The organism is Allobosea sp. 10L422, from assembly GCF_056395345.1.
Map to the genome: position 1 here is coordinate 113,267 of NZ_JBFTJI010000005.1, position 55,222 is coordinate 168,488.

The 55,222-nt window shown below is 68.0% G+C and carries 56 protein-coding genes and 1 riboswitch (2 of these 57 cut by a window edge); of the genes, 21 read left to right on the forward strand and 35 right to left on the reverse strand.

Annotated features, from left to right (window positions below):
• On the reverse strand, positions 1-615 hold the 5' portion of the coding sequence (locus tag AC1DEZ_RS12355) for a LysR family transcriptional regulator (RefSeq protein WP_441509474.1). Its footprint begins 351 nt before the window's first position; the window shows 615 of its 966 coding nt (coding positions 1-615); it begins with the start codon at positions 613-615; its stop codon lies off the left edge, out of view.
• Between the two features lie 98 nt (positions 616-713).
• Between AC1DEZ_RS12355 and AC1DEZ_RS12360 the strand changes: the two genes are divergently transcribed.
• The gene (locus tag AC1DEZ_RS12360) at positions 714-1,892 is read left to right on the forward strand and encodes an MFS transporter (protein WP_441509473.1); all 1,179 of its coding nucleotides are present in this window, start codon (positions 714-716) and stop codon (positions 1,890-1,892) included.
• Between the two features lie 76 nt (positions 1,893-1,968).
• On the opposite strand, the gene AC1DEZ_RS12365 is transcribed toward AC1DEZ_RS12360, so the two are convergent.
• Positions 1,969-2,532 (reverse strand): ActR/PrrA/RegA family redox response regulator transcription factor, encoded by a 564-nt coding sequence (locus tag AC1DEZ_RS12365; protein WP_441509472.1) that lies wholly within the window; start codon positions 2,530-2,532, stop codon positions 1,969-1,971.
• Positions 2,533-2,621: 89 nt separating this feature from the next.
• Positions 2,622-3,974, reverse strand: a complete 1,353-nt coding sequence (locus AC1DEZ_RS12370) for an ActS/PrrB/RegB family redox-sensitive histidine kinase (RefSeq protein WP_441509471.1) — start codon at positions 3,972-3,974, stop codon at positions 2,622-2,624.
• A 184-nt stretch (positions 3,975-4,158) separates the two neighbouring features.
• Here AC1DEZ_RS12370 and AC1DEZ_RS12375 point away from each other — a divergent pair, with 184 nt between their 5' ends.
• The 6 genes from AC1DEZ_RS12375 to AC1DEZ_RS12400 all read left to right on the forward strand — a co-directional run bounded on the left by AC1DEZ_RS12375 (position 4,159) and on the right by AC1DEZ_RS12400 (position 11,020).
• The gene (locus tag AC1DEZ_RS12375; protein ID WP_441510098.1) at positions 4,159-5,460 is read left to right on the forward strand and encodes a polyhydroxyalkanoate depolymerase; all 1,302 of its coding nucleotides are present in this window, start codon (positions 4,159-4,161) and stop codon (positions 5,458-5,460) included.
• Positions 5,461-5,518: 58 nt separating this feature from the next.
• A complete protein-coding gene (locus tag AC1DEZ_RS12380) occupies positions 5,519-6,259 on the forward strand; it encodes a M48 family metallopeptidase (protein ID WP_441509470.1) in 741 nt (246 codons plus the stop codon).
• A gap of 93 nt (positions 6,260-6,352) precedes the next feature.
• Positions 6,353-6,568 carry a hypothetical protein gene (locus tag AC1DEZ_RS12385; protein ID WP_441509469.1) on the forward strand — a complete coding sequence of 72 codons (216 nt, stop codon included), beginning with the start codon at positions 6,353-6,355 and terminating at the stop codon, positions 6,566-6,568.
• Positions 6,569-6,696: 128 nt separating this feature from the next.
• Positions 6,697-7,854 (forward strand): amidohydrolase, encoded by a 1,158-nt coding sequence (locus AC1DEZ_RS12390; RefSeq protein WP_441509468.1) that lies wholly within the window; start codon positions 6,697-6,699, stop codon positions 7,852-7,854.
• An 11-nt stretch (positions 7,855-7,865) separates the two neighbouring features.
• Entirely contained in the window at positions 7,866-9,374 is a 1,509-nt protein-coding gene (locus tag AC1DEZ_RS12395) for a serine hydrolase domain-containing protein (protein ID WP_441509467.1), read from the forward strand.
• Between the two features lie 56 nt (positions 9,375-9,430).
• Positions 9,431-11,020 carry an ABC transporter substrate-binding protein gene (locus tag AC1DEZ_RS12400; protein WP_476779768.1) on the forward strand — a complete coding sequence of 530 codons (1,590 nt, stop codon included), beginning with the start codon at positions 9,431-9,433 and terminating at the stop codon, positions 11,018-11,020.
• Positions 11,021-11,032: 12 nt separating this feature from the next.
• Here AC1DEZ_RS12400 and AC1DEZ_RS12405 read toward each other — a convergent pair whose 3' ends face one another.
• Positions 11,033-11,935 (reverse strand): aldose 1-epimerase family protein, encoded by a 903-nt coding sequence (locus AC1DEZ_RS12405; protein WP_441509465.1) that lies wholly within the window; start codon positions 11,933-11,935, stop codon positions 11,033-11,035.
• 269 nt (positions 11,936-12,204) lie between these two features.
• Between AC1DEZ_RS12405 and AC1DEZ_RS12410 the strand changes: the two genes are divergently transcribed.
• From AC1DEZ_RS12410 to dapD, 6 genes are all read left to right on the forward strand, one after another.
• Positions 12,205-12,804 carry a nitroreductase family protein gene (locus AC1DEZ_RS12410; RefSeq protein WP_441509464.1) on the forward strand — a complete coding sequence of 200 codons (600 nt, stop codon included), beginning with the start codon at positions 12,205-12,207 and terminating at the stop codon, positions 12,802-12,804.
• Between the two features lie 70 nt (positions 12,805-12,874).
• Complete coding sequence (locus AC1DEZ_RS12415; RefSeq protein WP_441509463.1) at positions 12,875-13,861, forward strand: TRAP transporter substrate-binding protein; 987 nt, start codon at positions 12,875-12,877, stop codon at positions 13,859-13,861.
• A 24-nt stretch (positions 13,862-13,885) separates the two neighbouring features.
• Entirely contained in the window at positions 13,886-14,665 is a 780-nt protein-coding gene (locus AC1DEZ_RS12420) for a VOC family protein (RefSeq protein WP_441509462.1), read from the forward strand.
• A 155-nt stretch (positions 14,666-14,820) separates the two neighbouring features.
• The gene (locus AC1DEZ_RS12425; RefSeq protein WP_441509461.1) at positions 14,821-15,087 is read left to right on the forward strand and encodes a hypothetical protein; all 267 of its coding nucleotides are present in this window, start codon (positions 14,821-14,823) and stop codon (positions 15,085-15,087) included.
• Between the two features lie 359 nt (positions 15,088-15,446).
• Positions 15,447-16,208 (forward strand): precorrin-6A synthase (deacetylating), encoded by a 762-nt coding sequence (gene cobF, locus AC1DEZ_RS12430; protein WP_441509460.1) that lies wholly within the window; start codon positions 15,447-15,449, stop codon positions 16,206-16,208.
• Between the two features lie 57 nt (positions 16,209-16,265).
• Positions 16,266-17,108 carry a 2,3,4,5-tetrahydropyridine-2,6-dicarboxylate N-succinyltransferase gene (dapD, locus tag AC1DEZ_RS12435; RefSeq protein ID WP_441509459.1) on the forward strand — a complete coding sequence of 281 codons (843 nt, stop codon included), beginning with the start codon at positions 16,266-16,268 and terminating at the stop codon, positions 17,106-17,108.
• A gap of 108 nt (positions 17,109-17,216) precedes the next feature.
• Here dapD and AC1DEZ_RS12440 read toward each other — a convergent pair whose 3' ends face one another.
• Positions 17,217-17,780 carry a DUF1269 domain-containing protein gene (locus AC1DEZ_RS12440; protein ID WP_441509458.1) on the reverse strand — a complete coding sequence of 188 codons (564 nt, stop codon included), beginning with the start codon at positions 17,778-17,780 and terminating at the stop codon, positions 17,217-17,219.
• 137 nt (positions 17,781-17,917) lie between these two features.
• A complete protein-coding gene (locus AC1DEZ_RS12445; RefSeq protein WP_441509457.1) occupies positions 17,918-19,411 on the reverse strand; it encodes an MDR family MFS transporter in 1,494 nt (497 codons plus the stop codon).
• 401 nt (positions 19,412-19,812) lie between these two features.
• On the opposite strand from AC1DEZ_RS12445, the gene AC1DEZ_RS12450 reads away from it, so the two are divergent.
• A complete protein-coding gene (locus tag AC1DEZ_RS12450; protein WP_476779769.1) occupies positions 19,813-20,343 on the forward strand; it encodes a hydrolase in 531 nt (176 codons plus the stop codon).
• Positions 20,344-20,358: 15 nt separating this feature from the next.
• Here AC1DEZ_RS12450 and AC1DEZ_RS12455 read toward each other — a convergent pair whose 3' ends face one another.
• The 5 genes from AC1DEZ_RS12455 to AC1DEZ_RS12475 all read right to left on the reverse strand — a co-directional run bounded on the left by AC1DEZ_RS12455 (position 20,359) and on the right by AC1DEZ_RS12475 (position 25,161).
• On the reverse strand, positions 20,359-21,348 hold the full coding sequence (locus AC1DEZ_RS12455) for a branched-chain amino acid ABC transporter permease (RefSeq protein WP_441509455.1): 990 nt from the start codon (positions 21,346-21,348) through the stop codon (positions 20,359-20,361).
• A gap of 20 nt (positions 21,349-21,368) precedes the next feature.
• Entirely contained in the window at positions 21,369-22,256 is an 888-nt protein-coding gene (locus AC1DEZ_RS12460) for a branched-chain amino acid ABC transporter permease (RefSeq protein ID WP_441509454.1), read from the reverse strand.
• Positions 22,257-22,377: 121 nt separating this feature from the next.
• Positions 22,378-23,583 (reverse strand): ABC transporter substrate-binding protein, encoded by a 1,206-nt coding sequence (locus AC1DEZ_RS12465; protein WP_441509453.1) that lies wholly within the window; start codon positions 23,581-23,583, stop codon positions 22,378-22,380.
• Between the two features lie 77 nt (positions 23,584-23,660).
• Positions 23,661-24,407, reverse strand: a complete 747-nt coding sequence (locus AC1DEZ_RS12470; protein ID WP_441509452.1) for an ABC transporter ATP-binding protein — start codon at positions 24,405-24,407, stop codon at positions 23,661-23,663.
• A complete protein-coding gene (locus AC1DEZ_RS12475; RefSeq protein WP_441509451.1) occupies positions 24,394-25,161 on the reverse strand; it encodes an ABC transporter ATP-binding protein in 768 nt (255 codons plus the stop codon). The genes AC1DEZ_RS12470 and AC1DEZ_RS12475 overlap by 14 nt, the downstream gene beginning before the upstream one ends.
• A 407-nt stretch (positions 25,162-25,568) precedes the next feature.
• Between AC1DEZ_RS12475 and AC1DEZ_RS12480 the strand changes: the two genes are divergently transcribed.
• The gene (locus tag AC1DEZ_RS12480; RefSeq protein WP_441509450.1) at positions 25,569-27,215 is read left to right on the forward strand and encodes a caspase family protein; all 1,647 of its coding nucleotides are present in this window, start codon (positions 25,569-25,571) and stop codon (positions 27,213-27,215) included.
• A gap of 145 nt (positions 27,216-27,360) precedes the next feature.
• Here the strand turns inward: AC1DEZ_RS12480 and bluB are convergent, their stop codons facing one another.
• From bluB to cbiE, 5 genes are all read right to left on the reverse strand, one after another.
• Positions 27,361-27,972 (reverse strand): 5,6-dimethylbenzimidazole synthase, encoded by a 612-nt coding sequence (gene bluB / locus AC1DEZ_RS12485; RefSeq protein WP_441509449.1) that lies wholly within the window; start codon positions 27,970-27,972, stop codon positions 27,361-27,363.
• The gene (locus AC1DEZ_RS12490; RefSeq protein WP_476779770.1) at positions 27,969-29,297 is read right to left on the reverse strand and encodes a cobyrinate a,c-diamide synthase; all 1,329 of its coding nucleotides are present in this window, start codon (positions 29,295-29,297) and stop codon (positions 27,969-27,971) included. The genes bluB and AC1DEZ_RS12490 overlap by 4 nt, the downstream gene beginning before the upstream one ends.
• A complete protein-coding gene (cobM, locus tag AC1DEZ_RS12495) occupies positions 29,294-30,058 on the reverse strand; it encodes a precorrin-4 C(11)-methyltransferase (protein WP_441509447.1) in 765 nt (254 codons plus the stop codon). Before cobM ends, AC1DEZ_RS12490 begins: the two co-directional genes overlap by 4 nt.
• Before the next feature lie 196 nt (positions 30,059-30,254).
• Positions 30,255-30,647, reverse strand: coding sequence for a cobalamin biosynthesis protein (locus AC1DEZ_RS12500; RefSeq protein WP_441509446.1), 393 nt, complete (start codon positions 30,645-30,647; stop codon positions 30,255-30,257).
• Positions 30,644-31,894 (reverse strand): precorrin-6y C5,15-methyltransferase (decarboxylating) subunit CbiE, encoded by a 1,251-nt coding sequence (cbiE, locus tag AC1DEZ_RS12505; RefSeq protein ID WP_476779771.1) that lies wholly within the window; start codon positions 31,892-31,894, stop codon positions 30,644-30,646. Before cbiE ends, AC1DEZ_RS12500 begins: the two co-directional genes overlap by 4 nt.
• On the opposite strand from cbiE, the gene AC1DEZ_RS12510 reads away from it, so the two are divergent.
• Positions 31,893-32,657 carry a cobalt-precorrin-6A reductase gene (locus tag AC1DEZ_RS12510; protein ID WP_441509444.1) on the forward strand — a complete coding sequence of 255 codons (765 nt, stop codon included), beginning with the start codon at positions 31,893-31,895 and terminating at the stop codon, positions 32,655-32,657. The two genes, cbiE and AC1DEZ_RS12510, sit on opposite strands and share 2 nt — an antisense overlap.
• Here AC1DEZ_RS12510 and cobJ read toward each other — a convergent pair.
• Genes cobJ through AC1DEZ_RS12555 form a run of 9 tightly spaced genes read right to left on the reverse strand, consistent with a single transcriptional unit; the run spans position 32,600 to position 42,011 of the window.
• On the reverse strand, positions 32,600-33,391 hold the full coding sequence (gene cobJ / locus AC1DEZ_RS12515) for a precorrin-3B C(17)-methyltransferase (RefSeq protein ID WP_441509443.1): 792 nt from the start codon (positions 33,389-33,391) through the stop codon (positions 32,600-32,602). The two genes, AC1DEZ_RS12510 and cobJ, sit on opposite strands and share 58 nt — an antisense overlap.
• Positions 33,388-34,128: a precorrin-2 C(20)-methyltransferase gene (locus AC1DEZ_RS12520; RefSeq protein ID WP_441509442.1), complete on the reverse strand. Its 741-nt coding sequence runs from the start codon at positions 34,126-34,128 to the stop codon at positions 33,388-33,390. The genes cobJ and AC1DEZ_RS12520 overlap by 4 nt, the downstream gene beginning before the upstream one ends.
• Before the next feature lie 3 nt (positions 34,129-34,131).
• Positions 34,132-34,764 (reverse strand): precorrin-8X methylmutase, encoded by a 633-nt coding sequence (locus AC1DEZ_RS12525; protein ID WP_441509441.1) that lies wholly within the window; start codon positions 34,762-34,764, stop codon positions 34,132-34,134.
• Positions 34,761-36,071 (reverse strand): precorrin-3B synthase, encoded by a 1,311-nt coding sequence (cobG, locus tag AC1DEZ_RS12530; RefSeq protein WP_441509440.1) that lies wholly within the window; start codon positions 36,069-36,071, stop codon positions 34,761-34,763. The genes AC1DEZ_RS12525 and cobG overlap by 4 nt, the downstream gene beginning before the upstream one ends.
• Entirely contained in the window at positions 36,068-39,580 is a 3,513-nt protein-coding gene (gene cobN, locus AC1DEZ_RS12535; RefSeq protein ID WP_441509439.1) for a cobaltochelatase subunit CobN, read from the reverse strand. The genes cobG and cobN overlap by 4 nt, the downstream gene beginning before the upstream one ends.
• A 9-nt stretch (positions 39,581-39,589) precedes the next feature.
• On the reverse strand, positions 39,590-40,645 hold the full coding sequence (gene cobW, locus AC1DEZ_RS12540) for a cobalamin biosynthesis protein CobW (RefSeq protein WP_441509438.1): 1,056 nt from the start codon (positions 40,643-40,645) through the stop codon (positions 39,590-39,592).
• Positions 40,646-40,649: 4 nt separating this feature from the next.
• Complete coding sequence (locus AC1DEZ_RS12545) at positions 40,650-41,039, reverse strand: DUF1636 family protein (protein WP_441509437.1); 390 nt, start codon at positions 41,037-41,039, stop codon at positions 40,650-40,652.
• A gap of 39 nt (positions 41,040-41,078) precedes the next feature.
• The gene (locus AC1DEZ_RS12550; RefSeq protein WP_441509436.1) at positions 41,079-41,822 is read right to left on the reverse strand and encodes a CbtA family protein; all 744 of its coding nucleotides are present in this window, start codon (positions 41,820-41,822) and stop codon (positions 41,079-41,081) included.
• Between the two features lie 12 nt (positions 41,823-41,834).
• Complete coding sequence (locus AC1DEZ_RS12555) at positions 41,835-42,011, reverse strand: CbtB domain-containing protein (RefSeq protein ID WP_441509435.1); 177 nt, start codon at positions 42,009-42,011, stop codon at positions 41,835-41,837.
• A gap of 36 nt (positions 42,012-42,047) precedes the next feature.
• Positions 42,048-42,233, reverse strand: a riboswitch (cobalamin riboswitch).
• Between the two features lie 147 nt (positions 42,234-42,380).
• Here AC1DEZ_RS12555 and cobU point away from each other — a divergent pair.
• Positions 42,381-42,893, forward strand: coding sequence for a bifunctional adenosylcobinamide kinase/adenosylcobinamide-phosphate guanylyltransferase (gene cobU / locus AC1DEZ_RS12560; RefSeq protein WP_441509434.1), 513 nt, complete (start codon positions 42,381-42,383; stop codon positions 42,891-42,893).
• Positions 42,893-43,501, forward strand: coding sequence for a cob(I)yrinic acid a,c-diamide adenosyltransferase (gene cobO / locus AC1DEZ_RS12565; protein ID WP_441509433.1), 609 nt, complete (start codon positions 42,893-42,895; stop codon positions 43,499-43,501). Before cobU ends, cobO begins: the two co-directional genes overlap by 1 nt.
• 289 nt (positions 43,502-43,790) lie before the next feature.
• On the opposite strand, the gene AC1DEZ_RS12570 is transcribed toward cobO, so the two are convergent.
• From AC1DEZ_RS12570 to AC1DEZ_RS12615, 10 genes are all read right to left on the reverse strand, one after another.
• A complete protein-coding gene (locus AC1DEZ_RS12570) occupies positions 43,791-44,516 on the reverse strand; it encodes an aspartate/glutamate racemase family protein (protein WP_476779772.1) in 726 nt (241 codons plus the stop codon).
• The gene (locus AC1DEZ_RS12575; protein ID WP_441509431.1) at positions 44,513-45,661 is read right to left on the reverse strand and encodes a saccharopine dehydrogenase family protein; all 1,149 of its coding nucleotides are present in this window, start codon (positions 45,659-45,661) and stop codon (positions 44,513-44,515) included. Before AC1DEZ_RS12575 ends, AC1DEZ_RS12570 begins: the two co-directional genes overlap by 4 nt.
• Positions 45,654-46,433, reverse strand: a complete 780-nt coding sequence (locus AC1DEZ_RS12580; RefSeq protein WP_441509430.1) for an amino acid ABC transporter ATP-binding protein — start codon at positions 46,431-46,433, stop codon at positions 45,654-45,656. The genes AC1DEZ_RS12575 and AC1DEZ_RS12580 overlap by 8 nt, the downstream gene beginning before the upstream one ends.
• 14 nt (positions 46,434-46,447) lie before the next feature.
• A complete protein-coding gene (locus tag AC1DEZ_RS12585) occupies positions 46,448-47,110 on the reverse strand; it encodes an amino acid ABC transporter permease (RefSeq protein ID WP_441509429.1) in 663 nt (220 codons plus the stop codon).
• A gap of 96 nt (positions 47,111-47,206) precedes the next feature.
• Positions 47,207-48,034 carry a transporter substrate-binding domain-containing protein gene (locus AC1DEZ_RS12590; RefSeq protein ID WP_476779773.1) on the reverse strand — a complete coding sequence of 276 codons (828 nt, stop codon included), beginning with the start codon at positions 48,032-48,034 and terminating at the stop codon, positions 47,207-47,209.
• Positions 48,035-48,158: 124 nt separating this feature from the next.
• Positions 48,159-49,067 carry a 4-hydroxy-tetrahydrodipicolinate synthase gene (gene dapA, locus AC1DEZ_RS12595; protein WP_441509427.1) on the reverse strand — a complete coding sequence of 303 codons (909 nt, stop codon included), beginning with the start codon at positions 49,065-49,067 and terminating at the stop codon, positions 48,159-48,161.
• A gap of 20 nt (positions 49,068-49,087) precedes the next feature.
• The gene (locus AC1DEZ_RS12600) at positions 49,088-50,485 is read right to left on the reverse strand and encodes an aldehyde dehydrogenase family protein (protein ID WP_476779808.1); all 1,398 of its coding nucleotides are present in this window, start codon (positions 50,483-50,485) and stop codon (positions 49,088-49,090) included.
• A gap of 13 nt (positions 50,486-50,498) precedes the next feature.
• Positions 50,499-51,782 carry an FAD-dependent oxidoreductase gene (locus AC1DEZ_RS12605; RefSeq protein WP_476779774.1) on the reverse strand — a complete coding sequence of 428 codons (1,284 nt, stop codon included), beginning with the start codon at positions 51,780-51,782 and terminating at the stop codon, positions 50,499-50,501.
• Positions 51,775-52,038 (reverse strand): 2Fe-2S iron-sulfur cluster-binding protein, encoded by a 264-nt coding sequence (locus tag AC1DEZ_RS12610; RefSeq protein WP_441509425.1) that lies wholly within the window; start codon positions 52,036-52,038, stop codon positions 51,775-51,777. Before AC1DEZ_RS12610 ends, AC1DEZ_RS12605 begins: the two co-directional genes overlap by 8 nt.
• Positions 52,035-53,192 carry an NAD(P)/FAD-dependent oxidoreductase gene (locus tag AC1DEZ_RS12615; protein WP_441509424.1) on the reverse strand — a complete coding sequence of 386 codons (1,158 nt, stop codon included), beginning with the start codon at positions 53,190-53,192 and terminating at the stop codon, positions 52,035-52,037. Before AC1DEZ_RS12615 ends, AC1DEZ_RS12610 begins: the two co-directional genes overlap by 4 nt.
• Before the next feature lie 159 nt (positions 53,193-53,351).
• On the opposite strand from AC1DEZ_RS12615, the gene AC1DEZ_RS12620 reads away from it, so the two are divergent.
• The gene (locus AC1DEZ_RS12620; protein ID WP_441509423.1) at positions 53,352-54,236 is read left to right on the forward strand and encodes a LysR family transcriptional regulator; all 885 of its coding nucleotides are present in this window, start codon (positions 53,352-53,354) and stop codon (positions 54,234-54,236) included.
• A gap of 365 nt (positions 54,237-54,601) precedes the next feature.
• Entirely contained in the window at positions 54,602-55,222 is a 621-nt protein-coding gene (locus tag AC1DEZ_RS12625) for a TetR/AcrR family transcriptional regulator (protein ID WP_441509422.1), read from the forward strand.
• Positions 55,219-55,222: the 5' portion of an acyl-CoA dehydrogenase family protein gene (locus AC1DEZ_RS12630; protein WP_441509421.1), read on the forward strand. 1,652 nt of this gene lie beyond the right edge of the window; 4 of the gene's 1,656 nt are visible here — the first part of the coding sequence; its start codon is at positions 55,219-55,221; its stop codon lies off the right edge, out of view. The genes AC1DEZ_RS12625 and AC1DEZ_RS12630 overlap by 4 nt, the downstream gene beginning before the upstream one ends.

A 55,222-nucleotide genomic window follows, 5' to 3' on the forward strand; every position in this document is an offset into this window, starting at 1 on the left:
CCATTCGTCGCGGAGGCGCGCGAAGTTGAAGGTGATCAGGTCGTGCGCGGCGAGGTCGGCCGGCGACGACGGCGCCGAATGCCGTGCCAGATACGACGGGGCGCCGACGATGACCGTCGGGCTCTCGCCGAGCTTGCGCGCGATCAGTTGCGATGGGCGCATGGGCCCGACGCGGATCGCGACGTCGGCGCGTTCATCCACCAGGTCGATGACCTGATCGGTGATGGTGATGTCGAGCTGCACGCCGGGATGGGCCGCCATGAAGCGCGGTGCCAGCGGCAGCAGGAAATGCCAGCCGACCGCGACATTGGCGTTGACGCGCAGCCGGCCGCGCGGGATCTGGCAGGCCGCGACCGCCCGCTCCGCCTCGTCGAGTTCGGCGAGTACGCGAAGCGTCCGCTCATGAAATGTCGTGCCTTCCTCGGTCAGCATGAATTTGCGGGTCGAGCGTACGATCAGCCGGACGCCGAGCCGCGCCTCCAGCCGCGCGACGAGCTTGCTGACCGCCGAGGGAGTCATTCTGAGCGCACGCGCCGCCGGCGAGAAGCCGCCGAGCTCGACGACGCGGGCGAAGACTTCCATTTCGCCGGAACGGTTGATCTCGGAGCGCGGCATCGTGAATTCAACTCACAATTGCTGATCTTTGCTGTAGTCTAATTCACAAGCCTTCGCGGCGCTATCTCCGGGCCCGAACAAGTTCCCGGAGGCATCCCATGCCCGTTGCCCTTTATGCCCTTACCGTCGGTGCCTTCGGCATCGGCGTCACCGAATTCGTGATCATGGGCCTGCTGCTGCAGGTCTCCGACGATCTCGGCGTCAGCGTGCCGCTAGCGGGCCTGCTGATGACCGGCTATGCGCTCGGCGTCTTCGTCGGCGCGCCCATCCTGACGATCGCGACACGCTCTCTCCCCCGCAAGACGACGCTGCTGGTGCTGATGGCGATCTTCACCCTAGGCAACCTCGCCGCCGCACTGGCGCCGAGCTTCGCCTGGCTGATGTCGGCCCGCATCGTCACCGCGCTGGCGCACGGCACCTTCTTCGGCGTCGGCTCGCTTGTCGCCACGAGCCTCGTCGCGCCGGAACGCAAGGCTTCGGCCATCGCCCTGATGTTCACCGGGCTCACACTTGCGACGCTGCTCGGCGTGCCCTTCGGCTCCTGGCTCGGCCTCGCCTTCGGCTGGCGCTCGACCTTCTGGGCCGTGACCGCCATCGGCCTTGTCGCCTTGGTCGTCCTTGCCGCGCTCGTCCCCGCGGACCGCGAACGCGTCATCCCCGGCTCGCTTGCCGAGGAGTTCAAGGTTCTGACGCGGCCGCAGGTCCAGCTCGGCCTTGTCATGACCGTGCTGGGCTTCGGCGGCATCTTCGCGGTCTTCACCTTCATCCAGCCGATCCTCGTCGAGCTCGCCGGTTACAGCGAGGGGGCGATCTCGCCGATCCTGCTCGTCTTCGGCGCCGGGCTCGTCATCGGCAACCTGCTCGGCGGGCGCTGGGCCGACCGGGCTCTGGCACCGGCCCTGATCGGAACCATCGCGCTGCTGACCGCGGTGATGTTCGCCTCGACCTTCGGGTTCCACAGCCGGATCGGCGCCGTCATCGCGGCCTTCGCCCTGGGCGCAGCCGCCTTCGCCACCGTCGCGCCGCTGCAGATGTGGGTGCTGCAGCAGGCCGGTGGCGCCGGGCAGGGGCTGGCATCGAGCCTGAACATCGCCGCCTTCAACCTCGGCAATGCCTTCGGCGCCTGGCTTGGCGGCGCGGTCATCACGCAGGGACTGGGCTATGGCGCCATCGCGCCGATCGCGGCGGTGGTTCCGCTGGTCGCGCTCGGCCTCGCCGTCTTCGCGGTGGCGCTCGACCGGCGCGCGGCCCGCATCGTTCCCGCCTGCGCGACCTGAGGCAGGGAAAACTCACGAACAAGCGAAAGCCTGCCGGACATGCCATCCGGCGGGCTTTCTTCTGTAGGTCGTCGAATCAGCGTGGAGCGCGTTTGGCCAGGATGCGCTGCAGCGTGCGCCGGTGCATGCCGAGGCGGCGCGCCGTCTCCGAGACATTGCGGCTGCACAGCTCGTAGACGCGCTGGATATGCTCCCAGCGCACGCGATCCGCCGACATCGGGTTTTCCGGCGGCTGGGGCCGGGCGTCGCGCGCGGCGGCAAGTGCGGCATGGATCTCGTCGGCATCGGCCGGCTTGGCGAGGAAGTCGAAGGCACCGAGTTTCACGGCGCTGACAGCGGTGGCGATGTTGCCATAGCCGGTCAGCACCACCCCGCGGGCTCCCGGCCGGCGCTCCTTGAGCCGAGCGATCACGTCGAGCCCATTGCCGTCACCGAGACGCAGATCGATCACCGCGAAGGCGGGTGCGGCCTGCTCGACCGCCGCGATTCCGGCGGCGACGCTGTCGGCCGTGCGAACGATATAGCCGCGGCCTTCCATGGCGCGGGCGAGGCGGGTGAGGAATGGTTTGTCGTCATCGACCAGCAGCAACGACATGTCCGTGTTTTCGGGCCTGTCGGTCTCGCTCGGCGCGTCCTGCATTTTGATCTCCTGACCGCTTGTCCATGCGCGCTGCGGTGGCGCGAAGTGAGGTTTCGAAACGCCGGCCGCACGCCCGTTCGGGCTTGCGGTCAGCTAAGCTCATGTAATGCCGATGCTTCCAGCTTGGTACCCCCCATGGCGGGCAGGTCCGCTTCAAAAATGTCGCGGGGCCAGACGATGCGGATCGAGGCGCCGCTCGAAGGGGCAGGGCGATTCGAGAACTCCAGCGTCGCGCCGCCGCGTTCGAGCAGCGTCTTGGCGATGAAGAGGCCGAGCCCGAGCCCGCCGCCGGCACGGTTCTCTGCCGAGCCCCGCGACAGATAAGGCTCGCCCGCCCGCATCAGCACATCCGGCGGGAAGCCCGGGCCGTCGTCGGCGATCGTCAGCACGACGCGGCTTTGCGTCCATTCGGCCGTGATGGCGACGGTGGAGCGTGCGAAATCGACCGCATTGTCGACGATGTTGCCGAGTCCGTAGATCATGCCGGGGTTGCGCCGGCAGACCGGTTCCGGCTTGTCGCCGGTCATGCTGATCTCGAAGGGCACGCCGAAGGGCCGCTGCGGCCCGGCCGCTTCCTCGATCAGCAGCCTGAGCGTCAGCTGGTCCAGCGGGCCGGCATCGTCGTCCTGCAGGCTGGAGAGCTTGCCGAGAATGCCGCGGCAGCGTTCGACCTGCTCGCGCAGCAGTGCGATGTCCTCGGCCATCTCGCCATCCGGCGGGGCGAGGCGGGTGAGTTCGCGGGCAACCAGCGCGATGGTGCCCAGCGGGGTGCCGAGCTCATGGGCTGCTGCTGCGGCGAGCCCGTCGAGTTGGGACAGGTGCTGCTCGCGCGCCAGCACGAGCTCGGTCGCCGCGAGCGCGTCGGAGAGATCGCGCGCCTCCTTGGCGACTCGCCAGGCATAGATGCCGGTGAAGGCGAGGCCGAGCACGAGCGCGACCCAGTTGCCGAGTTGATAGAAGGGCGGCAGCACGGGCCGTTCCTCGCCCGCCCAGGGCAGCGGGAGGTGGAAGCGGCTGAGCAGGGTCGCCAGGACGATCGCCAGCAGGCCGAGCAGCAGGGTGCGTTCCGGCGGCAGCGCCGTCGCCGAGATCATCACTGGCGCCAGGAACAGGATCGCGAACGGGTTCTGCAGCCCGCCGGTCATGAAGAGCAGGGCCGCAAGCTGGGCGATGTCGAACCCGAGCAGCGCTGTCGCCGAGCCATCCTGCAGCCGATGGCTGAGCGGAAAGCGGACCCGCAGCGCGATATTGAGCCCGGCCGAAACGGCGATGATCGTGAAGCACCAGCCGAAGGGCAGGGGGAAACCGAGGCCGAAATGCACGCCGGCGACGGCCGCGCTTTGGCCGGCGATGGCGAGCCAGCGCAGCCTGACCAGCGTGTCGAGCCGCAGATGGCGGCCCGTGCGGGCGAGAAGAGGTGGCGAGAGGTCCGAGGCACTCACCGCTGATCGGCCTCCTGCGCGGCTCCCGCCGAGAGCGGGAATGACGGTTTCATCCACATGGCAGGAGAATCTTAGCCTTTAGCTGGGTTGAATGAGAACAAAATCAACGTAAGCTGCGTTATTGCGGCGCATCATTCCTTGCTGCGTCGCCAGAAGGACACGCGATCGCATGTACGGGGACACAATGTCGTTTGCCTATCATGCCTACGAAGCGGTTCACATGATGGTGAGCCCGGTGCGCGGGGTCTCCGACGCCATGCACCTCGCCTTCAAGAACCCGGCCAATCCGCTGACCTATACGCCTTTCGGGCGTACGGTCGCGGCCTCCTGCGAATTGTTCGAGCGCGCCACGCGTCGCTATGGCAAGCCGGCCTTCGGTCTCGACGAGACGACGATCAACGGCGTCAAGGTCTCGGTCGAGGAGCGGGTCGTCTGGGAACGCCCCTTCGGCAAGCTCGTCTATTTCGACCGGAAGATCGCGGGCCGGCGCAAGCCGCAGCCGAAGGTGCTGATGGTGGCGCCGATGTCGGGCCATTACGCCACGCTGCTCCGCGGCACGGTCGAGGCCTTCCTGCCCGGCCATGAGGTGTACATCACCGACTGGACCGACGCGCGGCTGGTGCCGCTGACGGAGGGCCGCTTCGATCTCGACGATTATATCGATTACGTCATCGCCATGCTGCAGACGCTGGGGCCGGACACCCATGTCATGGCAATCTGCCAGCCTTCCGTGCCGGTCATTGCCGCGATCGCCCGCATGGAGGCCGAGAGCGATCCCTGCGCTCCGCGCTCGATGACGCTGATGGGCGGGCCGATCGATACCCGTTGCTCGCCGACCGCCGTGAACCAGCTCGCGATGGAGCGCGGCACGGACTGGTTCCGCCGCAACTGCATCACCGTCGTTCCCTTCCCGCATATGGGAGCGTTCCGGCAGGTCTATCCGGGCTTCATGCAGCTCTCGGGCTTCATGGCGATGAACATGGACCGCCACGTCACCGCCCATTACGACATGTTCAAGCATCTCGTCGGCGGGGACGGCGATTCGGCCGAGAAGCACCGCGAGTTCTACGACGAATATCTCGCCGTGATGGACCTGACGGCGGAGTTCTACCTCCAGACCGTCGACACCGTCTTCGTCAAACACGCCTTGCCCAAGGGCGAGATGATGCATCGCGACAAGCCTGTCGACCTCAAGGCTATCCGCCGCGTCGCGCTGATGACGGTCGAGGGCGAGAACGACGACATCTCCGGCGTCGGACAGACCCAGGCGGCGCATGATCTCTGCGCCAACATCCCCGCCGACAAGCGCGTCCATTATCTCCAGCCGAAGGTGGGTCATTACGGCGTTTTCAATGGCTCGCGCTTCCGCTCCGAGATCCAGCCCCGCATCTCCGATTTCATGGTCAGCCTCGACATGGAGGCGGCCAAGAGCCGTCGCAGCGAGAGCGCGGACGAGCAGCGCAAGGCTCTGAAGGTCGTCGGCTGACGGGGCGCAGCAGCCCCGCTCTTTCCCATCGCTCGCGAATCCCGCACAATCGTAGGCGATGCGCATCTCCCTGTTCAGGCGCCAGCCGGACCCCGACCGGATTGAGGTCGGGCATGCCGGCACGCTTTATCCCGTATCGATCAAGCGGCGCGCCAATGCGCGGCGGATGACGCTGCGCGTCTCGCAAGCGACTGGAGAGATCACCCTGACCCTGCCCGAGCGGGTCGACTTCGCTGCGGGGCGTACCTTTGCCGAGAATCATGGTGGCTGGATCGCCGCGCGTGTCGCGAAGCGCCCGTTGGCGGTGCCGTTCGAGCCGGGGCAGGTTGTGCCGCTGCGCGGCGTGCCCCATCGGATCGTCCACTGGTCGAAGGCCCGCGGGCTGACGCAGGCGACGCAGGACAAGGACGGCGCCCCTATCATCGCGGTCGCGGGCGAGGCGGCCCATGTCGCGCGCCGGGTCAAGGATTTCCTCAGGCGGCTCGCGCTCGAGGATCTGGAGAAGGCGGTGCGGCGCCACACCGCTGCGCTCGGCATCCCTGCCCGCAAGATCACCATCCGCGACACCACGAGCCGCTGGGGTTCGTGCTCCTCGCAGGGGCATCTGAACTTCTCCTGGCGGCTGATTCTCGCGCCGGCCTCGGTGCTCGACTATCTCGCGGCCCATGAGGTGGCGCATCTCAGGGAGATGAACCACTCGCATCGTTTCTGGGCGCTGACCCACAAGCTCTGCCCGCATACCGAGGAGGCGGAGGCCTGGCTGAAGCGCCACGGCGCGAGCCTGCACGGTTATGGTTGACGCGGTCTCTCTGCCGCAATTTTGCCGTTAACCACTTTCTGAAGCTTGGGCCCGCACACTGTTCGCCGATTCGCCTTCAGTGTGAGTATGCCTATGGGTCAGGTCATCGCGTTCCGTCGCCCGCAACAGCCACCAGCCGCGCCCGAGCCCGTGCTCGGTCTGCTTTCGGCTGTCGATTTTGCGCTCCGCGATCTCGCGGAAATCATGCCGCACATCGCGCTCGACGCCGCCCGCGCGCAGGCCGAGGCTTGTCGCGCCATGCTGGCGCAGGCCTTCGACGCAGAGGTCGAGGCCGAGCTCGGCAATTGATTCTGGCCGGCATCGCGCTCGCGCATGCCGCCCCCGGCGACGACGCGGGTTGCCGAAGCGGATGAATTGTCGAACCTCTCCGGGAAAGAGCCGGCACACGCGCCGGCCACAGCCTGGGAGGCTCATCCGTGTTCCTGACCAACAGCGATATGGTCGATCTCGTCGATCTCAGGCATCGGCTGCATCGCAGGCCCGAGATCTCGGGCGAGGAACGCGAGACCGCTGCCACCATCGTCGCGTTTCTGGAGCCGACCCGGCCCGACCGCATCGTCACCGAACTCGGCGGCCACGGCGTCGCCGCGATCTATGAGGGCGCCGAGCCCGGCCCGACCGTGCTGATCCGCGCCGAGCTCGATGCGCTGCCGATCGAGGAGCTCTCGACCAGCGACCACCGCTCCGAAATTCCCGGCAAGGGCCATCTCTGCGGCCATGACGGTCACATGACCATCCTCGCAGGGCTGGCACGCGGGCTTCACCGCAATCCGCCCAAGCGCGGCCGCGCCATCCTGCTGTTCCAGCCGGCGGAAGAGACCGGAGCCGGCGCCGCCGCCGTGATCGCCGACCCGAAATTCCCCGAGATCGCGCCGGACTACGCTTTCTCCCTGCATAATCGCCCGGGTGTCCCGGTCGGCCATGCCCGCATCTCGGAAGGCGCCGCCAACTGCGCCTCGCGCGGCCTCAGGATCGTGCTCAACGGCGAGACTTCGCATGCCTCGACACCGGAGCACGGCCGCTCGCCGGCTCCCGCCATCGCCCGCCTCATCCCCGAGCTGACGGCGCTCGGCCCGGGCGGCGAACTCGACGCGAATTTCACGCTCGTCACCGTGACGCATGCCGGGATCGGCGAGCCGGCCTTCGGCATCGCGCCCGGCCGTGGCGAGCTTTGGGTGACGCTTCGCACCGTCAACGACGCGCAGATGGGCGCGCTCTGCGCGAAGGCCGAGGCGCTGGTGCGCGAGGTCGCAGCCGCCGGCAGCCTCGACGCCGAGATGAGCTATCACGACATCTTCCACCACTGCGAGAACGAGCCCGAGGCGGTCGCGATGCTGCGCCGGGCGATGGACGAGGAGAAGGTGCCGCACGGCCCGACCAAGCCGTCCCGCGGTTCGGAGGATTTCGGCCTGTTCGGCCGCAAGGCCAAGTCGGCGATGTTCCTGCTCGGCTCGGGCGATACCGCCCATCTGCACAACCCCGATTACGACTTCCCGGACGATGCGATCGACACCGGAGCGCGCGTCTTCATGCGGGCGCTGCGCAATCTAGTCGGCGAAGCCCCGCGAGCCTGAGGACAAGCCGGATGGCTTTGGACTGGATGCGCGCCGCTGCGTGCGCGAACGAAATTGTCGCTAGCTGGCAGCGCGAGGCCGGTCCCGGCGGCGCCGTCGTGCTGTTCGATCGCGACGGCGTGCGCGAGGCCTTTGCCGGCGGTCTCGCCAGCATCGACTATCAGCTGCCCTTCACGCCGCAGACGCCGAACCGCTTCGCCTCGATCAGCAAGCATGTGCTGGCGATCGCGTTGCTGCGCGCAGGTGTGCCGTTCGATGCCCCGCTCGGTCGCTGGTTGACCGAATTGTCGGCGCCGCTCGCAGAAGTAGAGCTCGGCCGCGCCCTCGACATGACCGCCGGCCTGCCGGACATGATGGAGGTCTTCTGGCAGCAGGGCGTGCCCTTCACGGCGACGCTGAGCGCCGACGAAGTCTTCGCGCTCGCCTGCCGCTTCCCGTCGCTGAGCGCAGAGCCAGGCACGGAGATGGCCTATTCCAACACCGGCTGGCGGCTCGGCCAGCGCATTCTGGAGCGGGTCACGGGCAGGCCCTACGCCGACATCGTCGCGGAGCTGTCGGGCGAACTCGGCCTCGCCTTCCGGCTGCCCTATGACAGCGCGGAGATCGTGCCGGGCCTTGCCACGGGCTATTGGCGTGATGGCGAAAGCTGGCGGCGCGGTCATTACGGCTTTCACTTCTCCGCCTCGGGCGGCATCGCCGGCTCCGCTGCCGATCTTGCCGGCTGGGCCTCCGCCTTGCTGGCGGGGCGCGGACCGCTTGCCGGCATGCTCGAACGCCTGACGATACCGCGCCATTTCGCCGATGGCAGCGAGAGCGTCTATCGGCTGGGGCTTGTTTGCAGCCGCCTCGGCGAGATCGGGATCGTCGGCCATGGCGGCTCGCTCACGGGCTATCGCAACCACTTTCTGATGGCGCCGGCCTATGGCGCCGGCGTGGTCGTGCTGACCAATCGCGAGGAAGAAGCGCTCTGGCCGGCCATGACGGTGCTGGCGGCGCTGCTCGGGCAGGAACTGCCCGTGCCGGCCGACGCGCCCGCCGGCCTCTTCGCCGCCGAAGAAGGTCCGTTCTGGGCGGAACTCACGCCGGATTCGATCAGCTTCATGGGCGGCTATGAGCGCCTTGTGAAGGACGGGGCCGACGGGCTGCGCAGCCTGCCGGCCTATCTTGATATCCGTCTCCGGCAGGAGGGGGCTGACCGCCTGTCCGGCCCAATCGGCGGCGTGCAGCGTTCGCTGCGGCGCGTCCCCGCCGATACGGCACTCGATGCCCGGCTCGTAGGCCACTGGCGCGATCCGCATTTCGGCACCGAGATCGAGGTGCGCGCCGACGGCACCGCGCTGATGCCTTGGCCCTCAGGCGGCACGGTCTCACGGCTGACGCCGCTGCCGAACGGCCGCGCGCTGGCCGATCTGCTGCACGGCCCCTGGCGTTCGCGGCCCTGCCTCTGGCTCGATGGCGCCGGCGGCTTGCAGGTCGCCGGGCACAGGGCAAGGATTTTGCAACTGAAACGCGTCGGCTGACACCGCTCCGCGTGGGCGATGCAGCTGGGTCGATGACGATTGAGGAGGACGTCCCGATGCAACTGCCCCGTTTCGCTGCCGCGCTGCTTTTGACGGCATCTGCGCTGCTGCCCTTGCCGGCGGCAGCGCAGGCGCAGCCCGCCGCGAACCGCGTGCTGCGTGTCGCGCCGCATGCCGATCTCAAGACGCTCGACCCGGTCGCAGCCTCGATCGTCATCACCCGGATGCACGGGCTGATGATCTACGAGACGCTGTTCGCCTGGGATTCGAACCTCCAGCCGAAGCCGCAGATGGTCGAGAGCTTCGAGACCGCGCCGGACAAGCTGAGCTGGAGCTTTACGCTGCGCCCCGGCCTCAAATTTCATGACGGCCAGCCGGTGACCACCAAGGACGTCATCGCTTCGCTCGCCCGCTGGATGAAGCGCGACACCATCGGCGGCAAGCTCGGCGAGTACACCGAAGGCATGGAGGCGGTCGACGACAGGACCTTCAAGTTGAAGCTCAAGCGCCCGCTGGCGCTGGTGCCGTTCGCSCTCGGCTCGGCSGTSGGCCAGATCCCGGTSATCATGCGCGAGRSSGAYGCCAAGAGCGATCCGATGAAGCCGRTCACCGAGACGATTGGCTCCGGCCCGTTCAAGTTCAACCGCGAGGAATGGCGCAGCGGCTCGAAGATCGTCTACGACCGCAATCCCGACTATGTGCCCCGCTCCGAGCCTGCCGACGGCCTCGCAGGTGGCCGTGTCGTCAAGGTCGACCGCGTCGAATGGCTGATCATGCCCGATGCCGCCACCGCCGCCGCGGCGCTCCAGACCGGAGAGATCGACATCTGGGAGCAGCCGAGCCAGGATCTGATCCCGACGATCGCCACCAACAAGCAGATCAAGGTCGAGCGCTATTCCAACCTCGCCAATCAGGTGATGCTGCGGCCGAACCATCTCTACCCGCCCTTCGACAATCCGAAGGCGCGGCTCGCTCTGGCCTATGCCACTGATCAAGCCGATTTCCTCGCCGCCGGCTTCGGCGATGAGGAATGGTGGAAGCGCTGCAACGCCTATTTCGTCTGCGGCAGCCCGAACGGCACCGAAGCCGGTGCCGAGGGCTATGCCAAGCCCGATCTCGCGAAGGCGCGGCAACTGCTCAAGGAAAGCGGGTACAAGGGCGAGAAGCTGGTTCTCTCGACCAGCAACGACATCGCGCCGATCGGCCGCATGGCCGAGGTTGCGGCCGCCTCGCTGAAGGAAGTCGGCTTCAATGTCGACGTGCAGTTCGCGGATTGGGGTGCCGTCACCACGCGCCAGCAGAACAAGAACCCGCCGGATCAGGGTGGCTGGAACCTCTTCGTCACCTATGCCTCTGGCGCGACGATGCAGTCGCCCTTGACCAATATCGGCACCAACATGGCCTGCGAGCGCGCCTGGGCGGGCTGGCCTTGCGATGCTGAAGCCGAGAAGCTGCGCGGCGCCTTCGTCGATGCGCCCGATGACGCCAGCCGCAAGATCGCGCTCGAAGCGCTGCACAAGCGTCTTGCCGAGGTGCAGCCCTATCGCGTGCTCGGCCAGTTCGATCAGCCCTATGCCCGCCGCACGAATGTCGCCGGCGTGCTGGCGGCGCCGGTCATGCTGTTCTGGAACATCGAGAAGAAATAGCGCCGGGGGCGTTCAAGCTGGCGAAGCCGTCGGGATGAAATGCGGCGTGGCATGCCAGACGAAGTCGCGGCTTTCGCCCGGCGCCAGCGTCAGGATGCCCGGCTTCTCCGCGAACTCGCCCTGCCAGCCGGCCGGGCTCGCCATACTGAACCAGGGTTCGATGCAGAGGAAGGGGGCGCCGGTCGGCTTCGACCAGATGCCGAGGTCCTTGTAGCCCTCCCAGCTCACGGTAAGGGCGCGAACCTCGCGCCCGGCCGTGTCGAAGGCTGCAAAGCGCACCGAACTGTTGGCGACGTCCGGGATCACGATCGCATCGTTGGCGAACAGCGCCTCCGCGAGCGGCAGCTCGGTGCCGTCGAAAGGCAAGGGGATCGGCGCGCCGAGCAGCCCGCCTTCGACGCCCAGGCCCGGTCCGGGCTCGGCGTGAATGAAGCTGAGGCGGTGGGCCTCCTTCGCGATGCCCTCCGCCAAGGGCCAGAGGAAAGCGGGGTGGGCGCCGACGCCGCAGATCAGCTTCGTCTCGGCCGGGTTGGTGACGCGCGTCGTCACCGAAAGCCTGTCGTCGGCGAGCTCGTAGATCATCTGCAATACGAAGCGGAACGGGTAGCGTACCAACGTCTCAGCGCTCTCCCGCAATTCCAGCACGGCGCGGTCCGCCGCTCGTTCGACCCATTGGAACAGGCTGTCGCGCGCGAAGCCGTGCTGCGTCAGATGATAGGACTGGCCCCCTAGGATCAGCGTGTCGTCGGTGAGCCGCCCGACGATGGGGAAAAGCACGGGTGTATGGCGCGGCCATTCCGGCCCGCCATGCCAGAGCAGCGGCCCGTTGGCATCGGACAACGCGATCATTTCGCCGCCCTGTGCCCGGATCGTCGCACGCAGCCGGCCGGAAGCAATTTCGTGGGTGTCCGTCATCGTCGTCTCCGCTGGCCGCCGCGATCTGGCAGATCGGTCCGCCCTGCATATCACGCAAGAGTGACACCGCATTCCCCGGAATCCATGCAAAAGCGGCATCGTTCTCCGCCGCGCTGCCAGGCAAGTAACGCGTTGCCGAAACGGGTCTTCTTAAGGTTTTTCCTTTCCTTGACCCCTCCTTCGCCCATGCCGATCCTGCCGGAGGCCCCGCAGGGCTCCAGGCGTGGTGTATCTCGCGCCGGGTTTCGTTCATGCCGTCAGGATTTCTGATGACCAGTATTGCCAATAGCCGCACCGCCGATCACGCGATCGACTCGCTCTTTCTCGAGCGCTGGTCGCCGCGCGCCTTCACCGACGAGGTCATTTCCGAAGCTGAGCTGAAGGCACTGTTCGAGGCGGCGCGCTGGGCGCCATCCTCCTACAACTCCCAGCCTTGGCGCTTCGTCTACGCCCGCCGTGGCACGGCACACTGGCAGACGCTGCTCGGCCTGCTCAACGCGTTCAACCAGTCCTGGGCGAAGAACGCCGCGGCCCTTGTCGTTGTCGTCTCGAAGGAGACCATGGCGGTGCCTGGCAAGGCCGAGGAAGTGCCGTCCTACAGCCATTCCTTCGATGCCGGCGCCGCCTGGGCCAATCTCGCCCTCCAGGCCGTGCGGCTGGGCTGGCAGGCGCATGGCATGGTCGGCTTCGACCGTGCGCGTGCGCTGACAGAGTTTAAGGTGCCTGCTGGCTACCGCGTCGAGGCGGCGGTCGCGATCGGCAAGCCCGGCGACAAGGCGCAGCTGCCGGAAGCCTTGCAGGCGCGGGAGACGCCCAGCCAGCGCAACCCGATCTCGGCGACCGCCTTCGAGGGCGCCTTCCCGGCCTGAATCGTGCGCACCTCTTGCCGCGGGGCGCGTTTCGCGCGATCTCGCGGCAAGCGCTGAAGGAGGCACGCCCTTGCCGATCACCCGCCGCCAGTTCGCCGCCGGCTCCCTCGTCGCGCCCGCTATTTTGCGAAGCGGGCGGGCCTTTGCCGCCGGCCGGCCGGTCACCGTCGCCTCGCTGCTCGGAGAGGCCAAGCCGGAGACCAGGATCTGGCGGCGCGTCGCCGAGATCCTGGCGCGCACGGCGCCGGGGCGCTTCGATCTGCGGATCGTGCCCAATGCCGCGCTCGGCGGCGAAAAAGAGGTCGCCGAGGGCTTACGCCTTGGCTCCATTCAGGCGGCGCTCTCGACAGTCTCATCCTTGTCCGGCTGGGTGCCGGAGGGGCAGATCCTCGACCTGCCTTTCCTTTTCCGGGATCGCGACCATCTCGGAAGGGTTCTGGCCGGCCCGCTCGGGGCCGAGCTCAAGGCGCGCTACGAGGCGCAGGGCTTCATCGTGCCGGGCTTCATCAACTACGGCGCCCGCCATCTCCTCGCCAAGGAGCCGTTGACGACGCCCGCTTCCGTCAAGGGCAAGCGCATTCGCGTCATTCAGAGCCCGCTCCACACCGCGCTCTGGTCCGGCTTCGGCGCTTACCCCACGCCGATCCCGATCCCCGAGACCTACAACGCCCTGAAGACCGGCGTGGTCGACTGCATGGACTTGACCAAATCCGCCTATGTCGGCTTCCGGCTGCATGAGGTCGTGCCGGTCCTGATCGAGACCGGCCATATCTGGGCTAGCGGCGTCGTGATGTTCGCTGCGCCGTTCTGGAAGGCGCTGACGCCGTCCGACCGCGAGGCGTTGGCCGCAGCTGTGGCCGAGGGAACCGCCTATTTCGACGAGCTCATGCTGGCTGACGAGGCCGCCTCTATGGCGAAGGCCGCTTCCGAAGGCGGCAGGACCGTGCCGGCCGAGGACCGCGCCGGCTGGCAGGACGGCGCCCGCAAGGTTTGGGCGAGCTTTGCCCCCCAGCTTGGCGGCATGGCCAGGATCGAAGCCATCGCACAAAGCGACTGATCACCGCATCGCAGGACGACAGCCATGCCGCTTTCGATCGACCATATCGTCATCGCCGTCGCCGATCTCGATGCGGCCATGCGGGACTACGCCGCCCTCGGCTTCACCGTGCTGCCGGGCGGCGAGCATCCGCGGGGCTCGCGCAATGCGCTCGTCGTGTTCGAGGACGGCGCCTATCTCGAGATCATCGCCTTTCCGCGGCCGGTGCCGGGTTTCCGCTGGTGGCAGGTGCTCGATAGCGCCGGGCCCGGCCTCGTCGACTATGCCGTTCTGCCGGATGATTTCGAGGCTGATCTCGCCCGCGCCCGCGCCACCGGCATCGTCATGGACGGCCCGATCGAGGGCGGCCGGCTCCAGCCGGACGGCACGCGCCTCGCCTGGCGCTCGGCACGCCCGCCCGAGCCGGACATTCCCTTCCTCGTCACCGACGTCACCCCGCGCGATCTGCGCGTCCCGACCGGTGCGGCACGTCGTCACCCGAACGGCGTCACCGGGGTCGCCGGCGTCACGGTTGCCGTTCAGGACCTCGCGGGTTCGACGGCGCGCTATCGTGCTCTGCTCGGCCGCGAGCCGGTCGCAACCGGCAGCGTTCCCGGACTCGGCTTTGGCCTCGCCCAGTTCCGCATCGAGCGACAGACCCTCTCGCTGGTGGAGCCGCGTGCGGCGGCCGCAGCCGCCCCGGCGGCGCATCTCATCGCCCGTGGCCAGGGCGCCTATGCGATTTCCTTCTATGGTCCGGACGACGCGGTGCTCGACGTCGATCCGGCCCATGGCGCCCGGCTGGAGATCGTCCGCGAGCCCTGAGCCGGCGGCGTCATTTTCCGGTCACGCTTGCGGGCGAGAGTGGCCCGTTACCTTCGAATAGTTCTATTTACGTATTAATAACAAAGGGTTGCCTCGAATCGCCTGACTGCCTATCTCTCTGCCGCGATCAGTGAATCAACCGACGGAGGACCGGAATGGGTGGAGTCACCGAGGTCGATGTCGCGGCCGCAATCGGCCGCATCGACAAGATCATCATTCAAGAAATCGTCCGCACCGGCGCGAGCCGGCCGGAGTTGCGCCGCGCGCTCGCTCTCGCCAAGGGGCCGGGCGATCTCGCCGCCGATGCGGCACTCCCGCCGCGCATGCAGCGCCTCGTCGATCTGCTTGGCGTCACATTGCCCGAACAGGGGCCACCGAGCCGCCTCCATGCCGCCATGAAGGGCCTCGATTGTGCGGCTTGATCAGGGGAGCGCAGAATCGTTGGAAACCGCCCGGGCAGGATCCGGCAGGCGGTGCTGACGGCTTTTTGTGTGGCGCTCCGCGATACTCGGCTGCCGCCTCTCACCCTGATCGAGCTGGCGGCGCAGGCGGTCGGTTCTGTCGACAGAGAGGTGGCGGATGCTCATCGCGGCGATCAGCCATGCCCTTGCGGCTGGCGGCCGCGCCTCCAGGCGGATCTGGAGGCGCGTCAGGCGGCGCTGGCGTTAAGCGCAGCGCCAGCTCCCCAGCCGAGCCTCGCCGGCATGGCCGTGCTCGGCCGGGCCTGATCTCGCATTTCGCGCGCAGGCCATGCTAAGCCGCTGCGAACCCTCGGAGCGGCATGCGCAACATCCTCATCATCGGCATCGGGGCCGGCAATCCCGACCATATGACGGTCGAGGCGATCGAGGCGCTGAACCGCGCCGATGTCCTGTTCATCCCCGACAAGGGTGAGGAGAAGGCGGCGCTGCGGGCCCTGCGCGAAGGCATCTGCACGCGCTTCATCCGCAAGCCGGGCTACCGCACGGTTCCCGTGGACATCCCGCGCCGGGTCGAGGCCGGCAGCGACTATCATGGCGTAGTCGACGATTGGCATGAGCGCATCGCTACGCGCTACCGCGCGTTGTTCGAGGCCGAGTTGGCCGAGGGGCAGACCGGCGCGCTGCTGGTCTGGGGCGACCCCGCGCTCTACGACAGTACATTGCGCATCATGGACCGCGTCGCCGCCTCCGGCCTCGCCATTGACTGGCAGGTCTATCCCGGCATCAGCAGCGTCCAGGTGCTGGCTGCGCGCCACCGCATTCCCCTCAACACGATCGGCGCGCCGATCCTGATCACCACCGGGCGCCGGCTGGCGGCAGGCTTCCCGGCCGACCAGGACAGCGTCGTCGTCATGCTCGACGGTGAGCAGACCTTCACGAAGATCGATCCGTCTGAACTCGATATCTACTGGGGCGCTTATCTCGGCACGCCCGACGAGATCCTGCGTGCCGGGCCGCTCGCCGAGCTCTCGGCCGAGATCACCAGCGTCAGGGCTGCGGCCCGTGCCCGCCACGGCTGGATCATGGATACCTATCTGCTGCGCCGGCGCTCTGCGGCTTGACGCAGCGCCCCTCATCCGCCATCGCTCCCGCGACCTTCCAAGCGCCGGAGCTGCCCGATGTCCCTCGCCGATCTCGCCGCCACCATCGACGCCGCCTGGGAGAACCGGGCCGAGATCGGCGTTTCGACCAAGGGCGCCGTGCGTGACGCTGTCGAGCAGGCGATCGAGATGCTCGATGCCGGCCAGGCTCGTGTCGCCGAGAAGCAGGGTGCCGACTGGGTCGTGCATCAATGGCTGAAGAAGGCGGTGCTGCTCTCCTTCCGCCTCACCGACAACGTGATCATGGCCAACGGCCCGGGTGAGGGCGTGTTCTGGGACAAGGTGCCGTCGAAGTTCGAGGGCTGGGGCGAGAACCGCTTCCGCGCCGCCGGCTTCCGCGTCGTGCCGCCGGCCGCCGCGCGCAAGGGCTCCTTCATCGCGTCGGGCGTCGTGCTGATGCCGTCCTTCGTCAACATCGGCGCCTATGTCGATAGCGGCACCATGGTCGATACCTGGGCGACGGTCGGCTCCTGCGCCCAGATCGGCAAGAACGTGCATCTTTCGGGCGGCGTCGGCATCGGCGGCGTGCTCGAGCCGCTGCAGGCCAACCCAACCATCATCGAGGACAACTGCTTCATCGGCGCCCGCTCCGAGGTCGTCGAGGGCGTGATCGTCGGCGAGGGCTCCGTGCTCTCGATGGGCGTCTTCATCTCGGCCTCGACCAAGATCGTCGACCGCGCCACCGGCCAGGTCCATATCGGCAAGGTGCCCCCCTATTCGGTGGTGGTGCCGGGTTCGCTGCCGGGCAGGCCCTTCCCGGACGGCACGCCGGGTCCGGCGCTCTCCTGCGCCGTCATCGTCAAGACGGTCGATGCCCAGACCCGTTCCAAGACCGGCATCAACGAGTTGCTCAGGGACTGAGGCGTCGGTCGCGACGCGTCATGCTCGGACCTGACCCGAGCATCTCCTCAACGCGATTCTCGGGCCTCAGCTCCGCTTCGCCCGAGAATGACGGAAAGCCGGGATACCTCACCCCACCGGCGAGGGCGCGCCGGTTCCCTGCGGATAGGGTTCGGGCGGCGAGTCCGCGGCCGGCGGGGTCGCCGTATGGGCGTCGGCCAGTGCGTCGCGCAGCTTCTGCTCCTGCGTGCGGTCGAGCGAGGTCTTGAGCACGGTGCCGCCCGTGCCGCGGATCGCCTCCAGCACCTTGTCGCCTGTCACCTTCTTGACCAGCACGAAGAGCGCGGCATTGCCGGGCCGCAGGCTGCTCGACAGATCCTTCATGAACTTGTCGTCGACGCCGTAATCGGTCAGGGCGCCGCCGAGCGCGCCGGAAGCCGCGCCGAGCGCCGCGCCGAAGATCGGCATCAGGAAGATCGCGCCGATCAGGAGCCCCCAGAACGAGCCCGAGAGCGCGCCCATCGCCGTGGTGTTGAGCAACTGGTTCAGCTTCACCTTGCCGTCTTCATGCATCACCGCGATGGCGGCATCCCCGATCTCGATCAGATATTCCTTCTGCAGGCCGATGAGCTTCTGGCGCATCTCTTCGGCGCGGGCCTCGGTCGGATACACGATGACGACGAGATCGGACATGGCGTGAACCTCTTGCTGCGAATGGTGGCATGCTGGCCCGTGCAGGTGACAAGCACAAGGCAACGCGCAGCATCGCTGTCGGTTCCGCCAGGGATCGTTTTCAGCTCAGGTTGTTTCAACCTGATCCGATACTGGCCCTACTCGCCGCCGACCACCTCGGCCGCTTCGATCGCCCGGCCGCGCAGGGGGAGTTGTTTCATGCGTGCGAGCGAGATCAGGGCGCAGCCGAAGCCGAGGCTCGCTGCGCCGAAGACATAGCGGAACAGCGTCACCATCGTCTCGCGATCGACCGTGCCGAGCTTCAGCGCCTCGGGCGAGAGCTGCGCGGAGGGGCCACCGACGCCGCCGAGCACGATCGCGCCGAAGATCGCGACGATGAGCGCGCCGCCGATCTGGCGGAAGAAGTTGGCCACTGCGGTTGCCGTGCCGAGCTGATGCGAGTTCACGGCATTCTGGATCGAGACGGTCGCGACCGGCAGCAGGGTGCCGAAGCCGATGCTGACGACGGCGAGGATCACGGAGAAAGCCGACAGCGGAAGCTGCCCCGAGAAGGCGGACAGCCCGGCCGTGCCGACAAGCGCGACGAAGAGCCCGGCCAGCGGCACGCGCTTGTAATTCGTCAGATGCGACATCGCGCGGCCGGAGCTCAACGCGCCGACCACCGTCCCGCAGGTGAGCGGCAGGAGGCCGAGGCCGGAATGCGTGGCGCTCATCCCCATCACCGTCTCGAAATAGAGCGGCAGATAGATCGTCAGGCCGATGAAGGTGCCCATGCCGAAACCGGCTGCGACGGTGCCGCGCCGCACGACGCGGTTGCCGAGCAGGTCGAGCGGAATCAGCGGCTCGGCGGCCGTCCGCAGGCGCCAGGCGAAGAGCGCCCAAAGCACCAGGGATATGCCGACCAGCCCGGCGATCGGCAGGGAGCGCCAGGGATAGGCGGTGCCGCCCCAGGACAGGGCGAGCAGCAGCGATACGGTTCCCAGCGTCATCAGCAAGGCGCCGAGCACGTCGAGCTTGTGGGGGCGCTCATGGCGCGGGAGGCGCTTCAGCGCCGAGCTCGTCATCCAATAGGCCACGAAGCCGAGCGGGACGTTGATCCAGAAGATCACCGACCAGTTCAACTGCTCCGCGAGCACGCCGCCGAGGACCGGGCCGAGGAGGGAGGACGACATGAAGACGCTGGCGAAATAGACCTGATAGCGTCCGCGCTCCTTGGGCGGCACCATGTCGCCGACGATGGTCTGGGCAAGCGCGATCAAACCGCCGCCGCCGAGCCCCTGGATGAAGCGCGCCAGCACCAGCAGCCAGAGCGACGGTGCGAGCGCGCAGGCGATCGACCCGATCACGAAAACGACGATGCCGGAGAGCAGGACCACCCGCCGCCCATGGATATCGGCGAGCTTGCCATAGAGCGGTGTCACGGCGGTCGAGGACAGCAGGTAGACGGTGACGACCCAGGACAGATGCGTGACGTCGTTGAGTTCGCGGCCGATCGTCGGCAGCGCGGTGGCGACGATCGTCTGGTCGAGCGCGGCCAGGAACAGCGCCAGCATGACGCCGATCAGGATCGAGCGGATATCGGCAGGTGTCAGCGATGCGGCCTGGGCCGGTGCGTCGAGCCGCTTGTCCATGGAAACCGTGTTTCAATCTGCATTTTGAGAATGACGGAAATTAGTGCTGGCGTGAGCCATGCGCCAGCCGCGTGTTGTCGGGGCCGCTCTGCGATGGGGGCGGAGCGGCTGCGATCTTCTTTAGGCTAGCTGGCGCAATGCAGCGCGCAGCGCCTCGGTCAGTCCCCAGGCAATGCCGCCTCGACGGCGGCGTGGCTGCTCTGCCAGATCGGGAGAGCGGCGGCGAGCACCAGCAGCGTGGTCGCGAAGGGAACGCTCGCATCCTCGTTCATGTCGATGGCATGTGGGGCGCGCCGGAGCGAGTCAAGCGGCACCCGCGGCGGGTGACCGGCCGGGTTGACGCTGAGGGTGCCGAGGCGCGCTATGGTGGGTAAACCGGAAACGGCGAAAGGAGGTTCGCGATGCCGCTGCTGGCCGCCGAGAATGTGATGCTGGTCGTCATCGATTTCCAGACGCGGTTGATGCCGGCGATCCATGACGGCGATAAGGTGCTGCTCAATGCAGGCCGTCTCGCCGAGGCGGCGCGCCTGCTCGATATCCCCGCGGTTCTGACGGAGCAGAATCCGCGCGGCCTGGGCACGACGGTGCCGGAACTGGCCGGGGCTGGTCCGGTCGTCACCAAGATGAGTTTCGACGCTTGCGCGGAACCCGCCTTCCTCGATGCCGTCGCAGGAGATCATGAGCTGGTTATCTGCGGCTGCGAGGCGCATGTCTGCGTCGGCCAGACCGTGCTCAGCCTGCTCGATCGCCGCCGGCGGGTGGTCGTCGCCGCGGACGCGATCGGCTCGCGCGTCCCGGAGTCGCGCGCGATTGCGCTGAACCGCATGGCGAGCCATGGCGCCGAGATCGTCACCACCGAGATGGTGCTGTTCGAATGGCTGCGGACGGCGGACCATCCGCAGTTCCGGCCGGTCTTGAAGCTGATCCGGTGACGGCCCCGTCTCGGCTCAGAGCGGCTTCTTGATCGCCTTGGCGATGACGCCGACGATGCCCTCGCGGAAAAGCAGCACGCAGACCACGAAGACCACACCTTGGACGACGGTGACCCAGGCGCCGAGCGTGGCGAGGTAGTTCTGCATGGCGACGATGACGAGCGCGCCGACGATCGGGCCGAACACGGTGCCCAAGCCCCCGACCAGCGTCATCAGCACGACCTCGCCCGACATCGACCAGTAGACGTCGGTCAGCGACGCCAGCTGGAATACGATCGCCTTGGTTGCGCCCGCGAGTCCCGCGAGCGTCGCCGAGAGCACGAAGACCGCCAGCTTGTATTGGTTGGCGCGATAGCCGAGCGAGATGGCGCGGGGCTCGTTGTCGCGGATCGCCTTGCAGACCTGGCCAAAGGGCGAGTGGATGATGCGGTAGATCAGCAAGAGGCCGATCATGAAGATCGCCGCCACCAGCCAATAGAGCACGCGGTCGTCGGCGAGGCTGATCAGGCCGAGGAACTTACCGCGCGGCACCGCCTGGATGCCGTCCTCGCCGCCGGTGAAGCGTGGCGCCTGCAGCGAGAAGAAGAACACCATCTGGGCGAGCGCCAGCGTGATCATGGCGAAATAGATGCCCTGGCGGCGGATGGCGAGCGCGCCGAAGACGGTGCCAAGCACGGCGGCGATTGCCGTGCCGAGCAGGATCGCGAGCTCCGGCGTCAGGCCCCAGTTCTTGGCGGTGTAGGCGCTGACATAGCTCGCCATGCCGAAATAGGCGGCATGGCCGAAGGAAAGGAGCCCGCCATACCCAAGGAGAAGGTTGAAGGCGAGTGCGAACAGCGCGAAGCACAAAACCTTCATCACGAAGACGGGATAGGCGACGAAGGGCGCGACCACGAGCACCGCGGCGATGGCGATGAACAGGTTGCGGTGCAGGCGCGCCGTGCTGTCGTCGGTCTCGGTGACGACGGCGGCAGCCGGGGTGTCGCTCGAGGCAAGGTCGGTCATGAGATTGTCCCTCGCTCGCGTCAGGCCTGACGGCCGAACAGGCCGGCGGGCTTCACCAGCAGCACCAGCACCATGATGATGAAGATCACGGTCGCGGCCGCTTCCGGGTAGAACACCTTGGTCAGGCCCTCGATCACCCCAAGCGAGAAGCCGGTGACGATGGCACCCATGATCGAGCCCATGCCGCCGATGACGACGACAGCGAAGACGACGATGATCAGGTCTCCGCCCATGTTGGGATTGACCGAATAGATCGGCGCTGCAAGCACGCCGGCGAAGGCCGCGAGCGCAACGCCGAAGCCATAGGTCAGGGTCACCAGGAGCGGCACATTGATGCCGAACGCCTGGGTCAGGGTCGGGTTCTCGGTTGCGGCGCGCAAGTAGGCGCCGAGTTTGGTCTTCTCGATCAGGAACCATGTGCCGAGGCAGACGACGAGAGATGCGACGATCACCCAGCCGCGATAGTTCGGCAGGAACATGAAGCCGAGATTCTGGCCGCCGGCGAGCTGCGGCGGAATGGCATAGGGCAGGCCTGAGGAGCCGTAATAGTTGCGGAACACGCCCTGGATGATCAACGCCAGCCCGAAGGTCAGCAGCAGCCCGTAGAGATGGTCGAGATGGGCGATGCGCTTGAGCAGCAGCCGCTCGATCGCGATACCGGTCGCACCGACGATGATCGGCGCCAGCAGCAGCGCTGCCCAGTAGTTGATGCCGAGATAGTTCAGGCACATCCAGGCGACGAAGGCGCCCATCATGTACTGGGCGCCATGGGTGAAGTTGATGATGTTCAGGAGCCCGAAGATCACCGCCAGCCCGAGGCTGAGGATCGCGTAGAACGAGCCGTTGATCAGGCCGAGAAGAACCTGGCCGAACAGCGCCTGGGGCGGGACTCCAAGAAGTTCGAACATGCGGGGCTCAGATCATCTGGATGTCTTCATGGAACCTCGTCCGTCATTCCGGGCGCAGCGAAGCGCAGGCCCGGAATGACGTCGGAGGGTTCGAAGCCCGGCCGAGCCGGGCTTCAGTGGCTCACTTCTTGACGAGCGGGCACTCGCTCTCGGAAAGCGGCTGGAAGGCCTGCTCGCCCGGCAGCACGGCGATCTGCTTATAGTAGTCCCACGGGCCCTTCGACTCGGAGGGCTTCTTGACCTCGTAGAGATACATGTCGTGCACCTTGCGGCCGTTGATGCGGATGGTGCCCTTGCCGAAGAGCGGGTCGTCCGTCGGCATTTCCTTCATCTTGGCCATGACCGTGGCGCTGTCCTTGCTCTTCGTGGCCTCGACCGCCTTGAGGTAGTGCAGCATGCCGGAATAGACGCCCGCATGGACCATGGTCGGCTTCTTGCCACCGTTGAGCTTGGCGAAGCGCTCCGACCAGGCGCGGGTCTGATCGTCGTGATCCCAGTAGAAGGCTTCCGTCAGGACCAGGCCTTGCGCCGCCTGCAGGCCGAGCGCGTTGACGTCGCTGATGAAGGTGAGCAGGCCGGCGAGCTTCTGGCCGCCCTGGGTGATGCCGAACTCACTCGCCTGCTTGACCGAGTTGATCGTGTCGCCGCCCGCGTTCGCCAGCCCGATGACCTTGGCCTTGGAGGCCTGCGCCTGGAGCAGGAAGGACGAGAAGTCGGTGCCCGGGAACGGCGTCTTCACCGAACCCACGACCTTGCCGCCGGCCTTGGTGATCACGGCCGTGGCGTCGCGCTCCAGCGCATGGCCGAAGGCGTAGTCCGCGGTCAGGAAGAACCAGGTGTCGCCGCCGGCCTTCACCATGGCGCCGCCGGTGCCCTGCGCCAACGCGTAGGTGTCGTAGGTCCAGTGGACGGTGTTGGGGCTGCAGGCCTTGCCGGTCAGGTCCGACGAGCCGGCGCCCGAGTTGATGTGGATCTTGTTTTTCTCCTTGGTGATCTGGCTGACCGCCAGCGCAACCGAGGAGGTCGGCACGTCGAGGATCAGGTCGACGCCGTCCTGATCATACCATTGCCGGGCGATGGTCGAGCCGACGTCCGGCTTGTTCTGGTGGTCGGCCGAGACGATCTCGACCTTGATGCCCTTATCGGCGGCCTTGAAGTCCTCGACCGCCATGCGCGCGGCGATGACCGAGCCTTCGCCCGAGAGGTCGGCATAGAGGCCCGAGCGGTCGTTCAGCACGCCGGCTTTGACCGAAATCTGCTGGGCCAGTGCCGGGCTGGCCATCAGGGCGGCGAGCGCGGTCGTTGCAAGAATCGTCTTCAGTTTCATCGTCGTTCTCCCTGGTGTGGTTGTCGGCATTTCGCCGTGTTCTTGGCCGCGCGATGCCGGCATCCGGGCGAAGCCCGTCAAACTCCGAGATAGCGGTGCAGCTTCTCGATATTGGCGTCGAGCTCGGCGTTCGGGATCATGTCGATAACCTTGCCCTGCTCGACGACATAGTGTCGGTCCGCCACGGTCTGGGCGAAGCGGAAGTTCTGTTCCACCAGGATGATGGTGAAGCCTTCCTGCTTCAGTTTTGCGATGGTGCGGCCGATCTGCTCGATGATCACCGGCGCGAGGCCCTCGGTGGGTTCGTCGAGGAGGAGCAGATGCGCGCCGGTCCGCAGGATGCGGCCGATCGCCAGCATCTGCTGCTCGCCGCCGGAGAGCTTCGTGCCCTGGCTCTTCAGCCGCTCCTTGATGTTGGGAAAGAGCGTGAAGATGGCGTCGAGGGAAAGCCCTCCCGGCCTGACCTGCGGCGGCAGCATCAGGTTCTCCTCGACCGAGAGCGAGGCGTAGATGCCGCGCTCCTCGGGCACGAAGCCGATGCCGAGCCGGGCGATGGCGCGCGAGGGCAGGCCGATCGTCTCCTTGCCCTCCAGCACGACCGAGCCCCTGCGCTTGCCGATCACGCCCATGATCGACTTCAGCGTCGTGGTCTTGCCGGCGCCGTTCCTGCCCAGCAGAGTCACGACCTCGCCGGGCGCGACGTCGAGATCGATGCCGTGCAGTACATGCGATTCCCCGTACCAGGCCTCGAGCCCGCGCACCTTCAGCAGCGGAGCGTTGCCGGCCGCCGTCGCAGGGGCCTTCGCGGCTTCAGTGGTGGCCATGTCCGCCTCCCGAGCCGATATAGGCCTCGACCACGCGGGGGTCCTTCGAGACGGTGGCGTAGTCGCCCTCGGCCAGCACCTGCCCACGCGCCAGCACGGTGATGCGGTCCGACAGCGAGGCGACAACCGAGAGGTTGTGCTCGACCATCAGGATGGTGCGGTTCTTCGAGACCTTGCGAATCAGGGCCTCGATGCGCTCGACATCCTCGCGGCCCATGCCGGCCATGGGCTCGTCGAGCAGCAGCATCTCCGGATCGAGCGCCAGCGTCGTCGCGATCTCGAGTGCGCGCTTGCGGCCGTAGGAGAGCTCGCCCGCCGTCAGGGAGAGGAAGGGCGTGAGACCGACCGCGTCGACGAGGCTCCTCGCCTCATCGTCCAGGCTCCTCAGCGTGCGCTCCGAACGCCAGAAATCGAAGGAATCGCCGCGCTTGCGCTGCAGGGCGATGCGGACATTTGTCAGCACCGAGAGCTGCGGGAACACGGCCGAGATCTGGAACGACCGCACCAGCCCGAGCCGTGCGATCTCCGCTGGCTTCTCGCGCGTGATGTCGCGGCCGTTATACATGATCGTGCCGCGCGTCGGAGGGAGGAACTTGGTCAGCAGGTTGAAGCAGGTCGTCTTGCCGGCTCCGTTGGGGCCGATCAAAGCGTGAATCGAGCCCCGCCGGACATTGAGGTCCACGCCGTTCACAGCTGTAAAGCCGGCAAATTCTTTGGTTAGACCTGACGTCGAAAGAATATTGTCCTCAGGCATGCCGGTTGCCAGCCCTCATCAGCTTAATCATTCTTGCTTGTGCGGTTCCCCTTGCATGGCATGCTGCACCGCGCCGCGAACATAAGTCAACGATCCCGGGGCCGGAAGCGGCGCGCGGAAGGGACATCTCATCCCTTGGTCTTATTCCGCCGATCTCCTGCAAATGGAGGATGTCGCGCTCGGCCGCGTCGCGCGATGTTGCCAGCTCCGGACAATGCTCCGGAAAATCCGTTTGAACCTGCGGCAGGGGAGGCGCGACCAAGGGGTATTCTGGTTTACCGTTGAGAAATGTTGCGGTAAAAATGCCCATTGGCCTTCGTTTTCGTTGTCAGTCGACCAATCGTGTGGCCCTTGTCGGGAGCTTCGCGGCCAGAGGGTATGTGCCGCTGAATTGGGGGGAGGTTGTCGTGAACTTCGCGTCTCTGGTTTCGGTGTTCCAAGCCCGCTTGGCTTCGACCTTTGCGCTGGTGCTCTGGGCCATTGCCTTGGCTTCCCCTGGCCTTGCGGCCGCGCCGGAGCGGCGGGTCGCATTGGTGATCGGCAACAGCGCCTATACGGCGGTGCCGCCTCTCGCCAATCCGATGCGGGACGCCAAGGGCGTCTCGGCGGCGCTGAAGCGCCTCGGCTTCGAGGTTGTCGAAGGCTACGATCTCAAGATGGAGGAGATGACGGGCATGGTGCGCGAGTTCGCGCAGAAGCTCGACGGCGCCAAGGCTGGCCTCGTCTACTATGCCGGCCACGGCATCGCCATCGGCGACGAGAACTATCTCATCCCGGTCGACGCTTCGCTGCGTTCGGAGGCGGATCTCGACTTCAGGGCGGTCAACGTCCAGCTGGTCCTGCGCCAGATGCAGCGCGACGAGCGCGTCAATATCGTCATTCTCGACGCCTGCCGCGACAACCCCTTCGCGACCCAGCTCGCCGCAAAGTCCCGCTCCGTCTCCCGCGGCTTGACCGCGATCGAGACCCAGTCGGCCTCGGGCATCCTGATCGCCTTCGCCACCGATCCGCGTGCGACTGCGCTCGATGGTGAGCGTGATGGCAACAGCCCCTTCACCTCCGCGCTGCTCAAGCACATCGAGACGCCCGAGGTTTCCATCACCACGGTGATGGACCGCGTCCGCGCCGATGTATGGGAAACGACGGGCAAGAAGCAGAAGCCCTGGACGAATTCCTCGATCATCGGCGAATTCAGGCTGAACCCGACGCTGAAGCTCGCCTCGGTCGATGCTTCGGCTGCCGCGACCAAGACCATCGATGCGGCCGTGCCGGTTCCGGCCATGCCGGCTGCGCCCTCCCTCGATCGCGCCCAGCTCGACGTGAAGACCTGGGAAGTCGCCGAGCGCGGTAATTCCGCGGCCGATTACCGCGCCTATCTCGATGCCTTCCCGTCCGGTCAGTTTGCCACCTTCGCGCGCAATCGCCTCGCCAGCCTCGAAGCGGCGAAGCCCGCTGCGAGCGCCACGGAGGCGCCTCCCGGCGTCACTGACGAGGCGCTCAAGAAGGAGGTCGGCACTGTGCAGACCGAGACGGCGATGAAGCTCGAGGCGAAGGATCGCCGCGAATTGCAAGCCCGTCTGCGCGTCGCCGGCTTCCAGCCCGGCAAGGCCGCCGCAACCTTCGGGCCGAGCCAGCGCAAGGCGATTCAGGAATGGCAGAAGTCGCGCAGCATCCCGGAAACCGGCTTCCTGACGGCCATGCAGGCGACGGCGTTGCGCGCCCAGAGCGAGCTTGCCTACCAACAGCTCCTGGCCGAGGAGCAGAAGGCGGCCGCCGAAAAGAAGACGCGGAAGGCTGTCGCGGATACACCGCAAGGCAGCCGCAGCACACGCAAGGTCGCCGATGAGGGCGAGGAAATGTACCGGCGCGATCTCGCTCGCGAGCGTGGCACCGCCAGCTCGGGTACGCAGCCGCGCGGCACAACCAGCACCGGCTATCAGGGCCGCGTCCGGACGCGTGAGAGTGATACCGGGGACAGCACGGGTGCCGCGATCTTCGGCGGCATCGTCGGCGGCGCTCTGGGCGGGGTGATCGGTGGCGGATTCCGCCGCTGAGGCGCCGTCTCCCGCTTATATCATCCGGAAGGCCGGCCCCTCGGGCCGGCTTTTTCTTTCTGTTGCAGCATGGTGGCCATGGCCTTGCGCGGCCTCGTCGTGCGGCTGCGGCAGGGCGGCGTCTGATGGGGAAGTGCCTGAGCCCTCAGCCCTGTTCCCAGCCGGCTCTGACCAGATCCGGCACGTCGCAATCCTGTTCGGGCCAGCCCACGCAGAGATAGGCGATCAGCTTCCAGTCGGGCGGTGCGTCGAGAGCTGCGGTGATCTCGGCGGGCTCGAGGATCGAGACCCAGCCGACGCCGAGACCGTGAATGCGGGCTGCCAGCCAGAACTGCGTGATGGCCGCGACGACCGAGTAGTCGAGCATCTCCGGCATGGTCCGACGGCCGAGGCCATGGCCGCGCTCGGTGCCATGGTCGCAGAACACGGCGAGTTGCACCGGAGCCTCGCGCAGACCTTCGAGCTTGAGGCGCGCATAGAGCGCGGCGCGCTCGCCCTCATAGGACGCCAGAGCCTCGACATTGCAGCGGCTGAAGCTGGCCTGTGCAGCTTCGCGCTGAGCCGGCTCCTCGACGGCGAGCCAGCGCCAGGGTTGCGAATGCCCGACGGAGGGCGAGAGCTGCGTCTGGGCGATGAGACGTTCGATGAGATCGGCGGGGACCGGATCGCGCCGGAACCGTCGGACATCGCGCCGCCAGCGCAGCAATTCCTCGAATTGCCCGGCGAAGGTCTCGTCGAAGGCCGGAGCCCGGCTCATCTTGCTTCCGCCGCCGCGATGGCATGGAAGAACGAACCTGTCACCAGCCTGCGCCGGCTTCCGGCCGGGGCAGGAGCCGAGCCATGCGGGTCCGTCACCACAGCGAATGGCGGATCCTCTCCCTGAGCGGCGATGCTGGCATAGTGGAACTCGTGCCCGGTCAGCGCGGAACCCGCCGGCCCGAGCGGTCCGTCCGCTTCCAGGATGGCGCGGCGATAGCCCAGATTCATCTTGCGCTTGGCGAAGGAGGTCTCGACCGAGAGCAGCCCGGCCATGGCATGAGCGACGCCGTCGGTATCGATCAAGCTGCGCCCGAGAACCATGTAGCCTCCGCACTCGCCATGCACGGGCCGGGTCTCGGCGAAGCTGCGCAGGCCGCCGAGGAAACCGCTTGCTGCCGCTATCGTGCCGGCATGGAGCTCGGGATAGCCCCCCGGCAGCCAGCAGGCGTCGCAATCCTCCGGCGGGGCCTCGTCCGCGAGCGGCGAGAAGGGCACGAGTTCGGCGCCCACCGCACGCCATCCGGCCTCGACATGCGGATAGACGAACGAGAACGCGGCGTCGCGGGCGATTGCGATCCGCCGTCCCGGTGCGGGCAGCGGCGGGGTATCGCCATCGGCTGCGGCCATGGGAACGGTGTCGCCGGCTGCCGCTGCGATTGCATCGAGATCGACAGCAGCCGCGACGGCGTCGGCCAGCGCGTCGAGCCGGGCATGCAGGTCGGCGGTCTCGCCGGCCTGCACCAGACCGAGATGGCGCTCGGGCAGGATCAGGCTCGCCTCGCGTGGCAGCGCGCCGAGCACGGAGAGGCCAATGCGCTCCATGCCCTGCCGCACCAGCCGCTCATGGCGGGCGCTCGCGACTTTGTTGAGGATGACGCCGGCAATGCGGATGCGCGGATCGTAGGCTTTGCAGCCGAGCGCGACCGCCGCCGCCGACTGCGCCTGCCCGGAGACGTCGATGACGAGCACGACCGGCCAGCCGGTCCGTGCCGCGATGTCCGCGCTGGCGCCTGTATGGCCCTCAGGACCCGGCACGGCGTCGAACAGCCCCATGGAACCTTCGGCGATGACCATGTCGGCAGCGCGCGCCGCCTCGGCCGCGATCCGCCCGAGCAGGCGGTCCGACATCGCGTAGCTGTCGAGATTGGCGCTTGGCGCCCCGGTCGCGGCGGCGTGGAAGGCGGGGTCGATGTAATCGGGCCCGCATTTCAGTCCGCGCACGGTCAGACCGCGGCGTGCCAGCGCACGCTGCAGCCCGAGCGTGATCGTGGTCTTGCCGGAGCCGGAGCGCGGCGCGGCGATGAGCAGGCCGCGCGCGCTCACAGCCCGCCCCGCGGCCGGAAGCGGCGGTCGTAGTCGATCGAATAGAGCGCGCTTTCGCCGAAATCATCGGCTGCGAGCGCCGGCCCCACCAGGATCAGCGCGGAGCGTTCGAGTTCGCTGGCGCGGACCTTGACAGCGATGTCGGCGAGCGCCCCTTGCAGCACGGTCTCGTCCGGCCATGTCGCGCGGAACACCACCGCGACGGGGCAGTCGGCACCATAGAACGGGGTCAACTCCGCCACGACCTGCTCGATGACGTGGATCGAAAGATGGATGGCGAGGGTCGCGCCGGAGGCGGCGAAGGTCGCGAGCTTTTCCTTCGGCGGCATAGCCGAGGCGCGGCCGGACGTGCGCGTCAGCACCAGCGATTGCGCCACGCCCGGCAGGGTGAGCTCGCGCTTCAGCGCGGCGGCGGCGGCGGCGAAGGCCGGCACGCCCGGCGTCACCGTGTAGGGAATGCCTGATCGGTCGAGCCGGCGCATCTGCTCGCCACAGGCGCTCCAGATCGAGAGATCGCCGGAATGCAGCCGCGCCACGTCCTGTTCGGCGAGATGGGCGGCTTCCATCTCCGCGATGATCGCGTCGAGATCGAGCGGGGCGGTGTCGACGATGCGGGCGCCCGGCGGGCACCAGTCGAGCATAGCCGTCGGGATCAGCGATCCCGCATAGAGGCAGACCGGGCAGGCGGCGATGAGGTCGCGCCCGCGCAGCGTGATGAGATCGGGCGCGCCGGGGCCGGCACCGATGAAATGGACGGTCATAAGGGCGATGCCTTGCGGTTCTGCGCCGCCGTCATTCCGGGACGCAGCGAAGCTGCGAGCCCGGAACCCATGAGCACGTCACGGAACCAAAGAGGCGCGGGCAGCGATCGGTGCGGCAAACGCGGCAATGTCGAGTTCATGGGTTCCGGGCTCATGCCTGCGGCATGCCCCGGAATGACGGGGAGGTTCGGGTGCATCACGATACCGTCCTGGCCAGCGCGCAGGTGACGCGGCCCGTCGCGATGCGCGGCTGCACCAGCTGGCCGCCTGGGCCAGCTCCAGCCAGCGCCGCAGCCTCCGCCACCGAGCCGACGCCGTAGAGGGAAGCGATGCGGGTCGAACGCGTCGCGCAGGCGGCCTCGAAGCCCTTCAGCGCCTCGTCGGGTATGGCGACGAGCTCGGCCGCGCGGTCTGCCGCCGCGGCAATCATGCCGGCTTCCCCGACACGGCTCGCGAGCGTGGCGAAGCGCGGCGTCGCAGTGCCGCTGAGGCCGGCAATCGCCAGCGCTTCGTCCAGACAGGCCAGGATGTCGACTGCTTCCGTGCCGGGCCGGATGCCGATGCCGGCGACCAGGCGGCCGGCGCTCAAGGCTTCTCGACCCGCCATTGCGTCACCGGCATCGCCGGGCGCCAGCCATGCTTGCCGCCGACGGGGGCGAGCCGATCGATCGAGATGCGGCGCAGCGAGCCACCATGTTCGGCGTGTAGCGCCGCGAGCTTCGCTTCGCCCTCGATGGTGACGACATTGGCGACGAGCCGTCCGCCCGGCTTCAGCGCCGCCCAGGCCGCGACGAACAGGCCTTCCTCGGTCAGCCCGCCGCCGATGAAGACCGCATCCGGCGCCTCGCGCCCGACGAAGCCGGCGGGCGCCGCACCAACGACGGTCACGTCGAGGCCGCCGAGTTCGAGCTTGTTGCGCGCGATCCGCTCGGCCCGGTCGGCCCGAGCCTCGAAGGCGACAGCCCGGTTGCGGACATGGCGCTGGCACCATTCGACGGCGACCGAGCCGGAGCCCGCGCCGACGTCCCAGAGCAGCTCGCCGCCGCGCGGCGCCAGCGCCGACAGCGTGATGGCGCGGATCTCCGATTTGGTGATTTGCCCGTCATGGGCGAACCATGCCTCGTCGAGCCCGGGCGTCAGCGGCAGGATGCGCGAGTCGTGGGTCGCGGCAACCTCGACCGCGATCAGGTTGAGCGGCACGATATCATCGATGGCGAAGGCGTCGGCGCGGGCCTCGCGGATGCGCTCTTGCGGCCCGCCGAGCGATTCCATCACGACGATACGGCTCGCATCGAGGCCGCGTGCGACCATCAGCTCGGCGACGGCGCGCGGTGTGCTCTCGTCCCAGGAGAGGGCAAGGATGCGCGCATCGGGCTGGAGGTGCGGGACGATGCGGTAGAGCGTGCGGCCGTGCAGCGACACCAGCGCGCATTCCTCCTGCGGCCAGCGCATCCGCGTGCAGGCCATCGAGAAAGAGGAGAGCTGCGGGATGATCCGCATCTCCTCGGCCGGGATCGCGCGGCTCAGGCTGTTGCCGATGCCGTAATGGAACGGGTCGCTGGTCGCGAGCACGCAGACCTTGCGGCCGCGCTCCTTGAGGATCTGCGGCAGCGCGTTGCGGAAGGGTTGCGGCCAGGAGCGCAGCTCCCCCGGCACGGAGCCGACGAGCGCGATATGCCGCTCGCCGCCGAAGACGATCTCGGCCTCGTTCAACGCTGCCAGCGCTTCACGACAGAGGCCTGCGGAACCGTCCTCGCCGAGGCCGATCAGCGAGAGCCAGGGCGCCGGCGCTTCGCCGCTCGACAGAGCATCCGATTCACGCAAAACTGTCGACATGACCGTCCTCATCCTTGGCGGAACGACTGAAGCTGCTGCGCTTGACCAGCACTTGGCTGATCAGGCTCCCGATATTCGCGCCATTATCTCGCTGGCGGGGCACACCGTCGATCCCCGCCCGACCAATCTGCCGGTCCGCACTGGCGGCTTCGGCGGCGTCGAGGGCTTGAGGCGCTATCTGGTCGAGGAAGGCATCGTCGCCGTCGTCGATGCGACCCATCCCTTCGCCGCGATCATGCCCTTCCATGCCGAGCATGCCTGCAAGGCCGAAGGCGTGCCGCTTCTGGCGATCCGCCGCGAGTCCTGGAAGCCGCGCGCCGGCGACCGCTGGAAATCCGTGCAGGATATCGAGGCTGCCGCGCAGGCGTTGGGCGACGCGCCGCGGCGCGTCTTCCTCACCGTGGGGCGCTTGGAACTGCCGGCCTTCGCCGACGCTCCCCAGCATCGCTATCTCGTCCGCGCCATCGAGCCGATCGGCGATCGCCTGCCGGTGCCGCATGTCGACGTTATCCAGCAGCGCGGCCCCTTCGACGTCGACGACGAGGAAGATTTGATGCGCCGCGAGGGCGTCGAGATCCTGGTCAGCAAGAATTCGGGCGGGCCGGCGACGGTCGGCAAGCTCGTGGCGGCGCGCCGGCTCTCCCTGCCGGTGGTGATGGTGGAGCGCCCGCCCAAGCCCGATGTCGAGACCGTCGATCATATCGATCAGGTCCTGCCCTGGCTGGTGGCGCAGGGCATCTTCGCGACCGAGCGCGGCGTGTAGACGTAAGGCGCGGCGCCCTCGCGCGCGATCAGGCGCGTGCTCGACGCGCCGATCATCACCAGCGTCGCCATGTCCGCCGTGCTCGCGGCAGCAACAGCCTCCGCCAGCGTCAGCACGCGCAGGTTTTCGTCAGGGCGCCCGACGGCGCGGGCGAAGAGCACCGGCGTTCCGGCCTCGCGCTGCTTGGCCGCCAGTTCCAGCGCCTTGCCGAGCTGCCAGGGCCGGGCCTTCGAGATCGGATTGTAGAGGCAGATCACCAGATCGGCGGCGAGCACAGCGTCGAGCCGCGCCGTCACCACATCCCAGGGCTTGAGATTGTCCGAGAGCGAGATCGCGCAGAAATCCCCGCCGAGAGGAGCGCCGGCCTTCGCGGCGGCCGCCAGCATCGCGGTGATGCCGGGTTCGACCCCGATGGGAATGGCCAGCCACGCCGCGGGGCCGGCTTCCAGCGCCTCGAACACCGCCGCCGCCATGGCGAAGACGCCAGGATCCCCGCCCGAGACCACCGCGACTGTCCGGCCTTCCGCCGCCAGCCGCAGGGCGTGCGAGGCGCGCTCGACCTCGACGCGGTTGTCCGAGGCGTGCTTGGTCAATCCGGCCCGCTCGGGCACCCGGTCGACATAAGGGCCGTAGCCGACAATGTCGGTTGCGGAGTCGAGAGAGGCCTGCGCCGCTGGCGTGATCCACTCCGGCGTGCCCGGGCCCAGGCCGACGATGGTGAGCGAGCCCGTCACAGGCGCCGTCCCTCGCCGGGCACCAGCACCATGGCGAAATAGGGCGCCTCGTCATCGGCCTTGTCGGCGAGGCGCGCCACCACTTGCCGCGCCATCGTCGCCCGCTCGACATAGATCGCTCGGCCCGCCAGCCCGGCGGCCGCCAAGGCACGGCGCACCTTCGGGAGATTGCGGCCGAGCTTCATGATGACGGCGGCGTCGGTATCGGCCAGCCGTCGCGCCAGCTCCGCCTCCGGCAGCGTGCCCGGCAGCACGGTCATGACGTCGTCGCCCCAGGTGATCGGCGCCCCGGCTTCGCCCCAGGCGCCGGTCATGCCGGTGACGCCGGGCACCACCTCGGTCGGAAAGCGCTGGGAGAGCCGCCGCCACAGATGCATGAAGGAGCCGTAGAAGAACGGGTCGCCATCGCAGAGCACGGCGAGCGACCGCCCGGCCTGCATCTCCGCCGCCAGACGTTCCGCTGCCTCCTCGTAGAATGTCGCGATCGGCCCGTCATAGTCGGGCTCGCCGACATTGGCCTCGGTCGTGACGGGGAAGGCGAGTTCGATCTCGCGGGCCGGATCGGGCGCGATGATGGCGTCGGCCGTGCTGCGGGCATTGCCGCGCCGGCCGCGCTTGCAGAAATGCACGAGACGATCGGCCGAAAGGATGATCTCGCGCGCCCTGACCGTCATCAGGTCCGGGGCGCCGGGCCCGAGGCCGACGCCGTAGAGCAGGGGCCGTTGTGTCCCGCTCATCGCCTATTCCTTGTCCTGCGCGAGCGCATTGACGGCCGCTGCCGCCATGGCCGAACCGCCGCGCCGTCCATGCACGACGAGGCACGGCACGCGCCCATCCTCCGCCAGCGCTGCCTTCGATTCCGCCGCGCCGACGAAGCCCACGGGGATGCCGATCACGGCCGCCGGCTTGGGCGCGCCGGCATCGAGCATTTCAAGCAAGCGAAAGAGCGAGGTCGGCGCATTGCCGATCACGACGATGGCGCCGGCAAGCCGGGACTTCCACAGCTCCATCGCGGCGGCGGAACGGGTCGTGCCCATCTCAGCCGCGAGCGCGGGGACCTGAGGGGCGTCGAGCGTGCAAATGACCTCGTTGCCGGCCGGCAGGCGCGCGCGCGTCACGCCATTGGCGACCATCTTGGCATCGCAGAGGATCGGCGCGCCGCTCCTGAGCGCGGCCTGTGCGGCTTTCGCGAAATCCGCCGACATCTCGACGTCACCGGGCAGGTCGGTCATGCCGCAGGCATGGATCATCCGCACGACGACGCGCTCGGCCACACCGTTGAAGCGGGCGAGATCAGCTTCCGCACGGATGATTGCGAAGGAGCGCTCATAGATCGCCGCCCCGTCCTGAATGTAATCGTATGCCCTGCTCAACCCTGCGATCCCGTTGAACGCGCGACATTGGCCAGCCGCGCGTGAAACTCTTCTCCCGGCTGCAATCGCGCCAGCAGCGTCGAAAGGTCAAGCGTCGCGACCGGCTTGTCCCGCGCCGTGCCGCCGAACACGACGTCGTAGCGCCCGTCACGCCCGACCAGAGTGAGATCGGTGGCCGCCGGATGGGCGCAGGATTTGACACAGCCGGAGACATGCAGCGTCACGCCTCGCGCGAGCAGATCGGCGGCCGCGTCGGCGAGGATAGCCGCATCCGCCGTTGCCGGTGCCTTGGCGCGCGAGCAGGCGGGGCTGCCGGCGCAGGCCTGCACGGAAAGGCGCGGATCCTCTTCCCGCGTGATCAGGCCGAGGCCGTTCGCCCGTGTCATCAGCTTGTCGGCTTCGGCGCGGCGGAGATTGCGGAAGGCAAGCCCTCGCCAGGGCGAAAGCCGGATGTCGCCTGCGCTGGTCTCAATATCGGCGCCGAGCTTGTCGAGGGTGGCCGCATCGCACCGGCCGAAGGGTAGGCCGATGACCGCCGCGAACCGGTCCTCCCCCAGAGCGAGCAGCCCGGCGCGCAGCCCCCGGGGGCGGTAGGCATGTGCAGGCGCTTCCGGGAGCGTGCTCAGGCCGGTCAACCTCTCGGATGGCAGGTCGCGCAGGCGGCGGATACGGTCGGGAGCGGCGCTGCGCAGCGCTGCGAAGCCGCGCAGGATGGTGTCAACCGTCGCTGCGGCATCCGCTTCGGGGATTGGCCCACGCCACAGATGGTCCGCCAGACACAGGGTGACACCCCCGGCCCCGACGCCGACGATTCGGATGTCGGCTGAAAGGCTGTCCAGAGCCTGCGTGCCGCCATCATCGACGATAACGCTGAGCTTGGCCGGCAGGCCGGGAATCCTGCGGGCGCGCAGCTCGATCTGCCCGGCCAATGCGGCTGCGTCGATCAGGCCGTTCGAATCGCTGCCCGCCAGCGGCGAGACCAGCGTCAGCCGCTGTGGTCCATCACCCGCATGCTCATCGACGAGATGCTCCGCCAGCAGGCGCTCGACCAGCGCCGGATGGCTCGCGGGCGTCACCCCCCGGATTTGCAGATTGGCGCGGGCGGAGATTTCGACGAGTCCGTTGCCGTGCTCGGCTGCCAGAGCCGCGATCCGCCTCAGTTGTGAAGGTGTCAGCATCGCGCCGGGCGGATGGAGGCGCACCAGCCAGCCGTCGCCGGTCTCCATCGGCCTGAGGGTGCTCGGGCACCAGCCGCGTCGCAGCGCTTCCTTTCCGGCCTGCGGCGCTTTTTGCGGGAGCGCGCTCATTCCGCCGCCTCCCGCGCCAGGAAGGCGCCGACCGAGTTGCGCCGGCTGGTCCAGAGGCCGCGTCGCGCCGCCTCGGCCAGTCGCGAGCGGATCGAAGCGGCGGCCGGCGCATTGGCGCTTTCGAGAGCGGACCAGATCTGCGGATCGGCGCAATAGGCCTGGAAGACCGCTTCGAACAGCCCGTCCGCGACGGCCTCCGTGCTCGCCGCGAAGACGAAGAGCGTATCGACCGCCTCGGCCAGCTCCGCCGCCCCGCGCCAGCCATGGGCGAGTTGGGAAGCGATCCAGCGCGGATGCGTCAGCCGGCCGTGCACGATGCGAGCGATGTCCTCGGCCAGCGTCCGCGCCTTCGGCGCTTCGGGGTTCGAGCTGTCGAGGCTGTAGAGGGCAGGATCGGCGCCGAGCGCCTTCGCAGCTGCCGCGAGCCCGCCGATCACATCGGCGGCGCTGCTGGCTTCGAGAATGTCACGCCCGGCGGTGTCACTGACATGGATGAAAGCGTCGGAAGCCTTGATGCGGTCGATAAAGCCGGGGTCGGCCGTGGCCATGCCTTCCGGGCCGCCATAGGCATGGTCGGAGGCGGCGAGATAGGCGGCCCCCAGCTCCTGGCGCTCGGTCCAGTCGCCGTCGAGCGCTCGGTCCGCCATGGCGGCGCCATAGCGGCCGGGAGCCGCACCGAAAATGCGCGCGCCATGCCCGCCGCGGCGGCGGGCAGCGGCCGGCTCGTTCCAGTCGTCGGGCTCGTCCAGCGCGGCGACAGCCCGCGCCGCCTGGTCGATCAGCGCGATCTGCCCCGGAAAGGTGTCGCGGAAGGTGCCGGAAATGCGCACGGTCACGTCGAGACGCGGATAGGCGAGCTTCGGCTGTGGCAGAATACTGAAACCAGTGATGCGGGTCGAGGCATTGTCCCAGAGCGGCTCGACGCCCATCAATGCCAGCGCATGGGAGATGTCTTCGCCGCCGGAGCGCAGCGTTGGTGAGGCCCAGAGGTCCATGATGATCCGGCGCGGATAGTCGCCATGATCCTGCAGATGGCGCGAGACCACAGCCTGCGCCGCCAGTTGGCCCAGCCGTGTGGCGGCGCGTGTCGGGATCGCGCGGGGATCGAGCGTCGAGAGGTTGCGCCCGGTCGGCAGCACGTCAGGACGGCCGCGATGCGGCGAGCCGGCCGGGCCCGGCGGAACGAAGCGGCCATCTAGGGAGCGCAGGAGGTTCTCGCGCTCGTTGCGGGCGGAAGCCGGGTCGGCGTCGGACCGACCGAAGACGTGCAGCCCGTCGCGGAAGGGCAATTCGGCGATGTCGCAGAGATGGGCGTCGAGCCGGGTCAGGGCCTCGCTCATCTCCATGTCGGCTGCGACGCCGCAGGAGGCCGCGAGCCCGCTCGCCTCGGCCCGCGCCCGGATTTCGCTGGCGACGAGGTCGGCGCGGCGCGGATCGAGCACCTGCGCCTGCGAGAACTCCTCGACGAGATCGCGCAGCAAGGCGGTTTCGCCGGCGTCCTCCGTCTCGGCCAGCGGCGGCGGGAGGTGGCCGAGGGTGACGGCCGAGAGCCGTCGCTTGGCCGGCGCCGCCTCGCCGGGGTCGTCGACGACATAGGGGTAGATCACCGGCAGCCCGCCGACGGCAAGGCGCGGCCAGCAGCCGGCCGAGAGCGCCACGGCCTTGCCCGGCAGCCATTCCGTGGTGCCGTGCGTGCCGAGATGGATCAGCGCGTCGATGGCCTCGGATTGGCGCAGCGCGAGGTAGAAGGCGAGGTAGGTGTGGCCGGGTGGCGCGTCGGGGTCGTGATAGCGCGCCTTGCGGTCGGGCGTGGTATCGCGCGGCGGCTGCAGGGCTACGGTGAGGCATCCATAGCGTACGGCGCGGAAGCGGAAGGCGCTCTCGCGGCAGGTGGGATCGGCTTCGGGCGCACCGTGGCTGGCAAGAAGGGACTCGCGCGCCGCAGCGGGGATGGTGGCGAGCCATTCGCGATAGGCCGTGAGAGGCATGGAGAGATTGGTTGGCCCGGCAGTCAGTGCGGCCATCAAGAGCGAGCCCTCATCCTGAGGAGCAAGGCGCGAGCCTAGCGTCTCGAAGGATGCTCCAGAGCGCGCTGGATCATCCTTCGAGACGCCGCTGCGCGGCTCCTCAGGATGAGGGTTGAGAGCGGCAACAGCGTATCCCACCCCCGCCAACAATTCCCGGATCGCCGTCACGCTGGCAGGCGTATCGAGCCCGACGGCGAAGCCGGCCCGGCCGCCGCGCGCGGGATAGTCCGACATCACCAGTGCCAGCTTTCGCTCGGCCGCCGGTCTCCGGGCGAGAGCGATCCAGCCCTTCGCCAAATCGGCAAGCGCAGAGATGCCCTCTGCATCCGGCACGAGCCGGCGGATACTGAGCCCGGTCGCCGGGTCGGTTGCTTCGGCCTTGAACGCCACCGGAATTGCCCCGATGCGCCCGTCGAATTCCGGCAGCGCCACCTGCATGGCGAGATCGGCGGCGGAGAGGCCACGCGGCGAGGCTTCCCAGGCTTCGCGCGGGCTGCCCACCGGCACGGCCTGCAGGATCGGGCAATCGGCGCCGTCGAGCACGAAATCCGCGCCTTCGCGAGCGGAGAAGGCGGTGCTGGTGACGATCAGCGCCGGCTTTCGCACTGCGATCAGCGCTGCGAGTTCGGCGGTGACCGCGGGGTCCTTCAGGCTGGTCACCGCGAGCGGGAGGGGTGCGAGGTCGCGCGCGGCGAGGGCGGTGGCGAGGGCCTCGGCCATGGCCGTGTCGCCAGCCGCGACGCCGGATCGGTAAAGCAGGATCGGGACGAGTGGTTTGTCGGCCGGGATCGTAGCGAGCGCGTCGAGCCATGGCAGGGGTTTGCCGTCGCTGCCGAGCGCGAAGAACGATGGCAGCGGGAGTGGCGTCAGGTTGGATGCTCTTGGCGCCCGCGCGATATATCCTGCGATCCGCCCCAGCAGCCGCCGCATGTTCTCGGCGCCGCCGCCCGCCTGGAAATAGGCTAGCAGTTCCGCCGCGAACTCAGCCGGGACGGTCGCCTGCTCGCCCAGTCTCGGATCGTCGCGCTCGTCGCCGGGGAGGATCGCGAGCGGAATGCCGCGCGCGCGGCAGGCGATGCCGAGCTGCTCGATGCCATAGCGCCAGTAGTCGAGCCCGCCGAGGCAGCGCACCAGCACGAAGCGGCATTGCGCCGCCGTCTTCTCGATCAACAAATCGACCGAGAGCGGATGTCTCAGCCGCCTGAGCGGAGCGAGCCGCACCGACAGGCTCTGTCCGTCATGCTCGCCCTTGTGGCGAGGATCCACGTCTTTAACACGACCTTCGATAGGGGAAGGCGTGGATGGTCGGGACAAGCCCGACCATGACGAGGGCGGTTCCGCGTCGACGCGGGCCGCCACCGCCAGCGCGGAGAGGTCGCTGTCGGTGAAGGAGAGCATGAGCACGTCTCCCGGCGGCAAGGCGAGATCGACGGCGTCCTCGCCGTCGTCGAGCCTGATCTCGCTGGTCGGGAGAAGATGCATCGGTCCGGTTTACGCCCCCGCGAGAGCCGCTTCCACGGCCGTGAGGTCGAAGCCCTTGAGGCCGATCACGGTGAGGCGCCCGTCGCGCGGCTCGCTCGCGCCCCAGGGGCGGTCGAAATGATGCCCGACGCGCCGGCCCACGCCCTGCACGACGAGGCGCATCGGCTTGCCCGGCACGGCGCTGAAGCCCTTCAGCCGCAGCACGCCCTCGGCTTCGGCGGCCTTGGCGACACGCGCCGTCAGCTCCTCCGGTGAAAGCCCCGCCGGCAGCGGCACGGCGACCGAGTCGAAATCGTCATGGTCGTGATCATGCTCGCCCTCGCCATGATGCGAGGGGCGGGCGGCGAGATCGCTTTCGGCCGCGGCACCCAAGCCCACGATCAGCGCCGGCTCGACCTTGCCATGGGCGGTCTCGACGATTTTGATCGCCTTGGGCAGGTGCTCGGCGATCTCGGCCTTGACCCGTGCGCGGCCGGCCTCGTCGACGAGGTCGCTCTTGTTGAGCAGGATAAGGTCGGCGCAGAGGATCTGGTCCTCGAATACCTCCTCCAGAGGGTTGTCGTGCTCGACGGAGACATCGGCCGCCTTCTGCGCCGCGAGCGCCTCGGGATCATCGGCGAACTGGCCATCGGCCACGGCCGGTCCGTCGACCACGGCGATGACGCCGTCGACGGTGACGCGGGCGCGGATTGCAGGCCAGTTGAAGGCCTGCACCAGCGGCTTCGGCAAGGCGAGGCCGGAGGTCTCGATCAGGATATGCTCGGGCGGGTTCGGCCGGTTCAGGAGCTTCTCCAGCGCCGGCACGAAATCATCGGCGACGGTGCAGCAGATGCAGCCATTCGGCAGCTCGACCACGTCCTCGTCGCTGCAGCCGGCGATGCCGCAGCCCTTCAGGAACTCGCCGTCGAAGCCGAGATCGCCGAACTCGTTGACSAGCACGGCGAGCTTCTTGCCCTGCGCATTCTCGAGGAGATGGCGCACCAGCGTCGTCTTACCGGCGCCGAGGAAGCCGGTGATGATCGTGCAGGGCGTCTTGCCCAGGTTCGTGGTTTGCGGAGCGTTCATGATGTCATCCTTGCTGGCGCGCCGGCAAAGGCGGCACGCGTGCGACCACGCCCTTGCGGAAGGACTGCGGCCGCTCTTTCCAGGGAACGATGCCGTTGGCGCTGGCGGCATAGGCCTCCGCCGCGCCGACGATCTCGTCGAGATGGGTGTCGGTGTCGAGGTCGCCGATCAGATAGGTCCATTTGCCATCGGCGCTGAGCGCGATGGTGCAGGGCCGCTTGCAGACGGCGAGGCATTCGACAGGCAGCACCGGGATGGTGCTGCCCTTTGCTGCGAGTTGAGCGGTGAGACGCTCCGCGAGCGCCAGCCCCGGCTGGTCGTAACCCTCCGGGAGATCGGCGCGCGCCCGCCTGCAGGCGGTGCAGACATGGATAGTGAGGTCGCCCTCGGACATGACTTGCCTTTCGCGCGGAGCCCGGAGGCTCCGCTGCCTTCAGCGCGCGAGCGCGGCGCGCCGGCTGGCCCAGGGCCAGAGCACGCCGACCATGAAGGCGGTGGCGAGCCAGAGCGCAGCCTGGATGCCGAGTGACAGAGCCGCGAAATGCGCCGCAACCTCGGCCGGCACCTTGCTCTCCGGCGCAGCCGGATGCGGGGCGCCGATCACATGCGGGAGCAGGATCACGACGACGGCCAGCAGCTTGAGCCAGGGCTGCTCGAAGCGCAGGAACAGGAAGAGCCCAAGCGCCGTGGCGATAGCGGTGACCAGCCACCAGAACTGCCGCTGCTCCAGCGCTGCGGAAGCCGCGCCCGGCAATTCCGGCGCGAGCCCCATCGCGGGGGCGAGCCCGAGCGCCAGGAAGCCGCAGGCGCCCCAGACCAGGGCGCTACGTTGGTCGATCGTATCGCCGGCCGCGATCATTCCCGCGAGCAGCAGCGCGGCGAAGCCGATTGCGGTCGCGATCGTCACTGCGCTGGTGAAGAGCGTGCGCTGGAGGCCGTCCTGCGGCTTCCATTCGGCATGGTCGTGGCCGGGCGCATCGCCAGCGGGGCCATGCGCGAGGATGATCTTCGCCTCGCCGTCGAAGGCGGCGAGCGTCGGCGCCTGCAGGCGCAACGCCGCCTCATAGGTCTCGGCCTTGAGGATCAGCGGGGTGGTGGTGACATGCTGGAGGGCGGCGACGATCAGCCCAGCCAGAAGCCCGGCCAGAATGCTGACCGTGAGAACACGCGTAACCATGGATGCTTTCCCTCAGTGGCAGGGGAAGGCGAGACCGTGGCGGGTATCGTGCCCGGCGTTGTGAACGTTCGTCGAGGCCGCGAAGCCGGTCGTGTAGATCAGCGCGACGCCGATCACGAGCGCGGCGGCGGCTGCCTTGACGCGTTCCGAGACGCTGAGTTGAGTGGTGGAAACCGAAGCGGTGTTCATGGGGCTCTCCGTGGCCGCCCCGCCGGCAGCCGGTTGGATCGTTGCGGGTCGACGGCAGGTCTCCTGGCTCGCGGGTCTGATGTTCCCCACCGCCTTCCCGGAGCGAGCGCTCCAGTGGCCGATGGCGGGAAACACCCGCTTACAGTTGCGGGGGCAGCCGCGGTATCTCACCGCGTTCCCTTTTCACCTCCTTGCGGAGGCACCGTCATGGACCATCATTAGCTATCGGCGTGCCGCTGTGCAATGCAGTGCGCCGTGGCAGAAACGTCATTCTCGGGCTTGACCCGAGAATCTCGTACAGGAAGAGGCTCGCCCTTTCGGATGGAGATGCTCGGGTCGAGCCCGAGCATGACGGCATAGGACTTTTCGATGGAATTGCCCCACCTCACCCTCGTCCTCGGCGGCGCCCGCTCCGGCAAGAGCCGCCATGCCGAGGCGCTGATCGAGGCTTGCCCGGCCCCCTGGAGCTACATCGCCACCGCCCAGGCCTATGACGACGAGATGCGCGAGCGCATCGCCGAGCATCGCGCACGCCGCCCGGAGGGCTGGCAGACCGTCGATGCGCCGCTCGATCTCGCCGAGGCCATCGCCGTCCGTCCGGCCGGCCGGCCCATCCTTGTCGATTGCCTGACGCTCTGGCTGACCAACCTCATCCTCGCCGAGCGCGATACGGCCGCGGCGCGCCAGGCCCTGATCGCCGCCTGCGAAAGCGTCTCCGCGCCGCTCGTGCTGGTCGGCAACGAGGTCGGCCTCGGCATCGTCCCGGAGAATGCGCTCGCCCGCCGCTTCCGCGACGAGGCCGGGCGGCTGCATCAGGCGCTTGCGGCGCGCGCCGGCCGCGTGGTCTTCATGGTCGCCGGATTGCCGATGCGAGTGAAATGATGACCGACACCGAAGACACCGCCCGCCACAAGGCCAAGATGGAGAAGCGCAAGGCGGTGCAGGACGCCGAGGTCGCTTCCAAGACCGTCGAGAAGGGCCTTCTCATCGTCAACACCGGCCCCGGCAAGGGCAAGTCAACGGCGGCCTTCGGCCTGATCTTGCGCGCGCTCGGACATGGCTGGCGCATCGGCGTGGTGCAATTCATCAAGGGCGCCTGGTCGACCGGCGAGCGCAAGGCGCTGGAAACCTTCGGCGATCAGGTCGCCTGGCACAGCATGGGCGAGGGCTTCACCTGGGAAACGCAGGACAAGGCCCGTGACATCGCTGCCGCCGAGCGCGCCTTCGCGAAGGCGAGGGAGCTGATGGCCGACCCCGAAATCCGGCTCCTGGTGCTCGATGAGCTCAACATCGCCCTGCGCTACGACTATCTGCCGCTCGCCGACGTCGTGTCGACGCTGGTCGCTCGCCGCCCAGACCTGCACGTCGTCGTCACCGGCCGCAACGCCAAGCCGGAGTTGATCGAGGCGGCCGACCTCGTCACCGAGATGACGTTGGTGAAGCACCACTTCGCCGCCGGCGTGAAGGCGCAGCAGGGCATCGAGTTTTAGTCACTCGGCCCATCTCGCGCGCCGATTGGCCCATGGCAGCGGAGGGCCGGGACACGGCGCGGGGTGGCGCAAGCTACCGCGGAGCCTGGATGCCGAGGCTGCGGCACATCTCCGCCTCCCGGTCCCGCACGAAACTTGCGTAGTCCCGCAGATGGACGCCATCGCTGAAGGCCGAGCGCGACCCCCGCATCTCCGCTGCAGTCTCGCGCCTAGGGACATGCCTAGTCCCGCCTTGCGAGCACTTCAATCAATAGCGAGACCAAAAGCCAGCGGCGCTCCTCGTCAAACCTTAGCGGAAGCGCGGCGGCGCGATCGCATGCCCGAACCATTCAACGAACCCGATGACGTCGAAGACCGGCCGCCCGGTGGCAGCAGCGACCGCCGCCGAATGCGGCGGAAGATTCGTGCATTCGCAGAGGATCGCGCCGACATTCGGATGGCGGCGGACCAGCGAGCGGGCGGCTGTCACGACTTCTTCCTCGAGCTTTGCGACGTCGGACACGCCGCCGCGATTGCCATAGACCTGGCGGAACAGGCTGTCCGGAGGCAGCCCCTCGATGGGAGTGTCGGGACGCACCCCGACGGCGGCCAGATGGCGCGCCGTCAACGCCTCCGCGGCGAAGGTGAGGATGCCGACTTGCTGGCCGGCGGGCAGCATGGCCTCGATCAACGGTGCCTGCAGCAGGCTGCTCGTGGCCACGGGAACCGGGAGTGCGGCGGCCAGCTCTCGCTGCAGCAGCGCCAGAAAACCGCAGCTGGTAGCGATGCCGCGCACCCCGCAAGCGACGAGATCGAGGGCGGCGGCGATGAAGGGCTCGAGGAATTCTTCCGGGCGACCATGGACGATGGCCGCGGGATCGGCGCCGCGGACGACCCGGAACTGGACCGGGAAAGGCCAGGTGCGGCCGTTGCCGATATCGCCCGGCAGGCGTTGAAAATGGGTGTCGAGCATCAGGACCCCGATGCTCAGATCGTTCACGACCGCGCCCAGCCGTCCGGACCCAGAGCCGTTCATGGATGCACTCCCTGCAAAACGCGACCGGGGACAGGTGCCGGCGTCTCGAAGAACCAGGCAAGGAAACGGTTTTCGCGCAGGAGATCCAGAGGAATGTCCTCCTGCGCAAGGAGGCCTTGGCGGCCTATTTGCCCGAGGCGCAACAGATCGAGCACCGCGGCGACATGGGAGGCAGCGGTGCGCCGCATGGCGCCGATCGCGGCGTCGCCGATCTCTAGCGGCTCGACCTCGCGCAGGAAGTGTTCGTGGGGCGCACCATCCGCGTCACGAGACGCTGCGGTGATCGAGATCAGCAGACGATCATCGGTGATCTCGGGCAGCGCGTTGAGGAAGAGATTGCGCAGCAGATAGACGCGGTCGCGCAATTTCAACTCGTCCAGCAGGAACGCCATCTGTTCGGCGTGCCCGGGATAGCGGATGGTATGCGAGATCAGATTCCCGACCTTGCCGGCCAGGCGCTCGCGAAGCGTAGCCGGGATCGCGCCTGAGACGAAAACCTCGTAGTCGCGCGATCCGAGATGCAAGGGGCTGCAGCGGGACAGCGGCGCCAGCCCGGACTCGCGGCCGTCGACGAGCGCAAGCGAGGCGCGCGTATATTCGCGCAGGGTGGCGTCGACATCCCAGACCAGCCCGTAGCCCAGGCGCCCGGCGGCCGTTCGCGGCAGAGCGCCGATCCGGACGTCGATATCCGGCAGGCCCGGGCAGCGCGAGGCGAGATCGAGAACCAGGCCCGAGACGAGCCCCGGCGAGATGCCGCATTGCGCGATGAAGCAGCCTGCGGCGGCGTTGGCCTCGTGCTGGACGGCTTCGAGCGCGGCTCCGTCATCGCCAAGGTCGAGATAGTTGCTTCCGCTGCGGCGGGCGGCCGCGGCCACCATGGGCGTCGCCGAGGACGGCAATGCCGCGACCACGGCATCGGCCCCGGTCAAGAGCCGGTCGAGCTGGGCTGCGTTGGCCGGATCGGCTTCCGTCAGCGGCAGCGCAAGGTCCTTGGCTCGCCTGCGGCCGGGCTCGGTCGGGTCCGCGAGCAGGAACTCGAATTCCGGCTTTCCGCGCAGGAGGAGCGCCAGCGCCGTGCCGATCCGGCCTGCACCGACGATGACGACCTTGAAGGGCCGGGCGTTGCTTGCCTGCGGATCAGCCATGGAAGCGCGCGAGAAAGGTCTTGAGACGCTCGTTGTCCGGGTTGTGCAGGATGCGGTCCGGGCTGCCCTGCTCGGCGATGCGCCCGGTTTCCATGAAGACGACACGATCGGAAACCCCGGCCGCAAACGAGATCTCATGGGTGACGAGGACCATGGTCATGCCCTGTTCGGCAAGGTTGCGCACGACGCCCAGAACCTCTCCTACGAGCTCAGGATCGAGCGCGCTGGTGATCTCGTCGAGCAACAGAGCGTCCGGCTGCATCGCGAGGGCCCTGGCGATGGCCACGCGCTGCTTCTGCCCGCCCGAGAGCTGGTCCGGCCGCGCGTCGCGCTTATCGGCGAGGCCGACCTTGGCGATGTAGTCCATCGCGATGTCGATGGCCTCGCCGCGCGGCTTGCGCTGCACGGTCATGGGGCCTTCGATCACGTTCTCCAGCACGGTCATGTGCGGGAACAGGTTGAAGTGCTGGAACACCATGCCGACATGGCGCCGCAATTCGCCAAGACCGAGAAGCTGGCCCGTGCCGCGGAATGTCGGGCCGACGCGGCGGCCGCGGAACAGGACCTCGCCGGTGTCCGGCACCTCCAGCATGTTCATGCAGCGAATGAAGGTCGATTTGCCGGAGCCGGAGGGCCCGATGATCGAGACGACCTCACCGCTGGTCAGCGAGAGATCGATCCCGTGAAGGACGGTGAGCGCGCCGAAGCGCTTGGTGATGCCGCGCGCTTCGAGAACGGTCTCGCGCAGGCCGGGCATGGCAACGGAGTTCATGGAATGGCTCTCGCTCAATGGCTGCCGCGCGTCCGGCTCTCGACGATGTCGGCGAACTTCGTGATCGGGAACAGGATGGCGAAGTAGAGCAGCGCGAGGATGGTGTAGGATTCCAGCGGGCGATAGGTCTGCCCGTTGACGATGCTGGCCATGTAGGTGAGTTCCGCCACCGAGATCACGGAGATGAGCGAGGTGTTCTTGAACTGCGTCACCGACTGGTTGATGAAGGCCGGCATCATCCGGCGGATGGCCTGCGGCAGCACGATGCGCCGCATGACCTGCCAGCCCGACATGCCGATGGCGGCGCCCGCCTCGGATTGCCCCTTGTCGATCGAGACGATGCCGCCGCGGAAGACCTCGGCGTAGAAGGCCGCGGCATAGAGCGAGAGCGTGATCAGCGCCGCCGCCCAATTCGCGAGATCGAAGCCGAGCAGCAGCGGCAGGGCGTAGTAGATCCATAGCAGCTGCACCAGCAGCGGCGTGCAGCGGAACAGCTCCTGGAAGCCCTGCGCCAGCCAGCTCAGCGGCCCGATGCCGGAAAGCCGCGCGAAGCAGAGGAGCAGCCCGAGGACCAGCCCGATGGCGATGGAGGCCACGGTGTAGACGATGGTGATCCACGCGCCCCAGAGGAACAGATCACTCGCCTGGAAGATCGGGGCGAAGCTCCACGTGTACATATCATGCCAGCCTTTTGTGAAGGCAGCCCTCGAGCAGGATGCGAAAAGCCGGAAGCCGGTTTTCGCGAATATCCTGCTCTGGGGGCTGCTCCTGCCTTAACCGCCGAAGCCGAAGCCTTCGGGCATGTCGTCGAGCGTGATGCCGAAGGGCGCGAGGCTCTTCACGATCCAGGTCTGGTTGTTGCCGATGCGGCGGTTGTATTCGGCCCAGGCCGAGATGAAGGCGCGCGACTTCTCGTCGGCCTTCCAGTTCATGGCGACCACGGAGGGCGTCGACAGAACCGGAGACGGCACCATSACCTTRCCGATGCCGCTCGCCTTCTTGSYCATGACGAGGCCGTTCAACATGGTGTTGACGAGACCGTCTGCCTTGCCTGTGACCACCGCCACGATCGCCTCGTCGCGGGACTTGAAGCGCAGCATCTTGGCCTTCGGCAGGTATTGCTGGGCGATCAGGTCCTGCGAGGAGCCCAGGTCGACCGCGAAGGTGTATTTCGGGTCGTTGAGCTCGGCCCAGCTCAGCTTCGAGAGCTCCGCCTTGGGCGAGACGATGACGAAGCTGTTGAAGTAGGTCGGGTTCGAGAACGCGACGGAGAGGGAGCGCTGCGGCGTCGCCGTGACGCCAAGCGCCAGATCGACCTTGCCGCTCTGCACGTCGAGGATGGAATTCGGCCAGCTCGACTCGACGACCTCCAGCTTGACGCCGAGGGTGGTGGCGATGTCGCGGGCCATCTCGATGGCGAAACCGCGCCATTCGCCGGACCGCGGGTCCTTGTTGAAGTAGGGATCCTCGTTGATGATCCCCGGTATGCGCAGCACGCCGCGCGAGCGTATGGCGTCGATGGTGTCTTCGGCCCGGGCCGAGGCTTGAAGTGCCAGCAATCCCAGGCTGGCTGCGCAGATGGCGCGAATGATCGATTTCATGAGCTTTCCACTCCGTTCCCTTGCCGATGTTTTTCGGTCTTGCGCTGGTGGTTAGGACGACGAGAGCCTAGGCGACGCACTTGCGTGGACAATGCGAGAGTAGGTCGTCGTCCTACCGGCTTTCTTATATGTTCGCTCGGCTCTCGAACGATTGCAGGCTTGCTTCCAGCGCCTTGCGGCTTTCCGGGCGCAGCGCTGCGAGCGGCGCCCGCAGCTCCGGGCCGATCAGGCCGGCGCGCGCGAGTGCCGTCTTCACCGGCACCGGGTTGCTCTCGATGAAGAGATGGCCGACGAGGTCGAACAAGGCGTTGTGGATGCGGCGCGCCTCGCGCGGGTCTCCGGCGTACCAGGCCCGGCACAGCGCGACGACCTCGGCGGGCAGCAGGTTCGAGGCGACGCTCGTCACGCCGTCGGCGCCGAGCGCGAGGAAAGGCAGCGTCAGGCCGTCGTCGCCGGAATGGATGACGAAATCCTCGCCGAGTGCCAGCCGCAGCTCCGTGATCCGTTCCGCCTTGCCCCCTGCCTCCTTGATGGCGACGACATTGGAATGCGCCGCCGCAAGCCGCGCTGCGGTCTCCGGCGCGATCTCGACGCCGGCGCGTCCCGGCACGCTGTAGAGCATGATGGGCAGGCTAACCGCGCCGGCGATGGCGGAGAAATGGTCGAACAGCCCCTCTTGCGAGGGCTTGTTGTAATAGGGGGTCACGAGCAGGAGGCCGTCGGCGCCCGCCGCCTGGGCACGCTCGGCCTTGCCGATGGCGAGCCGCGTCGCGTTCGAGCCGGCGCCGGCCATGACGAAGACGCGTCCGGCAGCCGCCTTCACCGTGGTGCGGATCACAGCGTCGGCCTCATCCTCGCTCAGCGTCGCGGCTTCGCCTGTCGTGCCGACCGGGACGAGCCCGGACACACCGGCCGCGATCTGCGCAGCGACGAGCTTCTCGAGCGCGGGAATATCGAGCGCTCCGTCGCGGAAGGGCGTGACCAGCGCGGTGAAGACGCCAGTCAGGCGCCGGCGCAGTTCGGGATCGATCATCTTGTTGGCTCCTTGCATCATCAGTCGATGACGACCTTGGTTTCGCTCATCTCGCGCAGGGTCATGTGGATGCCCTCGCGGCCCAGTCCGCTCGACTTGATGCCGCCGAACGGCACATTCTCGGCGCGGAAATCCGGCCCTTCATTGATCATGACGCCGCCGACGCGGAGCCGGCGGGAGACCCGCTTCACGAGCGCATGGTCGTTGGTGAAGAGCCCGGCCTGCAGCCCGTAGGCGCCGCCATTGATCTCGGCGATCACAGCGTCGGGATCGTCGAAGCGGCGCACGGCGAGCACCGGCCCAAACGTCTCGGAACGAACGAGTTCCGTCTGGGCCGGAACGGCGTCGAGCAAGGTCGGCGCGAACAGCGTGCCGCGGCGGTTTCCGCCCGCGACGATCCGGGCGCCGTCCGCGACGGCGAGTTTCACACGTCGTTCGACTTCCGCTGCCGCCGGCTCGTCGATGACGGTGCCCATGGCAGTCTCGGCATCGGCCGGATCGCCGGTGGTGACCTTCGCGACGCGCGCCGCGATGCGCTCGATCATCGTCTCGCGGATGGCGTCGTGCAGATAGAGCCGCTTCACGGCGGCGCAGCTCTGGCCGGCGATTTCGAAGCGGTGCGCGATCGCGACGTCGGCGGCGCGGTCGAGATCGGCGTCCGGCATGACGATCAGAGGGTCGTTGCCGCCAAGCTCCATCAGGCAGCGGACAAGGCCAGAGGCGTTCTTCAGCGCCAATCCCGCCGTCGGCCCACCCGTGAAGCTGAGCAGATCGATGTCGCCGCTCGCGATCATCGCCGCGACATCGGCGCCGCCATGGACGATACCGAACAGGCCGTCCGGGAAGCCCGCCTCCTCGGCCAGCTCTGCGAGGCGCTGCGCAGCGAGCGGAGCCTTCGGCGAGGGTTTGGCGACGACGGCATTGCCGGCCGCGATGGCGGGGCCGAGTTTGTGACAGAGCAGGTTGAGCGGATAGTTGAACGGCGTGATCGCTCCCAGGACCCCGGCAGGCTCATGCGTGATCACGGCCTGCTTGTCCGGCGCTCCCGGCACGATGGCAGTGGGCAGGACCTCGCCATGCAGGACGGTGACGGCGTCGCCGCTCAGCCGGAGCGTGTTGCGGGCGCGGCGGACTTCGTTGCGTGCCTCGGCGATCGTCTTGCCGACCTCCGCGCAGATCGTCCGGGCCATCGCCTCCGCCTCGTCCTCGAGGCGGCCGGCCAGGCGATAGAGCAGTTCCTTGCGTTCCGCGGGCGTGCTGAAGCGGAAGCTGGACCAGGCCTTGCGCGCCCGGCGCAGGGCCTCGGCCACCGCGACCTCGTCCGCTCCGCGGACCTTGCCGACGAGGGCGCCGTCGAACGGATTGGTCACCTCGACCATGGAGGCGGCGATAGCCCGGGCAGGCTTGGCGAGGGACATCGTCACGGTCAGATCACTCCGTTTCATCATCTGTCAGGCGGGCGAGCGCCGCGACCGAAACCGGTCGCAAGGGCCAGCGCGGGGGAGTTGCGGCCGGCAATGGCCGGTCTCGCAGGGCTGCGATCATCGGGCCGCAGAAGCGGCCCTGGCAGGCACCGAGGCCGAAGCGCCCCATCAGCCGGATCTCGCGCGGCGAAGCGTCGTCTGCCAGGGCGGCCAGATCCGCGCAGCTGCGTCCTTCGCAACGGCAGATCACGGTCTCGGGCGCAGGCACCACCGGCTCGCTGTGGAGCGCTTGTCCGAGAGCGGCCTGAAAGCCCCGTGCACGCTGCAGGCCGCGTTGCACTTGCGAAGCGTCTGTGCCTGCCAGGCCGAGGCGGGCAAGCATCTTCATCGCCGCGCGTCGACCGTCGAGCAGCGCGGCATCGGCGCCGAGCGCTTCCCGCCCATCCCCGGCGAGCAGGACGGGCACGGCCGCGTCGGGGGCCGGCAACGGAATCCCGGTGCGGTTCGGGGCGATGCCGTCATGGATGAGCAAATGCCGCACGCGCAGGGTGTCCTGCGTCTCCCCAACGCGGATGCCGACCTTGAGGCCTGGGCCATCAGGCTCAGCCCGTGTCACGACGGCTCCGCAGCGGTAGGGCACGCGGCTGATGGCAAGCGTCGCTGCATAGGCAGCCGCCTCGGCCATCGGCGCCCATGACGCGGCGAGGCGGGCCAGAGCCCTTGCGGCGCGCCATGGCCGGCCGCGCTCCAGCACGGCGACCGGGGGATTGCCGGCCTTTGCGAGCTGGGCCGCGAGGGCGGGCAGCAGCGGTCCGCTGCCGGCCACCAGGATCGGGCCCTCCGGAGGGCGGCCCGTTTCCTTGAGCAGGACCTGCGCACCGCCGGCCGTCATGACGCCGGGCAGTTCCCAGCCCGGGAACGGACAGATCGTCTCGACGGCACCGACCGCGATGATCGCTCCCCGGGGGCGGTGCGCAAAGACGTGGCCGGCACGACGATCGTCGAACAAAAAGCGACCCTCGCCGTCGACGCCGAGGAACACTGTTTGCGTCCGAACCTCGATCCGCTCGGCGGAGCCCCGGAGTCGCGCCGTCAGCTCCGTCCAGTTGCGGCGGTGACGAGCGGGCCGCCAGACATGGTTTTCGCCGGCAGCCGGCTGGCGATGGATGGCGCCGCCGAGCTGATCCCGCTGCTCGACCAGCATGACGGGCAGGCCGGCCTCCGCGATGGCGGCAGCCGCGCTGGCGCCGGCCGGACCGCCGCCCACGACGAGGACAGGGCCCTTATGCATGATCGGCTCCGACCGCAGGTAGCGCGCCGAGCCGGAGGCCTTCGCTAGCGAGCGTCAGGCAGGCCTCGACCGGCGCCGCACCTGCGACCGCGACGACGCAGCCCTGGCAGGCGCCGATCCCGCAGAACATCCGTCCGCCGGGCGCGTCGTTGGACTGGCCGAGATCGGTGATCCCGACCCGGAGCAGCGCTGCGGCGATCGTCTCGCCCGGCTGGAAAGCCACCGGCGCGCCGTTCCAGAGAAAATGGCTGGTCATGCGTGGGCCTCGACGCGAGCGAAGCGTTGCGGCGACAGAGCGGACAGGTCGGTTTCCGGCTTCTCGCCCAGCAGCAGGCGGGCAGCGCAGGCACCCATGAACGGTCCGAGGCAGATGCCGTCGCCCTCGAAGCCAGTCGCAATGACGACGCCTTCGCGATACGGGTGCAGGCCGACGATCGGCAGGCCGTCGCGGGAGGCGGTCCTAACCCCGGCGAAGCTGCGCAGGACGCGGCGACCGGCGAGCGGCGGGTAGAGATCGAGCGCCTCACGCAGGATCGCCGCGATGGTCACGGCATCGGTGGCGTGGTCGCTGCGATGGTCTTCGCGGCTGCCGCCGATCAGGAACTGGCCCGTCATCAGCGGGTCGATCACCAAGCCGATATGGGCGTTGTCGCGGACGATGCCGCGTTTGGCGGCGAGATACGAAGCCGCCATCAGATGGCCGTCGATCGCAGGTCCTGCCGTGCTGGCACGGTCGGTGACGACCATCTGCCCCTTGCGCGGGATCAGAATCTCGCCAAGGCCGAGCAGCGGAGCCGAGCCGATCCCCGCGGCGACGAGCACGGCATCGGCTGCGAGCAGCTCGTTCCGGATCGCGACGCCGCCGACGCGCCCAGCCCGCATGACGATCTCGGACACGGGCGCATTGCGGCGGATGCTGACGCCGCTCTTGTGCAGGAGGCGCTCGGTGATCTCATAGCCCAGCGCATGCCCGTCATCGGGGATTTCGAGCGCTGCGCAGACGCTGGCACCCAGCCCCGGAATGCGATCCAGCAAAGCCGTGCGGCTGATTTCGACGACGCGCTCGCCCACCGCGGCGAGGTCGGCGCCATGCTGGGCGACGAGATCGGCCTCGATCGCCGTTCGTGCGACGAGGAAAGTCGAGCGGCGATGGAACAGGCCGCGAAACAGGCCATCCCGCTCGCTGCGGACATAGAAGGCCCGGGCGTGGCGGGCCAGATCCATCATCGGACCCGGCCGTTTGCTGGCGACCGAGACGGCGCCATCCGACGCGCCGGTCGCGCCCGCAGCTGGCCCAGAGGCGTCGAGCAGCGTCACCCGCGCACCGGCGGCAGCCAGAAAATGGGCGGCCGCTGCGCCCACGATCCCGGCGCCGATCACGGCGACATGAATGGATGAAGAAGAGGCCATGCCCGGAGCGGTTCGTCCCGTAACGCGATGGCCAGAACCTCGTTCGCTTCTCCTGCCGGGTCGATGCAAATGATCCGGGCCGACTTGCCTCATTGTTTGCAAGTGGCGGAAGGAGAGCTGTTGTAGGAAGGAATGACGGGCCGGCCGGCGGAAGGGACCATGCGCGAAGCCAATCTGACGCTCATCCAGACGTTCTTCATCGTTGCGCGCGACGGCTCCTATTCCGCCGCGGCGCGCAAGCTCGGCATGAGCTACCAATCGGCCGCCAACCATGTGCGGCGCCTTGAGCAGTTGCTGGCGGAGCGACTGGTCGTCTCCGAGCAGGGCGCCAAGACGGTGACCCTGACGCCGCGTGGGCGCAGCCTCTACAAGCTGTTGCTGCCCGAGCTCGATACTGTGCTGACCCGGCTCGACCGCACGCTCCAGAAGGAGCGTCCCGTGCTGCGCATCGGCCTGCCGCAGGCGATCTTCTTCTATCTGATGCCGCCGATCCTGGCGCAGTTCCGCACGCTTTTCCCGCAGGTCGAGATCATCGCCTTCGAGCGCGATACCGCTCTTCCGGAGATGATCCGGGACGGCAGCCTCGACCTGTGCATTACGGAGCGCTATTTCGGCGACCCCAACGTGCCGCAGCACCTTGTCTGCACATACCGGCCGGCGCTCGTCCTGCCGCGCGAATGGGGGACGCCGCCGCGGGGGGAGATCAGGCAATGGGTGCAGGGGCGCCCCTTCGTGACCTATGAGCCCGGCCAACTGCTGCGCAACCTCGCCATCGATTATCTGCAGCCGGACGATACCGAGATGGAGATCGCGATCTCGACATCGGGCAGCTCAAGCGTGAAACGCTGCGTCGAAGCCGGTCTCGGCTACGCGATCATTCCCGCCTGGTGCATGGATGGCAGCGAAACCACGATCACCGTGATCGATTTGCCGGAACTGCCTGAAATTCCGATCTATTTCGGCGAAGCCAGCTTTTTGGCGCGAAACCCCTACGTCGTCGCGCTGCGTCGACTTTGCGTCGGTTTCACATCCGCGATGGGCTAGCAACGCGCCACCTAGGCTCGCTGCGATCCGATCCGGCTCGTCGAACCGCTGCTGCGCCTTGCGAGATCGGAAGGCGGCACCGCAGCAGCTTGCCGTGCAGCCGTGGCGGCGATGCCGCGGATGCGCTCGCGGCTCGAATGCGGCTGCTTCAGTCGGATGGCATAGCGGCTGCAACGCACAGGCTCACGGTCGAACTCGCTGATGCGACAGCGCATCCCGTTATTTTCAGGTCCGCTCCGGCCGCGCCAGCAATAGGCCAGGTTCAATGGACCCCTCCCAGAGCCCGCACGCTTCGCGCCGCTTGACGGGTGCTGGATTTGCTCTCAGATTGAATTTGAATTCAGATTCAAAACTCGAGGCGGGCCATGCCTGTTGCCACACCGAGACAACCGCGCAAGGTCGGGAAGCGCGAGGCGATCCTCTCCGCCGCGCGGGGCATCGTCTCGGAGGTTGGCTTCCAGGAGACATCAATCGCAGCCGTCGCTGCCGCCAGCGGCGTATCCACAGGCAGCGTCTATTCCTATTTCTCGTCCAAGGCTGAGCTGATGGCTGAGATCGTCGCCATCGTTTCGGCGCGCGAACTCGCCGTGCTGCGCGAGATCGCCGCCAGCGATGCGCCCGTTGCCGAACGCCTGACCGCCGCGGTCGAGGCTTTCGCCCGGCGCGCCTTCGCCAATCGCCGCCTGGCATGGTCGATGATTGCCGAGCCCGCCGATCCGGCGGTCGACGCGACGCGGCTCGACTATCGCCGCGAGATCGCCGGCATCTTCCGGGCACTCGTCCTCGAAGGCGGCGAACAGGGCGCTTTCCGCCCCGTCGACCCCGACGCCGCCGCGGCGATGATCGTCGGCGGGTTCATGGAGGCGCTGATCGGCCCGCTTTCGCCGGAGCGTGCCATCACCTCGGAGCGCGGCCGCGAGATCGCGGCGGCTCTGGCAGATCTCTCCCTTGCCGCCCTCATCAGCCGTGAAGGACAAGCTGCATGA

Bases quoted from the DNA above. Each gene is read 5' to 3' on its own strand.
- AC1DEZ_RS12395 (WP_441509467.1), top strand. From the start codon at position 7,866: ATGGCTTTGGACTGGATGCGCGCCGCTGCGTGCGCGAACGAAATTGTC.
- cobO (WP_441509433.1), top strand. From the start codon at position 42,893: ATGACCGACACCGAAGACACCGCCCGCCACAAGGCCAAGATGGAGAAG.
- cobU (WP_441509434.1), top strand. From the start codon at position 42,381: ATGGAATTGCCCCACCTCACCCTCGTCCTCGGCGGCGCCCGCTCCGGC.
- dapA (WP_441509427.1), bottom strand. From the start codon at position 49,067: ATGATCGATCCCGAACTGCGCCGGCGCCTGACTGGCGTCTTCACCGCG.
- cobN (WP_441509439.1), bottom strand. From the start codon at position 39,580: ATGCATCTTCTCCCGACCAGCGAGATCAGGCTCGACGACGGCGAGGAC.
- AC1DEZ_RS12545 (WP_441509437.1), bottom strand. From the start codon at position 41,039: ATGTCCGAGGGCGACCTCACTATCCATGTCTGCACCGCCTGCAGGCGG.
- AC1DEZ_RS12475 (WP_441509451.1), bottom strand. From the start codon at position 25,161: ATGCCTGAGGACAATATTCTTTCGACGTCAGGTCTAACCAAAGAATTT.
- AC1DEZ_RS12410 (WP_441509464.1), top strand. From the start codon at position 12,205: ATGACCAGTATTGCCAATAGCCGCACCGCCGATCACGCGATCGACTCG.
- AC1DEZ_RS12405 (WP_441509465.1), bottom strand. From the start codon at position 11,935: ATGACGGACACCCACGAAATTGCTTCCGGCCGGCTGCGTGCGACGATC.
- cbiE (WP_476779771.1), bottom strand. From the start codon at position 31,894: ATGTCGACAGTTTTGCGTGAATCGGATGCTCTGTCGAGCGGCGAAGCG.
- cobF (WP_441509460.1), top strand. From the start codon at position 15,447: ATGCGCAACATCCTCATCATCGGCATCGGGGCCGGCAATCCCGACCAT.
- AC1DEZ_RS12550 (WP_441509436.1), bottom strand. From the start codon at position 41,822: ATGGTTACGCGTGTTCTCACGGTCAGCATTCTGGCCGGGCTTCTGGCT.
- AC1DEZ_RS12625 (WP_441509422.1), top strand. From the start codon at position 54,602: ATGCCTGTTGCCACACCGAGACAACCGCGCAAGGTCGGGAAGCGCGAG.
- AC1DEZ_RS12445 (WP_441509457.1), bottom strand. From the start codon at position 19,411: ATGGACAAGCGGCTCGACGCACCGGCCCAGGCCGCATCGCTGACACCT.
- AC1DEZ_RS12510 (WP_441509444.1), top strand. From the start codon at position 31,893: ATGACCGTCCTCATCCTTGGCGGAACGACTGAAGCTGCTGCGCTTGAC.
- AC1DEZ_RS12465 (WP_441509453.1), bottom strand. From the start codon at position 23,583: ATGAAACTGAAGACGATTCTTGCAACGACCGCGCTCGCCGCCCTGATG.
- AC1DEZ_RS12420 (WP_441509462.1), top strand. From the start codon at position 13,886: ATGCCGCTTTCGATCGACCATATCGTCATCGCCGTCGCCGATCTCGAT.
- cobG (WP_441509440.1), bottom strand. From the start codon at position 36,071: ATGAGCGCGCTCCCGCAAAAAGCGCCGCAGGCCGGAAAGGAAGCGCTG.
- AC1DEZ_RS12615 (WP_441509424.1), bottom strand. From the start codon at position 53,192: ATGGCCTCTTCTTCATCCATTCATGTCGCCGTGATCGGCGCCGGGATC.
- AC1DEZ_RS12585 (WP_441509429.1), bottom strand. From the start codon at position 47,110: ATGTACACGTGGAGCTTCGCCCCGATCTTCCAGGCGAGTGATCTGTTC.
- dapD (WP_441509459.1), top strand. From the start codon at position 16,266: ATGTCCCTCGCCGATCTCGCCGCCACCATCGACGCCGCCTGGGAGAAC.
- bluB (WP_441509449.1), bottom strand. From the start codon at position 27,972: ATGAGCCGGGCTCCGGCCTTCGACGAGACCTTCGCCGGGCAATTCGAG.
- AC1DEZ_RS12440 (WP_441509458.1), bottom strand. From the start codon at position 17,780: ATGTCCGATCTCGTCGTCATCGTGTATCCGACCGAGGCCCGCGCCGAA.
- cobM (WP_441509447.1), bottom strand. From the start codon at position 30,058: ATGACCGTCCATTTCATCGGTGCCGGCCCCGGCGCGCCCGATCTCATC.
- AC1DEZ_RS12385 (WP_441509469.1), top strand. From the start codon at position 6,353: ATGGGTCAGGTCATCGCGTTCCGTCGCCCGCAACAGCCACCAGCCGCG.
- AC1DEZ_RS12520 (WP_441509442.1), bottom strand. From the start codon at position 34,128: ATGAGCGGGACACAACGGCCCCTGCTCTACGGCGTCGGCCTCGGGCCC.
- AC1DEZ_RS12580 (WP_441509430.1), bottom strand. From the start codon at position 46,433: ATGAACTCCGTTGCCATGCCCGGCCTGCGCGAGACCGTTCTCGAAGCG.
- AC1DEZ_RS12575 (WP_441509431.1), bottom strand. From the start codon at position 45,661: ATGGCTGATCCGCAGGCAAGCAACGCCCGGCCCTTCAAGGTCGTCATC.
- AC1DEZ_RS12610 (WP_441509425.1), bottom strand. From the start codon at position 52,038: ATGACCAGCCATTTTCTCTGGAACGGCGCGCCGGTGGCTTTCCAGCCG.
- AC1DEZ_RS12455 (WP_441509455.1), bottom strand. From the start codon at position 21,348: ATGACCGACCTTGCCTCGAGCGACACCCCGGCTGCCGCCGTCGTCACC.
- AC1DEZ_RS12470 (WP_441509452.1), bottom strand. From the start codon at position 24,407: ATGGCCACCACTGAAGCCGCGAAGGCCCCTGCGACGGCGGCCGGCAAC.
- AC1DEZ_RS12375 (WP_441510098.1), top strand. From the start codon at position 4,159: ATGTCGTTTGCCTATCATGCCTACGAAGCGGTTCACATGATGGTGAGC.
- AC1DEZ_RS12450 (WP_476779769.1), top strand. From the start codon at position 19,813: ATGCCGCTGCTGGCCGCCGAGAATGTGATGCTGGTCGTCATCGATTTC.
- AC1DEZ_RS12620 (WP_441509423.1), top strand. From the start codon at position 53,352: ATGCGCGAAGCCAATCTGACGCTCATCCAGACGTTCTTCATCGTTGCG.
- AC1DEZ_RS12570 (WP_476779772.1), bottom strand. From the start codon at position 44,516: ATGAACGGCTCTGGGTCCGGACGGCTGGGCGCGGTCGTGAACGATCTG.
- AC1DEZ_RS12380 (WP_441509470.1), top strand. From the start codon at position 5,519: ATGCGCATCTCCCTGTTCAGGCGCCAGCCGGACCCCGACCGGATTGAG.
- AC1DEZ_RS12460 (WP_441509454.1), bottom strand. From the start codon at position 22,256: ATGTTCGAACTTCTTGGAGTCCCGCCCCAGGCGCTGTTCGGCCAGGTT.
- AC1DEZ_RS12600 (WP_476779808.1), bottom strand. From the start codon at position 50,485: ATGTCCCTCGCCAAGCCTGCCCGGGCTATCGCCGCCTCCATGGTCGAG.
- AC1DEZ_RS12605 (WP_476779774.1), bottom strand. From the start codon at position 51,782: ATGCATAAGGGCCCTGTCCTCGTCGTGGGCGGCGGTCCGGCCGGCGCC.
- AC1DEZ_RS12555 (WP_441509435.1), bottom strand. From the start codon at position 42,011: ATGAACACCGCTTCGGTTTCCACCACTCAACTCAGCGTCTCGGAACGC.
- AC1DEZ_RS12360 (WP_441509473.1), top strand. From the start codon at position 714: ATGCCCGTTGCCCTTTATGCCCTTACCGTCGGTGCCTTCGGCATCGGC.
- AC1DEZ_RS12365 (WP_441509472.1), bottom strand. From the start codon at position 2,532: ATGCAGGACGCGCCGAGCGAGACCGACAGGCCCGAAAACACGGACATG.
- AC1DEZ_RS12425 (WP_441509461.1), top strand. From the start codon at position 14,821: ATGGGTGGAGTCACCGAGGTCGATGTCGCGGCCGCAATCGGCCGCATC.